This is a genomic window from Clostridium tetani (assembly GCF_900167265.1).
Taxonomy (GTDB): domain Bacteria; phylum Bacillota; class Clostridia; order Clostridiales; family Clostridiaceae; genus Clostridium_G; species Clostridium_G tetani.
The window spans coordinates 1-57,671 of the sequence record NZ_FUWT01000008.1 but is presented as its reverse complement, the minus strand read 5'-3'; the positions used below and the strand labels follow the sequence as shown (position 1 = coordinate 57,671).

Genomic DNA, 57,671 nt, shown 5'->3' with positions numbered 1-57,671 from the left:
AATATTACAAAAATCTGGAGCAGAACCTGTGGTGTTTGACGATATATGTAATCTTTTAAGTGAAGTGTTATCTTGTAATGTTTATATAATAAGTAAGAAAGGCAAAATATTGGGATATGATCTTTCTACAGGATTTGAATGCCAGACAGTAAGAGACAAGGTAGTACCAGAAAAAAGATTCCCAGAACATTACAACAATAAATTATTGAATGTTCATGGAACTAAGTCAAATTTAGAAAATCAAGGAGAATGTGTTTTTGAATCAGGAGAAGATTGTGGTGTAAAAAATAAACTTACCACAATTGTACCTATTAACGGTAATAGGGAAAGATTAGGTACACTTTTATTAGCTAGATTTGATGTACCTTTTACTGATGATGATCTAATTATTTCTGAATACAGTGCTACTATAATAGGATTAGAAATACTAAGATCTAAGCAAGATGAAATAGAGGAAGAAGCAAGAAAGAAAGCAGTAGTTCAATTAGCAATAGGAACTCTTTCATACTCTGAATTAGAGGCAGTAGAACATATTTTTAATGAATTAGATGGGCCAGAAGGTCTATTAGTTGCCTCAAAAATAGCAGATAAAGTAGGAATAACTAGATCTGTGATAGTAAATGCATTAAGAAAATTTGAAAGTGCAGGAGTAATAGAATCTAGATCTTTAGGTATGAAGGGAACGCATATAAAGATATTAAACGACAGACTTTTAGAGGAATTGAAAAAAATTAAGTAATTTAAGGATACTTTTAAAAGTATCCCTTTTTTAGTATATGCTGTTTATGAATAATATTTTTCCAAAAAAATTATTGAATACATGGAAAGCATATGATATACTACTGTAGGTAATAAAAATACACACATAGCCTAATTTTATAAATGGTGCTTTTTTAAAAAGTAATTTATATATATGAGGGTTATGGAGGTAAAACCAAGGAGGTAAAATAATATGTCAGTTATATCAATGAAACAATTATTAGAAGCAGGTGTTCACTTTGGACATCAAACAAGAAGATGGAACCCTAAAATGGCTCCATATATCTTTACAGAAAGAAATGGTATATACATAATAGACCTACAAAAGACTGTAAAGAAAGTAGAGCAAGCGTACAACTTCATAAGAGAAGTTGCAGCAGAAGGAAAAGATGTTATATTTGTTGGTACTAAAAAACAAGCTCAAGAAGCAATCCAAGAAGAAGCTGTAAGATGCGATATGCACTTTGTTAATAATAGATGGCTAGGTGGAATGCTAACAAACTTCTCAACTATTAAAGGAAGAATAAGAACATTAGAAGAACTTGAACAAATGGAACAAGATGGAACATTTGAAGTGCTTCCTAAAAAAGAAGTTATAAAGTTAAAGTTAGAAGAAGAAAAACTAGAAAAGAACTTAGGTGGAATTAAAAACTTAAATGCTAATAATGTAGGAGCTATGTTTGTTGTAGATCCAAGAAAAGAAAAGAATGCTATATCAGAAGCAAAAATATTAGGTATACCAGTAGTTGCTATAGTGGATACAAACTGTGATCCAGATGAAGTAGATTATGTAATTCCAGGTAATGATGATGCTATAAGAGCGGTAAAATTAATTACTGCGAAAATGGCAGATGCAGTAATAGAAGGAAGACAAGGGGAACAATTAGCTGAGTAATCCAAAAAAACATTTTAAAAAAGGTAGATGATATTAATTCATTTACCTTTTAAAAAAAGAATTAATAACACAGGAGGTCATAAGTATGATAACTGCTAAAATGGTAAAAGAACTTAGAGAAATAACTGGTGCAGGTATGATGGATTGTAAAAAAGCTTTAACAGAAACTAATGGAGATACTGAAAAAGCTGTAGAAGTATTAAGAGAAAAAGGATTAGCTGCTGCGGCTAAAAAATCAGGAAGAATAGCAGCAGAAGGACTTGTAGAAACTTATATAGCTGAAGATAAAAAGAATGCTTCAATAGTAGAAGTAAACTGTGAAACAGATTTCGTAGCAGCAAATGAAGAGTTTAAAGGACTTGTTGCTAATATAGCAAAACAAGCTGCAAATACAAAGGCTGAAGATGTTGATTCTTTTATAGAAGAAAAATACATAGGAAGCGAAGAAGGTACAATTAAAGATGCAGTTACTGCATTAGTTGCAAAGCTTGGAGAAAATATGTCTGTAAGAAGATTTAAACAATTATCTGTTGAAAATGGAATAATTGAAAGTTATATACACGGAGATGGAAAAATAGGTGTATTAGTAGAATTAGAATGTGAAAAAGAAAGCGAAGTATTAAGTGAAGTAGCGAAAGATGTAGCAATGCAAGTAGCTGCAGTTAATCCTCCTTTCTTAGATAGAACATTTGTAGATGAAGAAACTTTAGACAAAGAAAGAGAAATCTACAGAGTTCAAGCTTTAAATGAAGGAAAACCTGAAAAAATTGTTGATAAAATGGTAGAAGGAAGAATTCAAAAATACTACAAAGAAAACTGCCTAGTTGAGCAAGTTTGGGTTAGAAATTCAGATTACACTATAGATAAATACGTTAAAGAAAAATCTAAAGAAGTTGGAGCAGATATAAAAGTTGCTAATTTTGTTAGATTTGAAAAAGGTGAAGGCATAGAAAAGAAAGAAGAAGATTTTGCAGAAGAAGTTAAGAAGCAAATGCAATAATTAAAGAGAGAACACTGAGTGTTCTCTTTTTTTGAGAAAATCACAGAAAACATCAATTGATACATCTATAACCAAAAATGCTTTTTGAAATAAAAGTTCTAAATTAAAAATTACATTGTAATTTTTAACAATTTGGAGGTATAATATAATATGAATGATATAAAGTATAAAAGAATTATGTTAAAATTATCTGGCGAAGCTTTGGCAGGAGAAAATGGATATGGTTTAGACTTTAAAGTAGTTAAAAGAATATCCAAAGAAATAAAAGAATTAGTAGATATGGGAGTAGAAATTGGAGCAGTAGTAGGCGGAGGCAACATTTGGAGAGGCAGAAATGGTGAGGATATGGACAGAACTACCGCAGACTATATGGGAATGCTTGCTACATGTATAAATGCTATGGCTTTACAAGACTCTTTAGAGCAATTAGGAGTTGATACAAGAGTTCAAACAGCTATTGAAATGAAAGAAGTTGCTGAGCCTTTTATAAGAAGAAGAGCTATGAGACACTTAGAAAAAGGTAGAGTTGTTATATTTGCAGCTGGTACAGGCAATCCATATTTCTCAACAGACACAACAGCAGCCCTAAGAGCGGCTGAAATAGAGGCAGATATAATACTATTAGCCAAAAAAGTAGATGGAGTATATGATAAAGATCCTCACAAACACGAAAAAGCACAAAAATTTGAAACTTTGACATACATAGATGTTTTGGATCAAGGTCTTCAAGTTATGGATTCTACAGCTACATCTTTATGTATGGATAATAATATACCTATACTAGTTTTTGCCTTAGATGCTCCAGGTAATATAAGAAAAGCTATTTCTGGAGAAAAAATAGGAACTATAGTATGTAAGGAATAAAGGGAGGAGTTTTTATGTTAAAAGAAATAATGAATACAGCTGAAGACAAAATGAGTAAGGCTTTATTAGCTTTAAAGAAAGACTTAGCCTCATTAAAGGCTGGAAGAGCAAATCCTGCTATGCTAGATAAAATAGAAGCAGAATATTATGGGACTATGACCCCTCTAAGTCAACTTGCTAATATATCTGTTCCGGAAGCAAGAATACTTCAAATACAACCTTGGGACAAATCTTCACTTAAAGCAATTGAAAAAGCTATACTTGTATCAGATTTAGGATTAAATCCTAATAATGATGGAACTATTATTAGATTGATTATACCTGAACTTACAGAAGAAACAAGAAGAAATATAGTAAAAACCGTAAAAAAATATGGAGAAGATACTAAAATAGCTATAAGATCTGTAAGAAGAGATGGTAATGATAAGATAAAGGATTTAAAATCCGATATGTCAGAAGATGATATCAAGAAAGCAGAAGAAGAAATTCAAAAAATAACAGATAATTATGTAAAAAAAGTAGATGAAATGATAGATATAAAAGAAAAAGAAATTATGTCTATTTAATAAAGAGTAAAGCCTGCGTTACCGCAGGTTTTATTAATAAGTTTTAGGGATGGAGATTTAAATGTGGAATATATTTAAAAATAAAAGTGGACAAAGCCATAAAGTGAAGGACAAATTCCAATTAGATTTAGATAATATACCAAAACATATAGCCATTATAATGGATGGAAATGGTAGATGGGCTAAAGAAAGAAAACTACCTCGTAGTTTAGGACATAAAGCAGGGGTAGAAACTATAAGGGATATAGTTAAAGAATGTAACAATATAGGTGTTAGATATCTTACTCTATATGCTTTTTCCACAGAAAATTGGAAAAGACCAAAGGAAGAAATTAATGCTCTTATGGAATTATTAGTAAATTATCTAAGAAAAGAAGTAGCTGAATTACATCAAAATAATGTAGTTGTAAATACTATAGGAGACGTATCTAAATTACCTAAAGCTTGTGAAGATGAACTTATGAAAGCATACAATAAAACTAAAAATAATACAGGACTTGTATTAAATTTAGCTCTTAATTATGGTGGAAGAGATGAAATTATTAGAGCTATAAAACTAATGTATAAGGATATAGAGAAAAAAGGACTAGACATAGAAAATGTAAATGAAGATTTATTAAAAAACTATTTATATACTAAAGGTATGCCAGACCCTGATTTAATTATAAGGCCTAGCGGAGAACAAAGAATAAGTAATTTTCTTTTATGGCAATGTGCTTATTCAGAATTTTGGTATTCTAATATAAAATGGCCAGATTTTAAAAAACATCATTTACATAAGGCTATAAAGGATTATCAAAATAGAAATAGAAGATTTGGTGGAGTATAAAAAACTGTGCAACAGTTTTTTAATGAATAATTAATAATGAACAATTAAGGAGGATTTTCTTTCGTTTTACTACAAAAAATCTTTAATTTTATTAAAGGCAATTATTCTATGGATTAGCTTGTTTACTAAAGCTAAACATTGAATTTATATAATTAAAATTTTTTTAAAATGATAATCAAGAAAAATATCTATAATTATCCATTATTAATTATTAATTTCTAAAATGGAGTGATGGAATGAATAAAAGATATTTAGGAGCACTAATACTATCTCCCCTCATTATATTTTTATTTATAGGAGGAAAGTACTTAAAAGCACTAATATTTTTAATATCTCTTAGAGGAATGTATGAGTTTTATAAGGCAATTGAAAAAAAGATAGAACCTGTATCTATTTTAGGATATGTGCTGTGTATAGTATATTACTTATTTATACTAAATACTGAAATTAATGGGGAATTATTTTTTTATATATCAATATTAGCAGTATTTATTTTAATGTTAATGCCAATATTTAATGAAAAATATAATTTTATAAGTGGAGGAGTGACTTTACTGGGATTTATATATGTTGCCATATTCTTTAGTTTTATAATTCTCGTGAATAGTAAAATGTATGGTAACTATCTTATATGGTTAATATTTTTATCTTCTTGGATTTGCGATACTTCCGCATATTATTCTGGTAAATACTTTGGCAAGAAAAAATTATGTCCTAAAATAAGTCCTAAAAAAACTATAGAGGGCTCCATTGGAGGACTCTTAGGAAGTGTTATAGGTTGCACCATATTTGGGGTATTTTCCATAAATAGAGGTGTAGATATTTCACTAATACATTTTATACTAATAGGAGCTATAAGCGGTATATTATCACAACTAGGGGACTTAGTAGCATCTTCCATAAAAAGATATGTAGATGTAAAAGATTATAGCCAACTAATACCAGGACATGGTGGTATATTAGATAGGTTTGATAGTATATTATTTTCTTCTGTAACGGTATATTATTACTTAACATTTATAATTAATATATAGTTTGCAAAAGCACTTAAAAAGTATTAAGTGCTTTTTATATTTATCTGTAGTTATTTATTGTTTACTATTAGCTATTAATTAAATAAAACTTGTTCATATAGTAATAAATGATTTAATATAATAGGATATAGCAATATTAAGTGTGAGGAATGAATTGAGATATAAAAAATTATTTTACTGTATAAGCCTATTAATTATAATAATATTAGTAACTATGTTTTTAAAGAAATATTTTAAACCAGTCTTTGTTGTGTTTTTTATTGTATACACATCAACACCTATATATAATGTAATGTTTAAAATAAGTAAAAAAAATAGCAAGTTAAATGGATTATTAAGCATATTGATTGTGAATTTTATTATAATTATTTTATTTATATATATGGGAAACCTTGTATATAAGATAAAAGATACAATAGTATTAGGTTTTCAGAGGTCATATCTATTTATTGAAGAAATTTTAATAAATTTAAACTTAGACTCTAATTTAATAGGTGTTAAAATAGAAGAGTATTATAATTCTAGTATTATTAAAAGTAATTTAGTTAAAAAAGGGGCAGTTTATACAACAGAAAGTATAATAAATTATTTTATTGGTAATATTATAGCTTACTTTATTTTAGTAGATAAATATGTTATATTAAACAAGATTAAAGATATCATCCCCCAAAATAAAGTAACATTTGCCTTTAATAGATATATAGATATTAAAAATATAATAAAATTAGAGTTAACATTAGTATTAATAACTACATTCCAAACAATACTTGGTTTTATGGCATTGAATATTGAAAATGCTGTAGAAATTGGAATGTTTTGCGGGTTTTTAGATTTATTTCCATATGTAGGAACAATAATGGTATTTTTGCCTTTAATACTATATAAAATTCTAATAAAAAATTATATTATAGCTTTTGGATTGTTATGTCTTTATATATTACTTATAATAAATAGAAATATAATGGAAGCAAAATTTGTAAGTAGCACTTTAAAGGTTCATCCTATAGTTATTATAAGTTCTTTTTATATAGGGTTTAAGACTTTTGGAATACTTGGTATAATAATAGCACCCTTATATGTATTAATATGCAAAAGTATATATTCAGAAGGGCTTATAGACTGTAGATAAATACAGTACAAAGGAGAGATATGACTTGAAGAATATATGTATTTTAGGAGCAACAGGTTCAATAGGCACTCAAACATTAGAAGTTATAAGAGAGGAAAAGGAAAATCTTAAATTATATGCAGCTTCTGCTAATAAAAGCTCAGAAAAAATTATAAGTATAATAGAAGAGTTTGAACCTAAGTATGTTTCTATGACAGATAAAGAGGCATTTTTAAAAGTAAAAGAGTTTTGTATGAAAAACAATAAGAATACAGAGGTTTTATATGGAATAGAAGGTATGAATACCATAGCAAGTTTAGATAAAGTAGATATTGTTTTAACCTCTGTAGTTGGAATGATAGGATTAGAACCCACATTAAAAGCTATAAGAAATAAAAAGGATATAGCTCTTGCAAATAAAGAAACTCTCGTGGTAGCAGGAGAAATAATTAAAAAAGAGGCCCATGAAAATAAAGTAAATATACTTCCAGTAGATTCAGAACATGGGGCAATATTTCAATGCCTTTTAGGGAATCTTAAAGGCGATATTAATAAAATACACCTAACAGCATCAGGAGGACCTTTTAGAGGAAAAAAAAGAGAAGAATTAGAAAATGTAACTGTAGAACAGGCACTAAAACATCCAAATTGGAATATGGGGAAAAAAATATCCATAGATTCTGCTACATTAATGAATAAAGGTCTAGAAGTAATAGAAGCTCATTTTTTATTTGATGTAGACTATGAAGATATAGAAGTTGTAGTACATCCAGAGAGTATAATTCATTCTATGGTAGAATATAAAGATGGAAGTGTAATTGCTCAATTGGCATCTCCAGATATGAAACTTCCAATACAATATGCTCTAAATTATCCTATAAGAAAGGATAGAGTTATTGAAAAACTTAATTTATTTGAAATTGAAAAGTTAACCTTTTATAAACCAGATTTAAAAACTTTTAAGTGTCTGGATTTAGCATATAGAGCAGGAAAAATTGGAGGCATGATGCCTACTATTTTAAATAGTTCTAATGAATATGCTGTAGAATTGTTTTTAAATAAAAAAATAGGATTTTTAGAAATACCAAAGATAATAGAAGAATGCATGAAAAAATTTTACACAAAAGAGGAGCAAAGTGTGGAAAAAATTATACATATGGATAAAATTATTGGTGAATATATAAGGGAAAAATATAATTGACATTGACAAGACAAATATTAAGGAGGAATAGCTTGTGAGTTTTATAAATATAATTGGAGCTTTACTAGCTTTTAGTTTACTAGTATTAGTTCACGAATTAGGACATTTTACTTTAGCAAAATTAAATGGAGTAGCGGTAGAGGAATTTTCTATAGGAATGGGTCCTAAAATTTGGGGATTTAAAAAAGGAGAAACGGAATATGTTATAAAAGCACTTCCTATAGGTGGATATATTAAAATGCTTGGAGAAGAAGGGGAAGAAACCTACGATGAAAGAGCGTTTTCAAACAAATCTTCATTAAGAAAATTAAGTATAGTAGCAGCAGGACCTTTTATGAATTTAGTTTTAGCTATAGTTTTATTTGGTATTATATCCTTTAATAAAGGTTTTGCGGTTCCAATAGTAGGAGAGGTTATAGAAAATAATCCAGCCTATGTTGCCGGACTTCAAAAGGGAGATAAAATAGTAGAGGTAAATAATAAAAAAATAAAAACATGGGATGATTTCATAACTCAGATATATAAAAATGAAGGAAATATTTTAAATGTTAGCTATGAAAGAAATAATAAATTAAATGCGGCTAAAGTAGTCCCGGTTAAAAATAAAGAAGAAAATAGATATGTTATTGGCATATATCCAACACTGGTTGAAAATCCTAGCGTAGGCGAATCTATATCCCATGGATTTTCAGAATCAATTTCTTTGGTAAAACAAACTTTTATGTTTTTAGGTACGTTATTTAAAGGCAAGGCTTCTGCTAGTGATTTTGGAGGACCTATAACTATAATAAAAGTATCTGGAGCAGCAGCTAAAGCAGGATTTTGGAGCTTACTTTCCTTTGCAGCTTATTTAAGTGTTCAATTAGCTATATTTAATGTTATTCCCTTCCCAGCTTTAGATGGAGGATGGATAACTTTCTTTTTAATAGAAATAATAACTAGAAAAAAATTAAATAGTAATAAAATAGGTGTAATAAATTATATAGGATTTGCCATACTAATGACATTGATGGTACTAGTAACGGTAAAAGATATACTATATCCTATAAACTTTTAGGAGTGAATTTTATTGGATAGAAAAGAAACTATAAAGATAAAGGTAGGAGACAAATTTATAGGGGGGGATTCTCCTATAACAGTTCAATCCATGACCAATACAGATACAAGAGATGTAGAAAAAACTGTTGAGCAAATAAAAAAATTAGAAGAAGTTGATTGCGATATAATAAGATGTGCAGTTCCAGATGATGAAGCTTGCCAAGCTTTAGGCAAAATAACAAAAAAAATTGCAATACCATTAGTAGCAGATATACATTTTGATTATAGATTAGCTATAAAAGCTATAGATAATGGGATATCTGCCCTAAGAATAAACCCTGGCAATATAGGAAATGAAGAAAAGGTTAATTTAGTTTCAAAAAAAGCTAAAGAAAAAGGAATACCTATAAGAATAGGAGTAAACTCTGGTTCTTTAGAAAAGGATATATTAAATAAATATGGTGGAGTTTGTTCAGATGCTTTAGTGGAAAGTGCATTAAGACATGTTGAAATTTTAAATAAAGTGGATTTTCATGATATAGTTATATCCATTAAGTCTTCAAATGTAAACCAAATGATAGAAAGCTATAAAAAAATATCTTCAAAAGTAAATTATCCTCTACACTTAGGTGTAACGGAAGCTGGAACACCTTGGAGGGGTATAATAAAATCTAGTGTAGGTATAGGAACTTTACTATCTCAAGGTATAGGGGATACTATAAGGGTATCTTTGACAGGAGACCCTATAGAAGAAATTAAAGCAGGAAAAGAGATCTTAAGAGCTTTGAATTTATATAGTAAGGGCGTAGAATTTATTTCTTGCCCTACTTGTGGAAGAACAGAGATAAATTTAATAAAAATAGCCAAAGAAGTTGAAAAAAGACTTGATGGCTTTGATAAAAATATTAAAGTAGCTATTATGGGTTGCGTGGTAAATGGACCTGGAGAAGCTAGGGATGCAGACATAGGCATTGCAGGTGGAAAGGGCTATGGTTTAATATTTAAAAAGGGAGAAGTAGTAAGAAAGCTTAAAGAGGAAGATTTAGTAGAAGGGCTTATAGAAGAAATAAAAAATATATAGGATGTGAAGGGTATGAGTTGGTATGGAATTAGCTAAAATATTAGAAGACAATACTTTTTCACAAGATAGTTTAGAGGGCATAAGAGTCCATAGAATACAGTATTTTAAAAAGAGTAATAAATTGAAGGTTATAGTAAAGTCTAAAAAAGAAGTAAATAATAATCAAATAACTGAAATAAAAAAGGTGTTTTTTAAAAAATTCCAGTATTTTAAGGAAATAGAAGTGCTTTCTTATAGGGATGTATCTGGAATTAATTTAAAAGACATATGTGAAAAATATTGGATAGATATAGTAAACAGCATACTTACATATATTCCATTTTGCAAAGAATGTTTAATAAGTTCAAAAAGGAAAGTAATAGATGAAAACACTTTAAAATTACAATATGGAAATGACTTTTTATATAATATTTTAAAAGAAAAGAATTTTGAAAAGATACTATCCAGCACCATAAAAGATGTATTTGGAGTAGAGTGTAAAGTAAAATTCATACTGGATAAATCCAATGGAAAATGTAATTATTTAGACTTTAAAGAAGAACAGGAAGCCTTAATTATAAAAAATATTATAAAAGAAAGTAGAATTGAAAAGACCATTCCTAAAAAAGATAACAATTATAATAAAAGGGAAGAAAATAAAAATAGTAGCATAATTGTAGGGAAAAATATAAATGAAGATCCAGTAGATATATCTAACATAGATGAAACTTCAGGAATTATTTCTATTTGTGGAGATGTGTTTAAAACAAAGATAATAGAAACTAAAACTGGAAGAAAGATAGTGACCTTTTATATAACAGATTATACAAGTTCTATAACTGTTAAGTTATTTCCAAAACCTAAAGATACTGAAAGAGTTATAGAGGAAATAAAGGAAGGGTTATATTGTAAAATAAGAGGAGAAGTAGTAAATGACTCATATGCAAGAGAAATAGTTATAATGGCAAGGGATATAGTAAAACTAAACAAAATTGAAAAAATGGATATAGCAGAAGAAAAAAGAGTAGAACTTCACCTTCATACAAAGATGAGTGCTATGGATGGAATGAATTCTGCAGAAAGCTTAATAAAAAGAGCAGCCAAATGGGGACATAAAGCAGTAGCTATTACGGACCATGGCGTGGTTCAGGCATATCCGGAAGCAATGGAGGCTGCTAAAAAGTACAATATAAAAATAATATATGGTGTAGAGGGTTATTTAGTAGATGATGGGATACCTATAGCTATAAATGCAGGTCATAGAACTTTAGAGGACAGTTATGTGGTTTTTGACATTGAAACCACTGGTTTTTCTAATAAAAATGATAAAATAATAGAAATAGGTGCCGTAAAGATAAAAGAAGGTAAAGTAGTAGATAAATATAGCACTTTTGTCAATCCAGAAAGAATTATTCCAGAGAAAATAATAGAACTTACAGGAATACATGATTATATGGTAAAGGATGCTCCTAAAATAGAAGAGGTTTTACCAAAATTTATAGATTTTATTGAAGACTCTATATTAGTTGCTCATAACGCTAATTTTGATGTATCCTTTATAAAAAAGAACTGTAAGGATTTCGGAATACATTTTAATAATCCAATATTAGATACCATTCCACTTTGTAAATTTTTATATCCTGAGCTTAAAAGATATAAACTAAATGTGGTAGCAAAACATTTAGGAATACCCCTTTTAAATCATCATAGAGCGGTAGAAGATGCTAAAACTACGGGGGATATACTTTTAAAAGCTTTTGAGGATTTAAAAGATAAAGAGATAATGAACTTAAATATGTTAAATGAAGAATATTTTAAGAACCAAGATATAAAAAAATCACCTACCTATCATGTAATAATACTAGTTAAAAATAAAATAGGATTAAAAAATCTTTATAAACTTATATCTGAATCTCATTTAAATCATTTTTATAAAAAACCAAGAATGCCCAAAAGTCTTATAAATAAATACAGAGAAGGGCTTATGATAGGATCAGCTTGTGAAGCAGGACAGGTATATAAAGAAGTTTTAATGGATAAATCCAAAGAAGAATTAAAAGAAGTTATAAGTTTTTATGATTATTTAGAAATACAACCAATAAAGAATAACTATTTTATGATAAGAAATGGAATAGTAAAAGATGAAGAAGAATTAAGAGATATAAATAAGAAGATATATAATTTAGCAGAAGAAAATAATATGCCAGTAGTGGCTACTTGTGATGTTCACTTTTTAGATAAAAAAGATGAAGTTTTTAGAAAAATATTAATGGCTGGTCAAGGATTTAGCGATGCAGAAAATCAGCCGCCATTATACCTTAGAACTACAGACGAAATGTTAAAAGAATTTGAATATTTAGGAAAAGAAAAAGCTTACAAGGCTGTTGTTACAAATACAGTAAAAATAGCAGATAGTATAGATAATATAAAACCTATACCCGATGAAACCTTTCCTCCAAAAATAGAGGGCTCAGAAGAAGAAGTTAGAAAAATGACTATAGAAAAAGCCCATTCAATATATGGAGAGGTTTTACCAGAAATAGTAGAAAAAAGATTAGAAAAAGAATTAAATTCTATAATAAATAATGGATATGCGGTACTTTATTTAATTGCTCATAAACTAGTGGATAAATCAGTACAAGATGGGTATTTAGTAGGTTCTAGAGGTTCTGTAGGATCTTCCTTGGTAGCAACTATGACAGATATTACAGAAGTTAATGGTTTGCCTCCACATTATGTTTGCCCTGGATGTAAGTACAATGAATTTATAACAGATGGATCTGTGTCTTCAGGAGCGGATCTTCCAGATAAAAACTGTCCTAATTGTGGAGTTTTATTAAGTAAAGATGGTCACGATATTCCCTTTGAAACCTTTTTAGGTTTTGAAGGAGACAAAGAGCCGGATATAGATTTAAACTTTTCTGGTGAATATCAAGCAGTAGTTCATAAATATACAGAAGTTCTATTTGGAGAAGGTAAAGTTTTTAAAGCTGGAACCATAGGAACTATAGCAGAAAAAACTGCTTATGGATTTGTAAAAAAGTATATAAGTGAAAAAGATTTAAATGTAAGACAGGCGGAAATTGAGAGACTTACATTAGGATGCAGTGGTGTCAAGAGAACTACAGGACAGCATCCGGGTGGAATAATGGTTGTGCCTCAGGATAATGAAATATTTAATTTTACACCTATTCAACGTCCAGCAGATGATAATGATACAGATATAATAACTACTCATTTTGACTATCATTCAATAAGTGGTAGACTTTTAAAGTTAGATATATTAGGTCATGATGATCCTACTGTATTAAGAATGCTTCAGGATTTAACAGGAGTAGATCCTAAAAAAATACCTTTAGCAGATCCAAAAGTAATGAGTTTATTTACCTCACCTAAGGCTTTAGGTGTAAATGCGGAAGAGTTAAAATGTGAAGTGGGAACCTATGGGTTACCAGAGTTTGGTACAAAATTTGTTAGACAAATGCTTGTAGATACACAACCTAATAGTTTTTCAGATTTAGTTAGAATATCAGGTCTATCCCATGGTACTGATGTATGGTTAAATAATGCTCAATACTATATAAAGGAAGGGTATACCACTCTTAAGGATTGTATAGCCACAAGAGATGATATAATGACTTATTTAATACAAAAAGATCTTCCTCCAAAAATTGCTTTTACTATAATGGAAAAAGTAAGAAAAGGGAAAGGTCTCACAGAAGAACATGAAGCTATAATGAGAGAACATGATGTACCTGGTTGGTATATAGAATCCTGTAAGAAAATAAAATACATGTTCCCAAAGGGGCATGCTGTGGCTTATGTTATGATGGCAGTGAGAATAGCATATTTTAAAGTTTATTATCCTACAGCTTACTATGCTACCTATTTTTCAGTAAGAGCTTCTGACTTTGATGCAGAAACTGTATTTAAAGGAGAAGAAGCTATATTAAATAAAATAGATGAAATAAACTCTTTAGGAAACAATGTTACACAAAAAGACAAAGGACTACTTACAGTATTAGAAATATGTCATGAAATGAATTTAAGGGGAATAAAATTTTTAAAAGCTGATCTTTATAAATCTAATGCTTCAAAATTCTTAATAGAGGAAGAAGGCATAAGAATACCTTTAAGTGCTATACAGGGTGTTGGAGAAAATGCAGCTAAAAATATAGTTGAGGCTCGAGAAGAAGGAGAATTTATATCCAAAGAAGATTTAAATAAGAGAGGAAAAGCTACAAAAACTGTAATAGAAAATTTAGAAAATCATGGTTGCTTAAGGGGACTTCCTGAATCTAATCAATTATCTTTATTTAACTTATAATCCATATAAATCTTTTCCTTGAATTATATTATTTATTATGTTAAAATTAAATTTGAAAGAACTCTTAATAATTTTAGCGCAAAAGTGGGTTTCTACCCGCTTTTTCTATTGTTAAAAACGCAACTTTTAGTTGCGTTTTTAAATTAATTTGATTTTTTTGAATTGTAAGCATCTTTATATTACAAACTATAGTTTAAGGAGGGATTTAAATGAATAATAAAACTTTTATAGATAATTTAAAAGAATTGACAGAACCTATAGTTAATGATTTAGACTATGAATTATATTATTTAGAGTTTGTAAATGAAAATAAGGAGAATTATTTAAGAATATATATAGATAGTGAAAGTGGAATAGGATTAGAAGATTGTGAAAAAGTAAGTAGAGCTGTAAGTGCTATGTTAGATGAAAAAGATCCTATAGACACTAGCTATTATTTAGAAGTATCCTCACCAGGACTTGAAAGACAACTATATGATGATAAACATATAGAAGACAACATAGGTAAAACTGCTTGTGTAAGGCTGGAGTCTTTATTTAATGGTGGTAGAAAATTTGAAGGAAAGCTTAAAAGTTTTGATAATGAAAACCTTACTTTAGAAATCAATGCTGAAGATTTTAAAATTCCACGTAAAAAGATTAAAAGAATAAATTTAATTTATGAAGGGTAAAGGGAGGAAAATTAAATGAATGAGGAATTCATAGTAGCATTAAAAGAAATTGTTAAAGAAAAGGGTATTAGTGCGGAACTACTTTTTAATACTATAGAAGATGCTTTAGTTGCTGCATATAAAAAGAATTACTCAAAACAAGGTGCAACAAGTCAACATGTAAATGTGTCTATGAATAGGGAAACTGGAGAAATCCATGTTTACTCAAGAAAAAATGTAGTAGAAGAAGTAGAAGATGAATTCAATGAAATATTCGTAGAAGATGCTAAAACAATAGATCCTAGATATGAGTTAGAAGATATAGTTGATATAGAAGTTACACCAGAAAAATTTGGAAGAGTAGCAGCTCAAGCGGCTAAACAAGTAGTTGTGCAAAGAATAAAGGAAGAAGAGAGAAGAATTGTATATAATGAATTCATAGAAAAAGAATGTGATATAATAACAGGTAATGTTATTAGAAAAGATAAAACCAATGTATTTATTAACTTAGGTAAAATAGAGGCAGTTCTAGGACCTAATGAACAGATGCCAGGAGAAGAATATAATTTTAATGATAAATTAAAACTATATATAGTTGAAGTAAAAAATACTACTAAAGGTGCACAAGTAGTAGTATCTAGAACCCATCCAGGTCTAGTTAAGAGATTATTTGAATTAGAAGTGCCAGAAATATATAATGGTATTGTGGAAATAAAAAGTATTTCTAGAGAAGCAGGATCAAGAACAAAAATTGCAGTACATTCAAATGATGAAAATGTTGACTCTATGGGAGCTTGTGTAGGTCCAAAAGGAACAAGAGTTCAAAATATAGTAAATGAACTTAAAAATGAAAAAATTGATATAATTAAATGGAGTAAGTTACCTGATGAATTTATATCAAATGCACTTAGTCCGGCAAGAGTACTAAAAGTGGATGTAGATGAAGAAAGTAAATCAGCAAAAGTTTTAGTAGAAGATAATCAGCTTTCCCTAGCTATAGGTAAGGAAGGACAAAATGTTAGACTGGCTGCAAAATTAACAGGATGGAAAATAGATATAAAAAGCTTATCACAAATTTCAGAAGTAGAAGAGGATATAGAAGTTGTAGAAAGTGAAAATTAAATAAAAGGAGGGTGATCATGTTGAAGACAAGGAAAATTCCTCAAAGGATGTGTACAGGTTGCATGGAAATGAAACCTAAAAAAGAACTTATTAGAGTTGTAAGAAATAAAGAAGGAGAGGTTTCAATAGACTTAACAGGAAAGAAGTCAGGAAGAGGTGCCTACATTTGTAAAGATGTAAATTGTCTTCAAAAATCCTTTAAAACTAGAAGATTAGAAAAAAATCTAGAAGCTACTATAAGTGAGGAACTATTTAATAAATTAAAAGAAGAGATAGAAAATGAAGGATAGATTTATTTCATTTTTAGGAATAACAAAAAAAGCAGGTAAAGTTATAGAAGGATATAATAAATGTGAAGAAGCATTAAAAAAGAATAGTTGCTACCTTATTATAGTATCGCAAGAAACCTCTTCTAATACCAAAGAAAAGTTTGAAAGAATTAGTAATAATAAGAATATTCCTATGATAGTAGCTTATACCAGTAAAGATTTATCTTATGCCTTAGGAAAAGAAGGCTTAAATATAATAGGTATAAAAGATAAGTCTATGGCAAATAGATTGCTACAATTGTGGAATGGTTCATAAATAAGTTTCGGGGGTGAATGCTTTGTCAAAAGTAAGAGTATATGAATTATCAAAAGAATTAGGTATATCAAGTAAAGACTTAATTAGTTTATTAAAAGATGAATTTAGCATTGAAGTGAAAAATCATATGAGTGTTGTAGAGGAAGAAGATGCTCTATTGATAAAAGAATTTTATGGTGAGAGCAAAGAAGAAAATACTGAGGAAAACATAGAAGAAAAATATGGAGACCTTCAAGAAGCTCAAATAAAAGTAGTAAAGAAAAATAGAAAAAATAAAGTTAAAAAAAATGACGATGAAAATGATGCACAAGAAGAAATAGTAATAGAAATGGAAGATACCATAACAGTTAAAGAGTTATCAGATAGATTGAAAAAAACTTATGCTGAAGTTATAAAAGAACTAATGATGATGGGAGTAATGGCTGCAGTTAATCAAGAGATAGATTTTGAAGCAGCAGAAAAGCTTGGTGAAAAATTTGAAGCTATAGTTGTACAAAGAGAAGTAGACGTACTAGAAGAGTCTGTGGAACAATACATTGAAGAAGAGGAAGAAGAAGGGACTGTAAAAAGACCTCCAGTAGTTACAGTTATGGGTCACGTTGACCATGGTAAAACTTCATTATTAGATGCTATTAGAAAAGAAGAAGTAGCTGCTAGTGAAGCAGGAGGTATAACTCAACATATAGGAGCCTACACTATAACTATAAATGGTGAAAAAATAACATTCTTAGATACGCCAGGGCATGAAGCTTTTACATCAATGAGAGCTAGAGGTGCTCAGATAACAGATATAGTTATATTAGTTGTTGCAGCAGATGATGGTATAATGCCACAAACTGAAGAAGCTATTAATCACTGTAAAGCTGCGAATGTTCCAATGGTAGTTGCTATAAATAAAATGGATAGAGCTGGTGCTAATCCAGATAAAGTAAAGCAACAATTAGCAGAAAAAGGCCTTGTAGCAGAAGACTGGGGTGGAGATACTATTACTGTGCCAGTATCAGCTCATACAAAGGAAGGCATAGATACATTATTAGAAATGGTACTTTTAACAGCAGAAATGCAAGAGTTAAAGTCAAATCCTAATAGAAAAGCTAAGGGAACAGTTGTAGATGCTAAATTAGATAAGGGAAGAGGACCTGTGGCATCATTAATAGTTCAAAATGGAACTCTAAATTCAGGTGATTCCATAATAGTTGGAACCACTTATGGAAGAATTAGAGCTATGTTTGATGATAAGGGAAGAAAAATAAATTCAGCAGGACCATCAATTCCGGCAGAAATTTTAGGGCTTTCAGAAGTACCTTCAGCGGGAGATAGATTCTATGTAGTAAAGGATGAAAAAACTGCAAGAGAAATGGCTGAGAAGAGAAAAGAAAAAACTAGAAGTGAATACTTAGCAACTAGTAAAGTTTCATTAGAAGATTTATATAGTCAAATAAAAGAAGGAAAAATAAAAGAATTAAATATCATAGTTAAGGCAGATGTACAGGGAACTATTGAAGCTATAAGACAATCCCTTGAAAAATTATCTACTGATGAAGTAAAAGTAAGAGTTATTCATGGTGGAGTTGGAGCTATTACGGAGACAGATGTAATTCTTGCTAATGCATCTAGTGCTGTAATTATAGGCTTTAATGTAAGACCAGATTCAAATGCTATAGTATCTGCTGAAAAAGAAAATGTAGAAATAAAAACTTATAGAGTTATATACAGTGCCATTGAAGACATTAAAAAAGCTATGATAGGTATGCTAGAACCAGAATATAAAGAAGTTATTCAAGGAAGAGCAGAAGTAAGAATGACATATAAAATATCTAATGTAGGAACAGTTGCAGGATGTTATGTTCAAAGTGGTAAAATAACTAGAAATTCAGGTGTAAGAATTATAAGAGACGGTATAGTTATTTTCGAATCTGAATTATCATCTTTAAAGAGATTCAAAGATGATGCTAAAGAAGTAGCCGCTGGATATGAATGTGGAATAATGGTTGAGAAATTTAATGATATAAAAGAGGGCGACACAATAGAAGCTTATACAATGGAGACTATTAAAAAGCATACACTATGATTGGAGTGATAAAATATGGCTAAGTATAGGGCTGGTAGAATAAATGAAGAAGTAAAAAAAGAAATTTCAAGCATAATCCGAATGGATTTAAAAGATCCAAGAATAAGTGCTATGGTTAGCGTAACTAAAGTAGATGTAACTAAAGATCAAAGATATGCAAAGGTATATGTAAGTATATTTGGAGATGAAAAGTCAAAAGAGGAAACATTAGAAGCACTTAAAAGCTCTAGTGGCTTTATAAGAAGAGAAGTAGGACATAGAATTAAATTAAGATATACACCAGAGATTATTATACAAAATGATGATTCTATAGAGCATGGTATGCACATAGATTCTATTTTGGATAAAATCAAGGAGAATGAAGACCATGATAACAAATAAAATATTAGATTTAATAATGGAAAGTAACAAAATAGCATTAACTTTCCATGTGTCTCCAGATGGTGATTCTATAGGAAGTACTTTAGCTTTATATCAAGGTATATCCTCTTTAAAAAAAGATGTATATATTATATCAAAAGAAGATATACCAGAAGATTTTAAGTTTTTATCCTGTGCTGGTGCAATAACTAAAAGTCATGGAGAGGTTTTAGATGGAACGGAGTTAGTTATAGTATTGGATTGTGGAAATTTTGCAAGGGTAAATGCTAATATAGATATTGAAAATAAAAAATATATCTTTATTAATATAGATCATCATATATCCAATGAATTATATGGAGATTATAACTTTGTAGATCCTAATGCAGCTTGTATGGGGGAGATAGTATATCAAATGTTAAAATCTTTAGATGTTAACATAAATAAGGATATAGCAACTTGTTTATACACATCTATATTAACGGATACAGGATCTTTTAGACATTCAAATACTACTTCTGTAACCCATTGTGTTGCTGGGGATTTAATAACTACAGGTATAGATTTTAGTAGCATACACAGAAAAATATTTGATAATAAAAATTTTATTAGATTTAAGCTTTATGGGGAAGTTTTTAATGACATGGAGTTAATAGAAGATGAGATTTGTGTTATGAAAGTTACACAGGAAATGTTTAAAAAGTTTAATATAGACTCTGGAGAAGATACTTCTGATATAGTTTCCTTTGGAGGAACTATGAAAGAAGTGGATGTAACTCTTCTTTTAAAAGAAAAAGATGAGGAAATAAAAATAAGTTTAAGATCTAAGTCTAAAGCGGATGTAAGGAATGTAGCAGAGAAGCTTGGTGGAGGCGGACATATAAGGGCTGCTGGAGCTTCTGTTAAGGGAAAAACCTTAGAAGAAGTAAAAAATATAGCAATAGATTTAATAAAAAAAGAGCTGATGAAATGAATGGTGTAATAAATGTATATAAGCCTCAAAATATTACCTCTTTTGATGTGGTAAGAATTATTAAAAAAATAAGTAGAATAAAAAAAGTAGGGCATACAGGTACATTAGATCCAATGGCTACAGGGGTTTTACCTATATGCTTAGGTGGTTCTACCAAAATTGTTGATTTTATTATGAATGAACACAAAGAGTATAGAGCTAAACTAAAATTAGGATTAATCACAGATACTTATGATAGAGAAGGAAAAGTACTGAAAGAAGAAGATGCATCCAAAATTTTAGAGGAGGAAGTTGTAAACTGTATAAATTCTTTTAAAGGGGAAATTATACAAATTCCTCCTATGTACTCTGCTATAAAAATTAAAGGGGAAAGATTATACAATCTTGCAAGAAAAGGAATAGAGGTTGAAAGAGAAGGTAGAAAAATAAATATCTATAATATAGAAGTGCTAAAGGTGAATCTTCCCTATGTAGAATTTAAAGTAAATTGTTCTAAGGGAACTTACATAAGAAGTCTTTGCTATGATATTGGTAACAAATTAGGAATGGGGGCAACTATGTGGGAATTGGAGAGAACTAAAACAGGAAATTTCTCTATTGAAAACTCTATAAACTTAGAAGATATAAATGAAGAAAATATACAAGAATTTATAATTCCTGCAGAAAAAGCTCTAAGTAAATATGAAAGAATAGAAATAGATGAATACTTTTCAAGACTTCTAAAAAATGGAGTAAAAGTAAAAGATAAAAGGCTTTTAGATAAAATAAAAGCAAATGATATTTTAAGAGTTTACCAAGAAGATAAATTCATAGGGTTAGGACAAAAAACTAAAGAGGGGTTTAAGATCGTTAAATTACTTGTATAGGAGTAATGAATATGGATATAATAGAAGAAGAGATAAAAACAAAGTATAACCTTGATATTTATGTAGCTTTAGGAAGTTTTGATGGACTGCACTTAGGACATATGAAACTTATAGATAAAGCAATAAAACTTGCTAAAGAAAATAATGGTAAAAGTATGGTATATACTTTTAAGAATCACCCTTTAGGGGTTATAAATGAAAATTTAGCACCGAAACTTTTAATGGATAATAGTACAAAAATAGAAGTACTTAAAAATAAAGGTGTAGATATATTAAGATTTATTTGCTTTGATAAGAATTTCATGGAAATATCTCCAGAAGATTTTATATTAAATATAATAAAACAATACAATATAAAAGGTATAGTAGTAGGTTTTAATTTTAGATTTGGACATAAAAATTCTGGCGATGTTGAATTGTTAAAAGAACTTAGTAAAAAATATGATTTTCAATTGTTTATAGTAGGCCCTGTAGAGTATAATGATGAGGTAGTTTCTAGTTCTAGAATTAGAAAAACTATATCGGAGTATGGAAATGTAGAAGAAGCTAAAGAAATGCTTCCACATCCATATTTTTTAGAAGGTAACGTTATAAAAGGACGTCAGATAGGAAGAAAAATGGGTTTTCCCACTATAAACTTGAATTACAATAAGGACTTTGTAATACCCAAAAATGGAGTTTATTTTACAGGAGTATTATATAATAGCAAATTTTATAAGGGTATAACCAACATAGGTTATAATCCAACAGTAAAAAGCAAAAAACTAAACATAGAAACTCATGTATTGAATTTTAATGAAGAGATATATGGAGAGAAAATAAGACTTTATTTTTTAAGTCGTCTAAGAAATGAAAAAAAATTTAAATCTTTAGAGGAGTTATCTTTGACAATTAAAAAAGATAAGGGATACGTAAATAAACAAAGTTTAGATTTAATTGTAAAAAATAATTTACAAATTTGAAGAAATTTGATATAATTATTTCTATAAACCTTATTCTAGGATTACTGTATTGCCGTCGGTAATCATGGATTAGGGGGATAATACAATCGGAGGTGTAACATTAATGGATAAGGCATTAAAACAAGAAATATTAAAAAAACATGCAAGAAGCGAAGGAGATACAGGTTCTCCGGAAGTTCAAATTGCACTATTAACTCAAAGGATCAATCATTTAAATGAACACTTAAAAGTTCATAAGAAAGATTTCCACTCTAGAAGAGGACTTTTAATGATGGTTGGTAAAAGAAGAGGGCTTTTAAACTACTTAGAAAAGAAAGATATAGAAAGATATCGTGCAATTATAAAAGAACTAGGATTAAGAAAATAATAAATTTTCAGTGGTAGAGCGGCTTTGACCGCTCTATTATTTTGAACAATGTATTTTATATAAAATTAATTTTAGTTTTAATCAAAATTATGGTTTCAAAAGGAGGTAAACTATGAGTCACGTACTTGAAACTGATATAGCAGGAAGAACCCTTAAAGTAGAATATGGAAAAGTAGGAATGCTTTCCAATTGTGCTATATTAGTAAGCTATGGAGATACAGTGGTACTTATAAATGCAAATGCGTCTAAAGAACCAAGAGATGGAATAGATTTCTTTCCATTAAGTGTAGAATATGAGGAGAGACTTTATTCTGTTGGAAAAATACCTGGAGGATTTATAAAAAGAGAGGGAAGACCTACAGAGAATGCTATATTACATGCTAGAGCTATAGATAGACCCCTAAGACCTCTATTTCCAAAAGGATATAGAAATGATGTTCAAATAGTATGCACTGTCCTATCTGTAGAATCTGATAATCAACCAGATATATTAGCTATGAATGGAGCATCTTTAGCTCTATGTCTATCTAGCATACCTTTTACGACTCCAGTAGCTAATGTTTCCGTAGGGCTAATTAATGGAGACTTTATATTAAATCCAACTCAAAGTCAAAGAGAAGAAAGTATCTTAAATTTAACTGTTTCAGCTACAAAGGAAAGAGTTATGATGATTGAAGCTGGTGCTGAAGAAGTAGATGAAGATACTATGTATAATGCAATAAGATTTGGTTTCGAACAATGTCAAAAAATAGTGGAATTCCAAGAAGAGGCAATGAGAAGATTTGGGAAAGAAAAAGTAGAACCAGTTTTATACTTAGTGGATAAAGATATAGAAAAAGAAGTAAGAGAATTCGCATTTCCTATGGTTAAAGAAGCTATGTACATTTCAGATAAAGACCTTAGAAATGAAAAAATAGATGAAGTAAAAGAAAAAGTGAAAGAGGAGTTTGAAGAAAAGTATCCAGAGAATGATTCAGATATTTCAGAAGCTTTATATAAAATGCAAAAAGAAGTAGTAAGAAATATGATACTTAGAGAAAAAAGACGTCCAGATGAAAGGGCTTTTGACGAAATAAGAAAAATAAGCTGTGAAGTAGGATTACTTCCAAGAACTCATGGTACAGGACTATTTACAAGAGGATTAACTCAAGTAATGACAGCTGCTACCATTGGACCTTTAGCAGATGTACAAATTCTCGATAGTATAGAAGATGAAGAATTTAAAAGATATATGCATCACTATAACTTTCCTTCTTACAGTGTAGGGGAAACTAGACCTTTAAGAGGACCAGGTAGAAGAGAAATAGGTCATGGAGCTTTAGCAGAAAAAGCATTAGAACCATTAATACCATCTGAAGAAGATTTCCCATATACTATAAGACTTGTATCCGAAGTTTTAAGTTCAAATGGATCTACATCACAGGCAAGTGTTTGTGGGAGTACACTAGCATTATTAGATGCAGGTGTACCTATAAAAAGACCAGCAGCAGGAATAGCTATGGGGCTTGTTACTAATGATGATTTAACAGAAGAAAAAATTTTAACTGATATACAAGGCATAGAAGACTTTTTTGGAGATATGGACTTTAAAGTTGCGGGTACAGAAAAAGGAATAACCGCTCTACAAGTAGATACAAAGATAAGTGGATTATCAGACAACTGTATAAAAGAAACCTTAATAAAAGCAAAAGATGCTAGAATGTATATATTAGGTAAAATTAAAGAGTGTATACCAGAGCACAGAGCAGAACTTTCACCTTATGCACCAAGAGTCTATACTATGACTATAGCACCAGAAAAAATAAGAGATGTAATAGGTGCTGGTGGTAAAACAATAAATAAAATAATAGGTGAAACAGGAGTTCAAATAGACATAAAAGAAGATGGAAAAATATATGTTATGTCTTCTGATAGTGTAGGAGCTAATAGAGCTTTAAAGATGATAAATGATTTAACTAAAGATGTGGAAGCAGGAGAAATTTATTTAGGTAAAGTTACTAGAACAACTAATTTTGGGGCTTTTGTTGAAATACTTCCAGGAAAAGAAGGATTAGTACACATTTCAAAATTAGATTTTACAAGAGTAAATAAGGTTGAAGATGTGGTTTCAGTTGGAGATGAAATATTAGTAAAAGTAACAGATATAGATGATCAAGGAAGAATAAATCTTTCAAGAAGAGATGCAATAAAGAAAGAAGAAGACGAAAAAACTAAAGAAAATAATCATTAAAATAGAAGGGCTTTGTGCCTTTTTATTTTTTAAATGGAATATTATAAAATTTATGGAGGAATTTATGTATAAACTATATAGCCTCAATAACGGATTAAGAGTAGCTTTAGAGAAAATAGATTATGTGCAATCTGTAAGTATAGGTCTATGGGTAAAAAATGGATCTAGAAATGAAAATGAACATAATAATGGTATTTCTCATTTTATAGAACATATGATGTTCAAGGGAACCAATAATAGAAATGCAAAAGAAATTGTAAAAACTATAGAAGATTTAGGTGGTCACATAAATGCCTTTACAGGAAAAGAAGCAACTTGCTACTATATAAAACTTTTATATACACATTTAGATGTTGCTTTAGATATATTATCAGATATGATTTTTAATAGTAAATTTAATGAAGAAGATATAGAACTAGAAAAGGGCGTTATACTTGAAGAAATAAGCATGAATGAAGATTCACCAGAGGATGTGCTTGTAGAACTTCATAGTAAGGCAGCTTGGGGAGATGACCCTATATCACTTCCAATACTGGGATCAGCAAAAGGGGTTAGATCCTTTACAAGAAATCATATTATAGAATATTTAAAGAGTCACTATACTCCAGAAAATTGCGTTATATCTATAGCAGGGAATTTTGATGAAAATATATATAAATTAATAGAGGACTATTTTGGTCATTGGAAAGCTTCAAATGAAAAACCTTTGCTATATTCTACACCTGATGTTTTGAATAATCATCTTTTTAGAAAAAAGGAAATAGAACAGCTACATATGAATTTAGGTATGCAAGGAGTAGAAATCGGAAACGAAGACATGTATACTATATTATTACTAAATAATATATTTGGGGGCTCCACTTCATCTATATTATTTCAAAAGATAAGAGAAGAAAAAGGAAGATGTTATTCTATATACTCTTATGTAAATAGTTATAATAATACAGGAATAGTAAATATATATACAGGGTTAAACTCTAAATATTCTATAGAGGTTTTAAAACTCATTGTGGAGGAAGTACATAAGTTTTCCAAGTATTGCATATGTCAGGAACAAATTATACAGGGAAAAGAAGGATTAAAGGGAAGTTATATACTAGGACTTGAAAGTACCAGTAGTAGAATGTTTAGCAACGCAAGATCTGTATTATTTTTAAATAGAATTAATAAACCAGAGGATATAATTAAAAAAATAGATAAAATAGACATGGAAAGCATTCATAGAGTGAAAGAGAATACATTTGAAAAAGGTATAATAAACTCTGCTTTTGTAGGAGAAAATATAGATATAGAAACAGTTAATAACATGATGGATAAAAGTATAAACCCATTTAAGAACAATTCCAATAGCACATTTATATAATATAGGTATATAAATGTAATATATCCTTGATGTATTTCATAGAGATAAAATAGAAATATATTAGGGAGGTTTTAATATGTCGGAAGATGTAAAAAAATATAGTGAAATGGAAAGATTTGAAATTATAAATATTAGTAACGGTGAAAAATACAATTTTTTAGGTAATAATGATGTAATAATAGATGAAGAAGGAAATTTTAAATTATTAATATTGGCTAGTGTAAAAAATAAATTTTCATTCCTCGGAAAAAGCGAATTTTTTGAAGTTCCCTGGGAATATGTAAAAAAAATAGGAACGAGAACTATAATAATAGATATAGAGGAGTCCACATTAAAAAATAGCCGTATATGAAGCAGGGAGGAACATTATGAAAATAATAGTACAAAAATTTGGAGGTACTTCTGTTTCTACTAAAGAGAGAAGACAAAGAGTTGTAGAAAAAATCATAAAAGCTAAAAATGCTGGATATAGTCCTGTAGTTGTGGTATCCGCTATGGGAAGAAAGGGAGAACCTTATGCAACGGATACATTACTATCTTTAGTTAGTAATGAACTAAAGAAGAATAATTTAGCTATAGATCTTTTAATGAGTTGTGGAGAAATAATAAGTACTGTTGTTATGGCTGATGAACTTTTATCTAAAAATATAGACGCAGTACCTTTAACAGGAGGACAAGCTGGAATATTAACAGATGATAATTATAGCAACGCATCCATATTAAAATTAGAATGTGATAAAATATTGGATGTGGTAGAAGAAAATAAAATCCCAATAGTAGCTGGTTTTCAAGGAATTAGTGAAAATGGATTTATAACTACTTTAGGTAGAGGAGGAAGTGACGTTACAGCGGTTCTACTTGGAGGAGCATTAAAGGCAGAAAAAGTAGAAATATATACAGATGTAGATGGAATAATGACCGCAGATCCAAGGATAGTATCTGATGCTACTTTGATAAAAGAAATAAGTTATAATGAAACTTTCCAATTTTCTCATGAAGGAGCAAAGGTTATACATCCAAGAGCAGTAGAAATAGCAATGAATGAAAACATCCCTATAGTAATAAAAAATACTTTAACTAATTGTGATGGAACTTTAATAAATAATATAAGTGATTTAAATTTAAATAATATAATAACAGGAATTACTCATACCAATGATAGGACTCAAATAAAAATAGAACTTGAACAAAATAAAGAAAATGAAAGTTATTTTAGAATACTAGATATATTAGCTGAAAATTCCATAAGTATAGATTTAATTAATGTATTCCCAAGAGAAAGTATATTTACTATTGATGGGAAGGATTTTGAAAAATTTAGTAGCATAATGAATAAAATTAATTTAAAATACTCTCACATAGATAGCTGTAGTAAAATTGCTATTATAGGAAATAGAATGAGAGGTATTCCTGGAGTAATGGCAAAAATAATTTATGTATTAATGAATGAAAATATAGAAGTATTACAAACAGCCGACTCTCACGCTACAATCTGGTGTTTAGTAAAAGATATTCATACAGAAAAAGCTATAAAAGCATTACACAATGCATTTAATTTATCTAATAATAAATAAAAAGAGTATAATAGCCTTCTCTTATGTACAAAATAAAATTGTGCATAGGGAGGGATTTTTTATGTTAAATGAAGAAAAAAGAGAAGAAAATAATTTAGAAAATATAAAAGAGTTGGGAGTTGTAGAGACTCCTAAACCTAATGATAGGATATATATTCTACCAATAATAGGTCAAGTGGAGGGGCATGCAGCAGTACCACCTCAAAATAAGAGTACTAAATATGAGCATGTAATACCACAATTAGTAAATATTCAAATGGATGATAACATAGAGGGGGTCTTAGTGATTTTAAATACAGTAGGTGGAGATGTAGAAGCAGGACTCGCTATTGCTGAGATGATAGGCAGTCTGGGTAAGCCTACAGTATCCCTTGTTATAGGTGGAGGCCATTCCATAGGAGTGCCTTTAGCAACTGCTTCAAATTATTCTTTTATATCCCCCACAGCTACTATGATAATACATCCAATTAGAATGAATGGATTAATTCTAGGAGTTCCTCAAACCTTTGAATATTTTGATAAAATGCAGGATAGAATTATAGAGTTTATAGTAAGAACTTCTAAAATGGATAAAGAAACTATTAAAGATATGATGATTAAAACAGATAATTTATTAAATGATATGGGAACCATTTTAATAGGAAAAGAAGCCGTAGACTGTGGTCTTATAGATGAAGTAGGTGGTATTAAAGAAGCACTTAATAAATTAGAAGAACTCATTAAAAAAGAGGTAAAATAGCTATGGGTAAAACCTATGGCTATTTTTAAGTATGGACAAGCATTAGAAGGATATGTAAAATAATAATGAACAGCTAATAATGAATAATGAACAATTAAGGAGGCTCTTCTTCCTGACATCAGAAGAGCTTTAGTTTTATTAGATTTGTTAAAGATAGTTGTACTATGGAAAACCTGTTCAGCAAAGCTGAATATAAAGATTTTATACAATCAAAAAATTATTCATTATTCATTAACTAAAGGGGGAGGGATAAAGTGGCAAAGAAAAAAAAGCAAAAAACTATTAAACTAGATGCTGAAATTAAAGGGATATTATTTATAACTATAGGTGTACTTTCTCTTATAAGTATTATGTCCTCTTCAAATTCAGGAATTATTGGTAAAATGTCAAAGAAAATTCTTGTATTTATATTTGGGTTAGGAGCTTTTATATTTCCATTCTTTATAATATTTGTAGGTGTATGTCTAATACTTAAAAAAGGTAAAGTAACATATAGTGGAAAGTTTTATGGAATAGTTTTATTTATTTTAAATACACTATTTTGTTTACATATAGGAGATATAGTTACAAAAGGCTTGGATAGAAGTTTTTTTCAAGGAATTGTGGATATTTATAACTCGGAAACTTTTTTACATGGTGGGGTAATTTCATATATAGTGGATCTTCCCTTATATAAGCTTTTTGGCAAATGGGGAACTTTTGTAATATTTATTTCTATATATGTTATATGTTTTATATTAATAAGCCAAATATCTTTATACAGCATAATAAGTAAGTTTAAACTTAAAAAAGAAAAAAGGAGAAAAGAAAAAAATATAGAAATAAAAGAGGATGTTCAAGATGAAGTTAAATTTACAGAGATTAAAGATTCGGAGGAGATACCAGAAGAAAAAATAATTAATAGAATAAAAATAATAGATTTTATAAAAAATACCAATATAGAAGAAAATGATGATACAAAAGAAAATAAGCCTATACAAAAAGGAAAAGATAGCAATAATATTCAAGGAGAAAAAGATATAAATAAAGAGTTGGAAGAGGAAATGAGCAAAGCGGCTTTAAAAACTATAGATTATGAATTTCCATCTATAGATTTATTAAATGATAATAAATCTATAAAACTAAAGAAAGAAGATAAAAAGGAGCTACTTAATAATGCCAATAAACTTGAAGAAACTCTAACAAGTTTTGGGGTGGAAGCTAAAGTAACTCAGGTTACAAAAGGACCTTCAGTAACCAGATTTGAGCTTCAACCAAGTGTTGGGGTTAAAGTAAGTAAAATTGTACACTTAGCAGATGATATAGCCTTAAATTTAGCCGCTCAAGATGTAAGAATTGAAGCACCAATACCAGGTAAGTCAGCTGTGGGAATAGAGGTGCCTAATAGAGAATTAACACCAGTTTATTTAAAAGAGGTTTTAGACTCTAATGAATTTAAGAATTGTAATAAAAATTTAGCTTTTGCCATAGGAAAAGATATAGCGGGTAATTGTGTTGTTTCAGATTTAAGTAAAATGCCGCATTTATTAATAGCAGGGGCTACAGGTTCTGGTAAAAGTGTTTGTATAAATACTTTAATAATAAGCTTAATATATAAGTATTCTCCTGAAGATGTAAAACTGCTTATGGTAGATCCTAAAGTAGTAGAACTTAATATATACAATGATATACCACATCTACTTATTCCTGTAGTTACAGAACCTAAAAAAGCAGCAGGTGCCCTGTATTGGGCAGTAAATGAAATGACTAGAAGATATAAGTTATTTGCAGAAACCAATGTAAGAAACATTGAAAGTTATAATGAGCTACTTAAGAAAGGGAAGGGAGTAGAAAAACTTCCTTTAATAGTTATAGTTATAGATGAATTAGCAGATTTAATGATGGTATGTCCTAATGATATAGAAGACTATATAGGAAGATTAGCTCAAATGGCAAGAGCTGCAGGTATGCATTTAGTTATAGCCACTCAAAGACCTTCTGTAGATGTAATAACAGGAGTCATAAAAGCTAATATACCTTCTAGAATTTCCTTTGCAGTTTCAAGTCAGATAGATTCAAGAACCATATTGGATATGGGAGGAGCAGAAAAACTATTAGGAAAAGGAGACATGCTTTTTTATCCCTCTGGAGAATCAAAACCTATGAGAGTACAAGGGGCATTCATATCTGAAGAAGAAGTTGAAAAGGTAGTAGGTTTTATAAAAGAGAAGCAATGTGGGGAAGTAGAATATGAAGATAGCATAATAGATGAAATAAACACTTCAATTGAAATAAATAACGAGGATAGAGACGAACTTTTAGAAGAGGCCATAAAAATTGTAGTAGATGTAGATCAAGCGTCAACTTCACTATTGCAAAGAAAGTTAAGAATAGGTTATAATAGGGCAGCTAGAATAATGGACCAAATGGAGGAGAGGGGTATTATATCCCAAAAAGATGGAAGTAAGCCAAGACAGGTATTAATAAGCAAAGATGATATTGTCTAAGAAGTTTAAGGAGGAGTAAAATGACAAAAATAAAATATGGAGTAGTTAGTTTAGGTTGCGATAAAAATAGAATTGACTCTGAGGTAATGATAAATGAGATTAAAAAAGAAGGTATAATAACAAATGATCCTAAAGAAGCAGATGTTATTATAGTAAATACTTGTGGATTTATAGAAGATTCTAAAAAAGAGTCTATAGATACAATATTAGAAATGTCAAACTATAAAAATAATAACTGTAAAGTATTGGTAGTTACTGGTTGTTTAAGCCAAAGATATGGAGAAGAATTACAAGAATTACTTCCAGAAGTAGATGTAATGTTAGGAGTAAATGACTATGATAAGCTTAGTGATGCTATTAAAAAATCCATAGAAAAAGGTGAAAAGTCCCTTTATTGTAACTATAGTAATACAGTTATAAATGAAGGTGGTAGGGTATTAACTACACAAAAACATTATGCCTATTTAAGAATAGCTGAAGGTTGCGACAATTTCTGTACTTATTGTGCAATACCAAAAATAAGGGGAAAATACAGAAGTAGAAAAATTGAGGACATAATAGAAGAAGCTAAATTTCTTTCGCAAAATGGTGTTAAAGAAATAATAATAGTTGCACAAGATACTACAAGATATGGATTGGACATATATGGTGAAAAAACGCTACCTTCACTTTTAAAACAATTAGAAGAAGTAGATGGAATAGAATGGATAAGATTATTATATTGTTATCCAGAAGATATAACAGAGGAGCTAATAGAAGAGTTTGCCAGAAACAAAAAGTTATGTAAGTATGTAGATGTACCTATACAGCACATAAGTGATTCTGTATTAAAAAGAATGGGCAGAAAAGGAAATAAACAATTGGTTACAAAGGTTTTAAGAGATATTAAAAAAAGAGTTCCAGAAATGTCTATAAGAACTTCATTAATAGTAGGTTTTCCAGGAGAAATGGAGGAAGACTTTAAAGAACTTAAAGACTTTGTAGAAGAATTCAAATTTCAAAATTTAGGAGTTTTTAAATACTCTCAAGAAGAGGGCACACCTGCGGCAACAATGGAAGATCAAGTTTTAGAAGAGATAAAGGAAACAAGAAGAGAAGAATTAATGAAGATGCAACGAGACATAGTTAAAAGTATTAATGCTGATAAAGTTAATAAAGTATACAAAGTAGTTGTAGATAATTTTAATGGAGAACATTATATAGGAAGAAATTATGAAATGCTACCGGAAATAGATGGTGCAATTTATTTTAAATGTGATAAAATATTAAATATAGGTGAGATGGTATGTATCAAAATATTAGAGACCTTAGAATATGATCTAATAGGAGTTGTATGTGATGAATCTTGCAAATAAATTAACTATAATCAGAATATTTTTAGTACCTGTTTTTTTGATTTTTATAGCCATTAATGACATTCCATATGGAAAAACTATAGCTACAGCCATATTTATAATAGCAGCTCTTACAGATAAGTTAGATGGCTATATAGCAAGAAGTAGAAATCAAATAACACGATTTGGTAAATTTATGGATCCTTTGGCAGACAAACTGTTGGTTACAGCAGCTTTAATATCATTAGTAGAATTACAGGTTATTTCTACATGGGTTGCAATGATTATTATAGCAAGGGAATTTGCCGTAACAGGTCTTAGAGCAGTAGCAGCTTCTGAGGGTATAGTAATTGCTGCAAGTCCTTTGGGAAAAGCAAAAACTGTTACACAAATTATAGCTATTATAATAGCACTTATAAATTTAAATAATATTAACATATTATCTATTCCAAGTAACTATATTTCTAGTCTTACTAATATAACCATGGGTGCTGCAGTTATTATAACTATCATTTCTGGAATAGATTATTTTGTGAAAAATAAAGAAGCTATAAAAATAGATAAATAATTATTTAGAGTTGTTTTAAAAAAATATATCTGTCAATAATACAAATAAAGTTCCCTATAGGGAACTTTATTTAATGAACAACGAACAGTGAATAATGAGTAATTATGGTTATTTTTTCTCCACTACGTTACGAAAAAATTTTAATTGTATAAGATCCTCTTGTTCAGCTTTGCTGAACAAGTTTTTCATAGTACAATTATTTTTAAAAAATATAATAAAAATAAAGATTTTCTGACGTCAGAAAGAAAATCATCCTAAATTGTTCATTATTCATTAATATTGGGTTGACCAAAGTGTTAAATTAAGTTATAATTAGAACAGATGTTCGAAATAAAGAAAGGATGGTGACCCTTAAATAGGGATTATTATGGATAAAGAAAAATTAAAAGCCATAGAAGCAGCTATGGGAAACATAGAAAAGCAATTTGGTAAAGGCTCTGTAATGAAATTAGGAGAAAAAAACATATTGGATATAGAAGCTATTTCCACAGGATGTCTTGGAATGGACATAGCTTTAGGTATAGGTGGAGTTCCAAAAGGAAGAATAGTAGAAATATATGGACCTGAATCATCAGGTAAGACAACTGTGGCATTACACATAATAGCAGAAGCTCAAAAGAATGGTGGAGTTGCAGCTTTTATAGATGCTGAGCATGCATTAGATCCATCTTATGCAAGAAAATTAGGAGTAGATATAGACAATTTAATAGTTTCTCAACCAGATACAGGAGAACAAGGATTGGAAATAGCAGAAGCTCTTGTTAGATCCAATGCTATAGATATAGTAGTTGTTGACTCTGTAGCGGCATTAGTTCCTAAGGCAGAAATTCAGGGAGAGATGGGAGATTCTCATGTTGGATTACAAGCAAGATTGATGTCTCAAGCCCTTAGAAAATTAGCAGGTTCCATAAACAAATCTAACTGTGTAGCTATTTTCATCAATCAATTAAGAGAAAAAGTTGGAATAATGTTTGGAAGTCCTGAAACTACACCGGGAGGAAGGGCACTTAAATTTTATTCTAGTGTAAGATTGGATGTTAGAAGAATAGATACAATAAAACAAGGAGATGAGTTTTTAGGAAATAGAACTAGAGTAAAAGTAACTAAAAATAAAGTAGCTCCTCCTTTTAAAAATGCTGAGTTTGATATAATGTATAATGAAGGTATATCAAGAACAGGTGATGTTTTAGACTTGGGTGTTAAAGAAGAAATAGTGCAAAAAAGTGGATCTTGGTTTTCCTATAATGATGTAAGATTAGGTCAGGGTAGAGAAAATGCAAAACAGTTTTTAAAGGATAATCCAGAACTACTTTATGAAATAGAAAATACTATAAGAGAAAAATATGATCTTCCAATTGTTAAAAATAATATTAAAGCAGAAGTGGAAGATAAAAAAGAGAAAAAAGCAGAAGAAGTTTAAATTATATACAAATATATATAACTTGACATAATAAAAAAATTAATATAAAATAAAGACAAAATCTGGTTTAGCAAAAAAGTTAGTCCATTTGAATAAATTATGACACTTTCTAAGCTTTTGTATTTATCAGCAATAGATTATCTAAACACAAAAAGCAAAGGAGGTGCTCATTTGAACTTAACGTATTATATAGTAGCAACTATTATAATAGCAGTTATAGCTGTATATGTTGATTACTATATTAGGAAAAATGTATCTGCAGCTAAAATTTCAAATGCAGAAGAAAAAGGACGTAATATAATAGAAGATGCTAAAAGAGAGGCTGAATCTAAAAAGAAAGAAGCCATACTAGAAGCAAAAGAAGAAATGCATAGACTTAGAAACGATTTTGAAAAAGAGTCTAAAGACAGAAGAAATGAAATTCAAAGATTAGAAAGAAGAATAATACAAAGAGAAGAAGCACTTGACAAAAAAGGTGACATGTTAGAAAAGAAAGAAGAAAGTTTGAATAAAAAACATCAAGAACTGGAAAATAAGAAGAGTAACATAGAAAATTTATACGAAAAACAAAGAGAAGAATTGGAAAGGCTTGCTGGATTAACTTCAGATCAAGCTAAAGAAATGTTACTAGAAGAAGTAAGAAAAGAAATTAAACATGAAACCGCAATGTTAATTAAAGAGGTAGAAACAAAAGCTAAAGAAGAGGCCGATAAAAAGGCAAGAGAAATAACTACATATGCTATTCAAAGATGTGCAGCAGACCATGTTGCAGAAACCACAGTTTATGTAGTAAATCTTCCTAATGATGAAATGAAGGGAAGAATTATAGGAAGAGAAGGTAGAAATATAAGAACACTTGAAACTTTAACAGGTGTAGATTTAATAATAGATGATACACCTGAAGCAGTTATTCTTTCAGCTTTTGACCCTGTAAGAAGAGAAGTTGCTAGAATAGCTTTAGAAAAATTAATTATGGATGGACGTATTCATCCAGCTAGAATTGAAGAAATGGTAGAAAAAGCCAAAAAGGAAGTTGAAAATAATATTAGAGAAGAAGGGGAACAGGCTACATTTGAAACAAGTGTGCATGGACTTCATTCAGAACTAATAAAATTATTAGGTAGATTAAAATATAGAACTAGTTATGGTCAAAATGTTTTAAAACATTCTATAGAAGTATCTTACTTAGCAGGCTTAATGGCTTCGGAATTGGGAATGGATCCTACTTTAGCTAAAAGAGCAGGATTGCTTCACGATATAGGAAAGGCTGTTGACCATGAGGTGGAAGGACCACATGCTATTATAGGAGCCGAAGTGGCTAAAAGATATCATGAGTCATCCATAGTTGTAAATGCAATAGCTGCCCATCATGGAGATGAAGAATTTGAATCTATAGAAGCAATATTAGTTCAGGCGGCAGATGCTATTTCAGCTGCTAGACCTGGAGCAAGAAGAGAAACTTTAGAAGCTTATATTAAAAGGTTAGAAAAACTCGAAGAGATTGCAAATTCATATGAAGGCGTAGAAAAGTCATATGCCATTCAAGCGGGTAGAGAGCTAAGAATAATAGTTAAACCAGAAGTAGTAGATGACGCAGGGTCCTATGAGATGGCTAGAAATATGGCTAAGACCATAGAGAATGAATTAGAATACCCTGGTCAAATTAAGGTAAATGTAATAAGGGAAACTCGATCCATCGAGTATGCTAAATAAAAATTAGATTAGAAAACAAAATCCTCTAAATCTTGTAAATTCATAGTAATTTTACAAAATTAAGAGGATTTTTTCATTATGTGTAGAATATACATAAGTAGAAGTAGTATAAAGTATAACAAATAAAGTATAAAATTATATAGGAGGTTTATTATGGAAGTATTAAAAGTTTCAGCAAAATCAAGTCCAAATAAAGTTGCAGGTGCATTAGCAGGTGTTTTAAGAGAAAAAGGAGGAGCAGAAATTCAAGCAATTGGAGCAGGAGCTTTAAATCAAGCTATAAAAGCAGTAGCTATTGCAAGGGGATTCGTTGCACCAAGTGGAATCGATTTAATTTGTATTCCAGCATTCACAGATATAGAGATAGACGGTGAAGAAAGAACAGCTATAAAGCTAATAGTTCAACCAAGATAATAATATGGAAAGCAAAGGGCTAATTATGCTAGCCCTTTTTTTTATTATGATTATATGATAAAGTATAATCTGTGATAAATATATAAGGGGGGATAATAATTGAAATTGAAAGGTATAATTCAGATATTACGTCCTAAACAGTGGATAAAAAATGGCTTCGTTTTTGCGGCTCTAATGTTTTCTGGAAAATTTATGAACCTAGGTTTATTGCAGAAGAATATATATGCATTTGTATTATTTTGTTTAACTTCTTCTGCTGTATATGTATTAAATGATATAGTGGATTTAGAAAAGGACAAGCTTCATCCAGATAAGAAAAAAAGACCTCTTCCAAGTGGGATGATATCTAAAAAAAATGCAATAATATTAGATATAGTACTAATAATAACGATGGTAAGTTGCTCTTATAACAATATTAAAGTTTTTGCAATATTATTAGGTTATTTGATTATGAATATATTATATTCTTTTAAGCTAAAGAACATTGTAATTATAGATGTTATGATAATAACTCTTGGTTTTGTTATGAGGGTAGAGGCTGGAAGCTTTGCTACAGGGGTAGTTATTTCCCCATGGCTTTTATTGTGTACAATGCTACTTTCTTTATTTTTAGCTATAAATAAAAGAAAAAGTGAATTAATAACCCTAGAAGGAAAGAGTGGCAAACACAGAAAGATATTAGAGGAGTATTCTGTTGAATTCTTAGATTCAATGTTAACCTTAGTAACTCCTTCTATACTAATAGCCTATTGCTTATATACCTTTAGTTCTGTGCAAAGTAAGAATATGATGTTTACTATACCTTTTGTATTATATGGTTTATTTAGATATCAATATTTAATGTTGAAAAAAAATATAGGGGGTAAACCAGAGGATATATTTACAAAGGATATACCCTTTTTAATTAATATAGTCCTTTGGATTATAAGTGTTTTTATAATTATTTATAAGATATAAAGGAGTTGATTTGATGTTAATGAAACTTGAGTCAGATAGAAAAGAATATGGAAAGTCTTATTATTTGATAATAGCATTAATTGGAGTACTACTTAGTATATTTTGGTGTAAACTTATTAAAACAGAACCTTTTTCAGATTTTAAATATTATTATGAATTAGCCCGTAGTATATCTCAGGGAAAACCTTGGGGAGATACATATACAACTGTTGGATATCCTATAGTTTTAGGTGGAATATTTAAAGTTTTTGGAGATAGCCTATTTATAGCTAAAACTTTTAATTTAATATTAATTCTTTTAAATTATTATCTTGCTTATTCTATCTTAAATAAACTGGATGTAAAAGAAAAGCTTAGGAAAGTTATATTTACTATATTTATATTCTTTCCTTTAAATATTATGTATAGTAGCGTATTAGCCACAGAGCCCCTATTTACAACTATTTTACTTTTGATAACTAATATATATTTTAGTAAAACTAAATTTAAATATATATACATAGGAATACTTACGGCAATGAACGCTATGATAAAACCATTCTTTATAATATTTTTCTTTGCCATACTTATAATCGATGCTATAGGAGAATGGAACATAAAAAAAGCTATAATTAATAGTTTAACAGTATTAATTATATCCTTACTTTGTATATCTCCTTGGATATATAGGAATACAAAGTATGTAGGAGAACTTACCTTCATATCTAATAATGGAGGAATAGTGCTTTATATAAACAACAATTCTCAAAATAAAACTGGTATGTGGATGGATGTTAATGATGTAGAAAATTCTGTTGCCAAAACAGAAGAATATAAAAATGCAAATATGACTCAAAAAAATAAAATGCTTACAAAAGCAGCAAAAAAATGGATTAAAGACAACCCTAAAAGATTTGTTGAGTTAGGTCTTTTAAGATTAGGAGTAACCTATGGTTTGGCAGATGATACATACTATACCACTTATGGAAGTGATGTAAATGCGTCAGCAAAATATAATATATGTAAGAGTATAACTGGAGTAAAGGCTTGTATTTTTCTTGTAGGTATAATTTTTGCATTGTTATATAGCATTTATATTATAGTAAATATTTTTAAGAATAGAGGTAGAAATATAGATAAAGGGTTACTATATACACTAGTTACATTTTATATGTTTACCTGTGTGTATTTCGTAACAGAGGGACAAGGCAGATATTCATTTCCATTAATATTTTTTATGATATATTTATTTGCTACCTGTATAGAACATTTGTTTAGGTTAAGAAATAAATCCTTATAAGAGGAGGAAAATACATATGATGGGACTTATATTGAGCTCAGTATTTTTAGGTGCTTTAGGGCAGATATTAGTAAAAGTAGGAGCTACAAGCTTAAATTTGAGTTTTGCACCAGGACAATTTATACCAAGTATTATTAGTATATTGAAAAACTTTTTTGTTATGAGTGGGATAGTATCCTATGGAACTAGCTTTTTGATATGGATAAAGGTGTTAAGTAAGGTGGAACTTAGTTATGCATATCCAATGGTTAGTTTAGGTTATGTTATAACTACAATATATGCTTATTTTTTCCTGAATGAAAATATCTCAATTGAAAGAGTATTAGGAATATTACTAATTATAGGTGGAGTATTTTTGATTTCACGAAATTAAAAATAAAAATAATTGCAATTTAAGAACATCTCTTATGAAGATATATCTATTTTTACGGCGTTACACTTTATAATGAAATAAAATGTGAAAAAATCAAAAATAAAAATTGCATTTTTCACTTTTATTATGTATTATATTACTATGGCTTAAATTTATATGATATACAAAATAGGGGGTGTTTTTAGATGTTATCTAAAAAAGGAAAGGAAATATCACCTTCTGTTACATTAGCAATAACTGCAAAAGCTAATGAAATGAAGAAGGATGGAATAGATGTAGTAGGTTTTGGGGCAGGGGAACCGGATTTTAATACACCTGAAAATATCCAAAATGCTGCAATTAAAGCAATGAGAGAAGGATATACAAAGTACACACCAGTTTCTGGCGTAGTTGAATTAAAAGATGCTATAGTAAATAAATTCAAAAAGGAAAATAATTTAATATATAAATCATCACAGATAATAGTATCCACTGGAGCAAAGCAATGTATAGCTAATTTGTTTATGGCTATTTTAAATCCAGGAGATGAGGTTTTAATATCTGCACCATATTGGGTTAGTTATCCAGAACTCGTTAAATTAGCAGATGGTGTGCCTGTATTTGTAGATTGTAAAAAAGAAAATGATTATAAATACTCTATAGATGAATTAGAAAAGAGGGTTTCTAGTAAAACAAAGGCTATAATTATTAGTAGTCCGAACAATCCAACAGGAAGTATTTATTATGAAGAAGAGCTTAGAGATATAGCTGAATTTTGTAAAAAACATAATTTAATAATTTTATCCGATGAAATATATGAAAAACTTATTTATGGACATAATAAACATATAAGTATAGCTAGCCTAAATGAAGATACTTATAATAGAACTGTTGTAATAAATGGAGTATCTAAGACTTATGCTATGACTGGTTGGAGAATAGGATATGCGGCAGGGCCAGGAAATGTAATTAAATTAATGAATAATATACAGAGTCATATGACTTCAAATCCAAATTCAATCGCTCAATATGCTGCCCTAGAAGCTTTAACAGGAGAGCAGGAGTCTATAAATAGTATGGTGAGTGAATTTGAAAAGAGAAGAAATTATATGGTGGAAAGAATAAATTCAATAAATGGAATAGAGTGTATAGAGCCTAAAGGAGCCTTTTATATGTTTGCTGATATAAATAAAGTAATAGGTAAGAAAATCAATGGAGAAGAAATAAAAAACTCTGTGGATTTTTGTGAAAAATTATTAGAATTATATAAAGTAGCTGTTGTTCCAGGAGCGGCTTTTGGTTTAGAAAATCACATAAGGCTTTCCTATGCTATATCTATGGAAAATATAGAAAAAGGATTGGACAGAATATCAAATTGTGTTAGCGAATTACAAAGTTAAATTCTTATATGTTTAAAACGCTTAAATTTAATGTTATAATAAATTTGGTTTATTAATTATTAATACAGAGGTGATACAAATGATTAAAAAGGAAGTTGTAGTAAGTAGTTCAACAGGTCTTCATGCTAGACCAGCTACTTTATTAGTTAAAAAGGCGTCTTTATTCAAGTCTGATATAACTATTGAGCATAATGGGAAAGAAGCTAATATCAAAAGTCTTATTGGAGTGTTGTCTTTAGCTGTAACCAGTGGAGCAACAATTACAATAAAAGCTTCAGGTGATGATGAAGCTTTAGCAGCAGAAGAAATTGCAAATTTAATTGAATCAATGGACTAAAAAATAAAAGGCTCAAGAATTAGAGCCTTTTATTTTTATGACTTAGAGTATTTCTTTATTCTTAAGAATAGGAATAATAAATATACGCCAGCTGTTCCTATAATTATATATATTATTCTAGATAAAAAGTTAGCGGGCTCGCCCAAAATAGCACTTACTATGTTCAAATTAAATAAACCTAAAAGACCCCAGTTTAAAGCTCCTATAAAGACTAAAATGAAAGAAATTTTGTCAATTAAATTAAATTTATACATAATATTGCCTCCTGTTTGTTTTAATACTATTCTAATTAAATTATATTAATAAAATATAATTTATAGAACGTATTTTAACAGAAGGTGCACTTATATAAAATTACGGTTTTATTTTATTGGAAAGAAGCTGAGGGATTGGTTGTTTAGAAATTCGTATTATATAATCTAAGATATTTTCTTACGTATATAAATAAAAAATGAAAACTTTACAGAAAATACAAGAACTTTGTAAAAAAATGTAGTATAATATACATATATGCTACTAAATTAGGGGGTTAAAATAATGAATGTAGAAGAATTAAATCCGTTTAAAAATGTGCAAAAAATAATGAAGAAAATCTGCGAGGATCTTAATTTAAATGAAAGTGTTTATGAATTAATTAAGGAACCTTCAAGGATAGTTGAAGTTAATATCCCAGTTAAAATGGATAATGGTTCTATAAAAGTTTTTAAGGGATATAGAAGTCAACATAATAATTCCATAGGTGCTACAAAGGGTGGAGTTAGATTTCATCAAGGTGTAAATTTAGATGAAGTAAAAGCTTTATCTATATGGATGACCTTAAAATGTGCTATAGCAAATCTTCCTTTTGGAGGGGGAAAGGGTGGAATTATAGTAGATCCTAAAACTTTATCCAAAGGTGAATTAGAAAGATTAAGTAGGGGATATGTAGAAAAACTTTATGAGGTTTTAGGTGAAGATTTAGATATTCCAGCTCCAGATGTAAATACAAATGGTGAAATAATTGCTTGGATGGCAGACGAATATAATAAGCTTTCAAGACAAAATGCTTGGGGAACTTTCACAGGTAAACCAGTAGAATTAAATGGTTCTAAGGGTAGAACTGAAGCAACAGGTTTAGGGGTAGCTATAGTTGCTAGAGAAGCTTTAAAAAAACTTAATAGAAATATAGAAAATTCTTCTGTAGCGGTTCAAGGCTTTGGAAATGTAGGAAGTCACGCTGCTCTTTGCATAGAAAACCTAGGTGGGAAAATAGTTAGTGTATCAGAATGGGATAGAGAAAAAGGATTTTATGCCATATATGATGAAAAAGGATTAAACATTAAAGAATTAATAAGTTACTTTAATGAAAATGGAACTTTACTTGACTTCCCTAGAACTTCTAAAATAAGCGAAGAAGAATTTTGGAGTTTATCAGTGGATGTGTTAGTTCCGGCAGCATTAGAAAATTCCATAAATACAAATAATGCTAATTTAATAAATGCTAAACTAGTTTGTGAAGGAGCTAATGGACCTGTTACACCTGCAGCGGATGAAATATTAGAGAAAAAAGGAATTGAAGTTACACCAGATATATTAACAAATGCAGGTGGAGTTATAGTTTCTTATTTTGAATGGGTACAAAATTTAGATAATTACTATTGGAATGAAAAAGATGTTAAAACTCGTGAAGAAGAATTCTTAGTAGAAGGATTTAACAATGTGTGGTTTATGAAAGATAAATTTAATTGTACTATGAGAAATGCAGCTTATATGTATGCTATAAATAAATTAGCGAAATCAATGAAAGCTAGAGGATGGTATTAAAACTTTAAAAAAATAAGGTAAATAAAGTAGAAGTTAAAAACTTCTACTTTATTTAATGATAATATGTATCAATTGATATAATAAAAGAGAAAAATATCAAATGGATTTATTTATAAAAAATATTTTAAGAAATTATTAAATGTAGATTTTTATGTTTGAATAAAAATATAAAATGTTTTTTAGATTTAAATGGTAGTATATAATAATATGTAATTATGGTAGTATAATCATGTATATATTATTATATATTTTTCAGAGATTTTTATTCGCTAAATATACATTTAGCGAAATTGGATAGAATTTAGGAGGTTTTTAGCAATATGTACAAGCTTAAGAATATATATGACCCTGAATTACCGCAACAATTAAATAATTTTCTTAATTATTTAACTACAGTAAAAGAAAGATCCCCTAATACTATGAGTGCATATAAAGTGGATTTAGTTATGTTTTTTAGATTTCTAAAATTATACAAAACTAAATTACCAAAGGATATAGAATTTGATGATATAGATATTAGTGATATAGACGATGAATTTATAAGAAAGATCACTCTTACAGATCTTTATTCCTTTATGGCGTTTTTAGATAACTATAGGGATAACGGAAGTTATGCTAAAGCTAGAAAAGTAGCTACATTAAAATCCTTCTTTAAGTTTTTATACAGTAAAGTAAAAATATTAGAAGAAAACCCTGCGATAGAATTAGAATCACCTAAAATTAAAAAGAGAAATCCAACCTACTTAACTTTAGAAGAAAGTAAAAGATTATTAGCTTCTATTGATGGCACTAATAAAGCAAGGGATTATTGCATAATTACATTATTTTTAAATTGCGGACTTAGACTATCTGAATTATGCAGTATAGATATTTCTAAAATAAAGGAAGACACTCTTTATGTAATTGGTAAAGGTAATAAAGAAAGAACCATCTATTTAAATAAGGCATGCTTAAAAGCCGTAGAAGATTATTTGAAGGTAAGAAATAAAAATTTAGATAAAATAAAGGATAAAGATGCATTGTTTATAAGCAGGAATAATACTAGAATAAATAAAAGAACTGTAGAAATTATGTTGAAAAAATATTTAAAGAAAGCTAATTTAGATGAGGAAAAATACACACCTCATAAGCTTAGACACACTGCTGCAACTCTTATGTATAAACATGGAGATGTAGATATTAGAAGCCTTCAAAAGATATTAGGTCATGAAAATATATCTACAACTCAAATTTATACTCATGTTGATAATGAAAAACTAAGAGAGGCTGTAAAATTAAATCCTCTAAGTGGAGAATCTATGGAATAATGAGCATTAAATGCTTGTTATTCTATCTTTTTAATTCTAATTAAACCAGGAAATTCTTCATATGTAAATTTTTCTGACTTTTCTTGATTTTCTAATATCTCCCTAAGTCCTTCTATATCTTCAATAAACTCATAAGAATATTCATCTGCCCCCTCTTCTTCATTAGGAAGAGAATTTAGAGATTTTTCTTTAAACCAATCTATATTTTTTTCTTCATCTTCTATTACTTCATCTATTTCTAAACTTCTCATGTCTTTTTCTATATCATTTTCTAAACACTTTCCACAGCTATCACATATTTTGGAAGGATTTAAATCGCAAATATCACATTTATTACAATCATCACAATCTTTTTCTGAGTTAAAAATACATTTTATATATTTTGCCATGTTTCTATCCCCTTTTCATTTATTATAGAAAACCCCTACTCTTTGTAGTTGCTTAAGTATTATACCAAAGTAATAATATATATTCAAGAGTGTAATAGAACATAAGTTTGATATTTAGATGAATATATGCTATAATTTTAAATAAATTGTATTAAAATTTGAGAGGTGTTTTTACATGGCCAGACAAAATAAACAAGAAGCAATATACGAATTTATAAAAGAACAATTAAGAGAAAAAGGATATCCCCCATCAGTCAGAGAAATTTGTAATGCAGTGGAACTAAGATCTACCTCTACAGTTCATGGTCACTTAAAAAGATTAGAAGAAAAAGGTGTCATAAGAAGAGATCCTACTAAACCTAGAGCAATTGAAGTTTTAGAACATTCTATAATGAAAAAAGAAATGGTAGATATTCCTGTTGTAGGAACAGTTACTGCTGGTAAACCTATTCTGGCAGTGGAAAATATAGAAGATACTTTTGCTTTACCTATAAATTATGTAAGAAATAAAAAACAATTATTTGCACTTAAAATAAAAGGTGATAGTATGATAGATACGGGAATATTAGATGGTGATTTGGCTATAGTTGAAAAAAATAATTCTGTATTAAATGGTGAAATAGTAGTAGCACTATTGGGTGATAGAGCCACTGTTAAAAGGTTTTTTAAAGAAAAAGATTACATAAGATTACAACCGGAAAATGAAACTATGGAGCCTATTATTGTAAAACAGTGTGAAATAATAGGAAAAGTAGTTGGTGTATATAGGAAATATTAAAAACAAGTCTTGTGGTACCACAAGACTTGTTTTATTTTAATGATTTAGAACTCTATCTAAAGCCATCAATATGCCAATTTTCACATGATCAAAGGTTAATCCACCTTGTAAGAAGGCTATGTAAGGTTCCCTTATAGGTGCATCTGCAGATAACTCAATGGAAGAACCTTGTATAAATGCCCCTGCTGCCATAATAACTTGATCTTCATAACCTGGCATATCCCATGGTTCACAGTGGGCAAAAGAATCTATAGGAGATCCAAATTGTATTCCCTTACAGAAATTAATTACCTTTTCCTTATCATTAAATTTTATAGCTTGTATTATGTCACTTCTCTTTTCATTGTAGTAAGGTAAAACTTCAAAACCTGCAAGTTCCATAAGTCTTGAACATAAAACCGCTCCCTTTAAAGCTTCCATAGCTACATGAGGTGCTAAGAATAGTCCTTGATACATAAGTCTCATTACTCCAAAGGTTGATCCACATTCCGCCCCTATACCAGGAACTGTTAATCTATAAGAGGCTTGAGTAACATACTCTTTTTTACCTACGATGTATCCACCTGTAGGTGCTAATCCCCCTCCTGGATTTTTAATTAAGGAACCAGCTATTAGATCTGCTCCTACATCTGTTGGTTCTATTATATCTATAAATTCACCATAGCAATTATCTACAAAACAGATTATATTTTTCCTTATGCTTTTTACTAAATCTACAATATCTTTTATTTCTGACACTAGTAAAGCCTTTCTCCATGAATAACCTGTTGATCTTTGAATATGTACTATTTTTATAGAAGGGTCTTCTTTTATAGCCTTTTCAATGCCTTTAAAGTCTAACTTTCCTTCTTTTAAATCAACCTGTCTATAGTTTATTCCGTACTCCTTAAAAGAACCTATGTTATTTTCTTCAGTTAAACCTATTACACTATGTATAGTATCATAAGGAGTTCCTACTACAGCAAGCATAGTATCTCCAGGTCTTAAATTCCCAAATAAAGCAGCCCCTATAGTATGAGTACCGCTTACAAAGTGAGGTCTTACTAATGCACTTTCCGCATTGAATATACGGGCATATACTTTATCTAAAGTGTCTCTACCCATATCTCCATAACCATATCCCGTAGTATTAGTAAAATGAGCATCACTAATCCTTTCTTCTTGAAAGGCGTTAAGAACTTTTAGTTGATTAAATTCTCTTATTTCATCATAAGTTTTAAACTGAGGTTCTATATCTTTAAGTGCTTTTTCATATAAATCCAATGTATTATCACTTATTTTATATTTGTATTTTAGTAAATATTTTGTACTATCTATCATTATTAAACTACCTCCAAAATAAAAATTGCTACAACTTTATATAATATCACATAAAAAAAGAATAGGCAAAATTACTGCCTATTCTTTTTGCATAAATTTATATTGATTATTCTTCTGTAGATTGTGCAGTAAATAATATGTCTTTGCTAGGTGTAATAGTGGAAATTGCATGCTTATATATAAGCATTTGTTTTCCTAAAGAATCTAATATTACAGTGAAGTTATCAAACCCTTTTACAAATCCTTTTATTTGGAATCCATTAGTTAAATGTATTGTAACTTCAATTCTATTCTTTCTAGCACTATTTAAAAATATATCTTGTAAATTGTTTACCGTTTTAGCCAATATAATCCCCTCCAATATAGTTTACATTTATAATTCTATATAATAAATTAAAATCCTTTTAATTTATTAAACTTATTAAGTATTTCCTTTACTATGGCATCATCGTTTTCAAATTCATCTTTATTTATCCATATAGCTCTAGGATCTCGCCTAAACCAGGTTAGTTGACGTTTAGCGTAGTTTCTGCTTCCTTTTTTAATTAAATACACAGCTTCATTAAAGGAAATTTCACCATTAAGGTAGTATAGTAGCTCTTTATAACCTATCCCCTGCATGGATTGCATAGTTTCATTGCAGCCCATCTCCTTTAATTCTTTAACTTCGTCTAATAATCCTTCTTGAAGCATTCTATCCACTCTCATATTTATTTTATCATATAATTTATCCCTATCCATATACAATACGAAATAATATATGGAATATGGAATGTTAAATAAGTTTTCTTTTTCTTCTTTTGCATACTGACTCATGGGTTTCCCAGTAACCTTATATACTTCCAATGCTCTAATTACTCTCTTTAAATTATTATAATGAAGATTATTATAAGAATATTCATCTATATCCTTTAAAAGGCTGTGAATATATTCTTTTCCTTTTTCTTTAGCTAATTTTTCAAGATAATCTCTATAATCATTATCTTTATTTGCATCAGTAAAACTATAGTTATATATTATAGAGTTAATATATAATCCAGTTCCTCCAACTAACATTGGAATATTATCTCTGTTGTAGATTTCTTCTATTTTATTTTCAGCTATGTTTTTATATTCAGCCACACTAAAATTTTCCCAAGGTTCAACTACATCTATTAAATGATGTGGTATACCCTGTCTTTCTTCTTCAAATATTTTAGCAGAGCCTATATCCATATGTTTATATATTTGCATTGAATCCGATGAAATTACCTCTCCTCTTAATGCCTTTGCCAAATTTAGAGAAATTTCTGTCTTACCTACAGCTGTAGGACCAGATAATATAAATAAGTCTTTCATAATTAAGCCTCTTTCCTTTATTGAATTCTTTTAAATTTTTTCTCTAATTCTAAAGATGTAATTTTAATTATAGTAGGTCTACCATGAGGACAATTAAAAGGATCTTTTGCAAATCTTAAATCATTTATAAGGGCTTCCATTTCTTCTTTGGATAGTTTATCATGAGCTTTAACTGCTGATTTACAAGCAAGCATTGCAATGGAATCATATTTTACTTCTATGGTTTCTCCACTACCCATGGCTTTTATATTATTAATTATATCCATAAATAAATTATTTATATCAGGTTTACCCATAATAAAAGGAACTTCTCTAATATTTATTGTGTTTTCTCCAAATACTTCTATATTAAATCCTGTTTTATAAAACAGTTCTTTATTATCCACATAATAGGAAAAATCCTCTGAATCCAACTCCAGTACAATAGGCTGTAAAAGTAATTGTGATTTAACCTCATCCTTTTTAATTTTATCCCTATAGGTTTCAAAAAGTATTTTTTCATGGGCAGCATGTTGATCGATTATATATAAGTTTTTAACACTCTCAGCCAAAATATAGGTATTATCAAATTGACCTATGATCTTCATGTCTGGTAATTTTGAAACCATATCCTCTGTGTTTTCTTTAAGGATATTCTTGAGTTTATTTTCAGAAAGATTTTCCTTGGTATCAATATAAATATTTTTATTAATATTGTCTTTTACAATATTATTTTCATTGCATAATACTGAATTAACTAGACTTTTTCTTTCAATATCCATAGAAGCACTCTTTAAATCAATAGGTATTTGAACCTTTTCAACATTTTGAAATAAAGAAGGATTTTCTTTAATTATTTCTTTGTTATCCTCTTTTACATCTTCTTTTATTTGTTCATTAAATTCTTTATATAAACTTTTCTTTATACTTTCATGCACAGTTTTAAATACAAAGGAGAATACTATTTTATCTTCTTTAAATTTTATTTCGGTTTTGGTTGGATGCACATTTACATCTATGTATTCTGGAAATATATCTATGAATATTACAAAAAAGGGAAACTTATTTATAGTTAAAAAAGATTTAAAAGCATTTTCAACAGCGGCAGTAATTAATCCGCTTTTTATATACCTTTTATTTACAAAAATACTTTGATTATTTCTACTTCCCCTACTAAGTTCTGCATTTCCTATATATCCATAAACAGATATAATGTCACTATGACTTTCAAAATAACTTATATTTTCTAAAGTTTTTTTACCATATATAACTCTTATGGCATCTTCTAAATTTCCAGATCCATAGGTATTTAAAACGGTTTTGCCATTGTTTATAAGTTTAAAGGCTATATCAGGATTAGCTAGGGAAAGTCTTTGTATAATATCCGATATAAGAGAACTTTCTCTTGATGATGATTTTAAAAACTTTAATCTAGCGGGTACATTATAAAATAAATCTGTAACCTTTATTGTGGTACCTGTGTTCATTCCCACATCATTAAAGGATATAAAATTACCACCTTCCATATATATCTCTTTACCTGAAGTTTCACTTAAAGGCTTAGATTTTAAAAGTATTTTAGAGATAGAGGCAATACTTGGTAGTGCCTCACCTCTAAATCCCATAGTATTTAAAGAAAAAATATCATCTATATTTAAAATCTTACTAGTAGCATGGGTTAGGAAAGCTTTTTGTATATCATCTGCATAAATCCCAGCGCCATCATCTGAAACTTTTATAAGATCCTGTCCCCCATTTTTTACTTCTACTGTAATATTTTTAGCTTCAGCATCTATGCTATTTTCAACTAATTCTTTTACCACAGAAAAAGGTCTTTCTACTACTTCCCCAGCAGCTATTTTGTTAAAGGTACATTCATCTAATATATTTATTCTCTTCAAAATATTTCACCCTACTTTTTTTCAATAGACTTAGCTTTATTAATTAAATCATATAATTTATTAAACCCCTCCATAGGATTTAAATTTAATATATCAATTGAAGAAATTTCTTTGATTAGATTTTCTTCTTCAATTTGAGTAAAGCTAATTTGAAAATCATCGTTTGCTAATAATTTATCAGTTGCTATCTCTTTTTTATTTTCTTTTTCAATATGATTTTTATTCTCTTTTATGTCATCAAGTTCTATTTTATTGTCTTTATTTTGTTCTATACTATTTAGTATTTCTTTAGCTCTTATAATTACATCCTCTGGAAGCCCAGCAAGTTTTGCAACTTCTATACCATAGGATTGATCCGCTCCACCTTCTATTATCTTTCTTAAAAATACAATATCTTTATCCATTTCTTTTACTGATACTGAGTAATTTTTTACACCCTTAATTTTATTTTCTAATTGAATTAATTCGTGATAATGTGTGGCAAAAAGAGTTTTTGATCTTAAGTTTTTATTATTGCAAATATATTCAATAACAGCCCAAGCTATACTTAATCCATCAAAAGTGCTAGTTCCCCTACCAACTTCATCTAAGATAATTAAGCTTTTAGAAGTAGCATTTTTAAGTATATTAGAAACTTCCCACATTTCTACCATAAAGGTACTTTTACCAGCAGATAAGTCATCAGAAGCTCCTATTCTTGTAAATATTTTATCACAAAGGGATATGGAGGCTTCCTTTGCAGGAACGAAACTGCCTATTTGAGCCATTATAGTGATTAAAGCTACTTGTCTCATATAGGTAGATTTTCCTGCCATATTAGGTCCTGTAATTAATAACATTTGATTATCTTCAGTATCCATAGTTGTATCATTAGCTACAAAGCTACCTGTAGGAATCATTTTTTCTACTACAGGGTGTCGACCATCTTTAATAATTATATCATTTCCTTCTAATATTTTAGGTTTTGAATAATTATTTTCTAAAGCTACTGTAGATAAGGAACTTAAACAATCTAAGATAGCAACTATATTTGCAGATATTTTCATTCTATCTATGTCTTTTTCTATAGAATTTCTTATACTTACAAATACTTCATACTCAAGACTAATTAATTTTTCTTCTGCTCCTAAAATTTTATCTTCCATTTCTTTCAATTCAGGAGTTATGTATCTTTCACAATTTGATAGAGTTTGTTTTCTTACATACCTTCCTTCAGGTACAGAGGAAATGTTAGATTTTGTGACTTCAATGAAATATCCGAAAACTTTATTGTATCCAACTTTAAGAGACTTTATTCCAGTAAACTCCCTTTCACTACTTTCAAGGTTTGCAATCCATTCCTTACCATGAGATTTAGCCATTCTTAATTCATCTATTTCTTTGTTAAATCCATTTTTTATAAGATTACCATCTTTTATTGTAATAGGCGGATTATCCATTATAGAGCTTTCTAATAATTCATAGATATCTTTTAATTCGTCTAGATTTGATAACATATCTTTAAATAAATCCGCTTCTAATTTACTTAATATATCTTTTATATAGGGTAATTTTTCTATAGAATTTTTTAATGAAAGAAGTTCCTTTGCATTCACATTTTTAGATGATATTTTACCAACTATTCTTTGTATATCATAAATATCTTTTAAAGCATCTTTTAAATCTTCATGTAGGGATATATTTAATACTAATTCCTCTACAGCATTTAGTCTTTTATCAATTTTTTCTTTATTTATCAAAGGTTGTTCTACCCAATTTCTTATAAGTCTAGCCCCCATAGCAGTACTACACTTATCTAGAACCCATAGAAGAGATCCTTTTCTAGATTTATCTCTAATAGTTTCTGTAATTTCTAAATTTCTTCTTGAATTTATATCCATAGATAAATAGTCCACTATATTATAATTTTTAAAACAATCTATATGCCCAAGGGACATTTTTTGGGTTTCTAATATGTATTTTAAAAGTCCATTACCACACTTTATTAAAACTAAAGAATATTCTTCTTTAGAGAAGTCTGAAAACTGTCCTTCTAATAAATTATAATCCTTAAAATAGTCTTTTTCTAAATTAGTAATGGATATAGTAAAGCGGTTTTTTATTTCTTTTAAAATATTTTTGTCTATATCTTTATTTAATAATAACTCACTAGGGTCAAACTTTGAGATTTCATCCAATATAATAGATTTATCTAAAGAATGGCTTGTGGCAAAGAAGTCTCCCGTTGATATATCACAAAAACACATAGCCACAGATTTATCTTCTATATATAAACTCATTATATAGTTGTTTTTTGTTTCATTTAAAAAGTTACTATCTGAATAAGTACCAGGTGTAACTATTTTTACAATATCTCTTTTAACTATACCCTTAGCGGCAGAAGGATCTTCTAATTGTTCACATATGGCTATTTTATACCCTTTGGATACCAATCTATTTATGTAGTTAGAAGCTGAATGGTATGGTATGCCACACATTGGAGCTCTTTTAGAAAGACCACAATCTCTTCCTGTTAATACTAATTCTAATTCCTTAGATGCAGTTTCTGCATCTTCAAAAAACATTTCATAAAAGTCACCTAGTCTAAAAAATAATATACAATCCTTACATTTTTCTTTTACTTCTAGGTATTGCTGCATCATTGGTGTAAGTTTCAAAAATAGGCCACCTCCTAAAGTATTTTATAAAAAAAGCTCTATTTATTAAGAGCTTTTTTTATAACAGTTAATCATTTTTAATATATATTATATATGGTGCTAAGCTCCAAGATATTCTTATACTTCCTCTCCTTCAAGAGAAAAGGATAGAGTTTTAGTTATTTTAACATCAACTATCTTACCTATATTATCTTTGTTTCCAATAAAGTTTACAAGTTTTGCAGTATCAGTTCTACCACTTAATTTATTCTTATCGTTTTTACTTTCTCCTTCTACAAGTACTTTAACTATTCTATCTTGATATTTTTTATTATTCTTTTCACAACTCTTATTTACAACTTCAACAAGTTTTTTAAATCTATCATGCTTTACATCCTCTGGTACTTGTTCTTCTATATCATAGGCAGGAGTACCTTTTCTTTTGGAATATAAGAAGGTAAAGGCGGAATCATATTCCACTTCTTTTACAAGTTCTAAAGTTTCATTAAAATCTTCTTCTGTTTCCCCTGGGAAACCTACAATAATATCTGTTGTAATGGCTACATTAGGTATTTCTTCTTTTATTTTATTAACCAAATTTAGATAGTCTTCTCTATTATAATATCTATTCATTTTCTTTAAAATTCTACTGGAACCAGATTGAACTGGTAAATGTATATGATTGCATAATTTATCGCATTCTTTAATAGCATAAATTACATCCTCTGTTAAATCCTTAGGATGAGAAGTCATAAATCGGACTCTTTCAATTCCTTCAATTTCATTTACATGCCTCAAAAGTTCTGCAAAGCTTACTTTAGGTTCTAAGTCTTTTCCATAGGAATTCACATTTTGACCCAATAAAGTTATTTCTTTGTAACCACTTTTCACAAGTTCTTTTATTTCTTTTTCTATATCAGAAACTTCTCTACTTCTTTCCCTTCCTCTTACATAAGGAACTATACAATACGTACAAAAATTATTGCATCCATACATTATAGTTACAAAGGCTTTAGTAGAACTTTTTCTATCTACAGGAATACCTTCTACTATTTCTTCTTCTTTATCCCATACCTCAATTATGGATTTTCCTTCTTGCTTTGCTCTATTTAAGTATTCTGGGAACTTATATGAGTTATGAGTTCCAAAGATTATATCTACAAAAGGATATTTTTTTATTATAGCTTCAGCCATTCCTTCTTGTTGCATCATGCAACCACAAACAGCAATTATAAGATTAGGATTTTTTGATTTTAATCCTTTTAATGCACCTAAATTACCATAGACTTTAAGTTCTGCATTTTCTCTTACACAACAAGTATTAAATATTATAATGTCAGCTTGATTTTTATCTTCTGCATTTTTATATCCTATATTTTTTAACATACCAGATAATTTTTCAGAGTCTTCTTCATTCATTTGACAACCCCAAGTGAAAATAAAGAAGAATTTTTCATTCTCCTTTGAATGCATTGTATTTACTATATTATTCAACGTTTATTCCTCCATTTATTTTTAATTTATTTTTGTACCTATTAATATAATTACTATACCATAAACTATAAGATAAAAAAATATCCTTATTAATTTAAGGATATTTTTACTTTGTATTTAAATGAATTTTAGCTTTTTTAATATTTCTAAACTATCTTTGAAAGCTTGTCTATACGTAAATTTATTTTCGTAAACAGATAATTCCATTCTTTTATCATAGATAGCATCCAATAAACTTTTATTTTCTGGAGAAAGTTCCTTCTCTATTTTTTTATATAATAAGGTATATTCTTTACTTGTTCTTTTATACTCTTCATTATTGAAGAACTTCTTATTATTTGCAATAGAATTAAAAAATAAATCCTCAAATATTTTTTCTATATAATTTTGTTCCATATGTATCTCTCCTTACAAATATCTTATTGTTTTCAATTGGTTACATTAAACATATGTTTGCAATTCACTATGTACCTCCTTAATTTAGAATAAAGTCATTTTTAAATAGATAAGAATAATTTCTCTTAACTTTTCTTAATGTTATTATACCTCGAAAAATATTCCTGGTCGGAATATCGCTCGACATTTTACCACATTTTTCTTATTTATATTTGTGTAATTTTATTTTAAAATTAAAGTGAATTATATTTTTAATTTAAGAAGGGGTATGCAAATGTTAAAAGCTATTCGTATACAAAAAGGAATTACACAAAAAGACTTGGCAAAAAGATTAGGAATAAGCCAATCTTACTTGTGTAAATTAGAAAGCAAAGGGTTATATAAAATTAAAGTTAATGTAGAGCTTATAGATTCTTTAGCAAGAGAACTAAATCTCTGTCAAATTGCTGTGTTTTTATATTTTTTAAATGTCAATATTTACTGTCCCTTTTATTTTAAAAAGACAGAATAACTGGAAATTAAATAACTATAGATATTCCTGCTATAAACTTGTTTTATAAAAAATAAGTTTATGGAGGGATTATTTTGTTTGGGGATAGACTTAAGGAATTAAGAGAGGAAAAGGAGCTTACACAAGAGGAATTGGGAAAATTTTTAAATGTTTCTAGGCAGACTGTATCTGGTTATGAATCCGAAGCGATAGAACCTAATATAGGTAACTTAGTTAAATTAGCAGATATATTTAATGTAAGTTTGGATTATTTATTAGGGCGGACTAAAGAACGATACAATCTAAATTTAAATAATAAAAAGAATAAAGAACTAATATTAGATATAGTAAAAGTAATAGAAAAGTATAAATGAATATAAAAAGAAGATCTAAGGCTTAAACTTTAGATCTTCTTTTTATATTAAGTTTTATTATTTAAATAAATTTAAATATAATCTTTCATTTTTAGTTTCTGCATCAACTACACATAAAGCAAAATCTTTTCCCTTTACCTCTGTAGGTATCTCAAATACAAAAGTTGTTTCTATTGGAACATTAGGATTTAAGTCCTCTAGTATATATCCAGCTTTTTTATGCAATATATGCTTATTATAACTATTTAATGCTATGGTTATATCTGTATTAGGGTAGTATAATTGTTTATTTTTAATATCTACTAACGCAAATAAATTTTTATCTCCTGCTTCTGCTGGTGCACTGCCTTTATTAGTCATTTGTAGTTTAATCATACAATAATTTTGATTTGTCTTGTGTATTTCACTCTCTAGACTACCAGTTTTAATTTCTTTAGTATTTTTGAATTCTAAAACTTTATATGAAAAAGAATTATTTGTGCCTTCTTCTCCTAATTTTTTATAGATATTATTCCCCTCTTCTTTCTTTTCTTCTTTTTCATTGTCCTTGTTATTTACTGAAACTTTTTGTGATTTATTAATTCCTGCATTCACTCTTTTTATTGCTGATGCATCACCTATAAAATAACCTGCAACAAAAATGATAATTGCACCTATTATTAATATTATATTTTTTTTCATATAATCACCTCCTTTATTGTAATTAATTCCATTATATATATAATAATACCATATGTAAACATTTACTACACATTTAGACATTTTACAACAATAAAAAAGAGGTAGCAGCTAGCTACCTAAAGATTAATTACTATTTAAATTTTTTTCTCTTTCTTTTATTAGTTGCTTTAACTCTTCCAAGTCCTCTAGCGAAGCTTTATTCCTTATAAAGCTTCTAGCACTAGATCGGCTTTTTAAATAACTTGCATATTCCCTGTTTTTATTTTCCCATTTTTGATTAGCTATGGTTTGTTTATTCTTTTCCATTCTTATCATCCTTTTTCTTTTTAACCTCTAGTTTCTCTATTTCAAGTTTTGCTTTTTCTTTTTTAAGGTATGTTAATCTAAACCATAATAATAGCATTACTACAATTGATATTACTATTAAATAATTTAATAGTCTACTCATATGATAATGTGATATAATATAGGAAAGGTTGAGGGGTTTTATTCCCCCTCTTTTAACCTTTTGATTTCTAGCCTTAGTTTTTTTATTTCTAACTCGGTTTTTCTGTTCTGCAAATTCAGTTGCCGTATTGTTAGTAATGAAATTACTAGGGCTATTGTCTTTCCTATGTTTTCTATCACTTTCTCACCTCCTTTAATTATGTTATACTACACGTAGTATGAAGTGTCAATACTTTTTATATATTTATTTCTATATTTATGTAAATTATTTTTAAAATAAAAAAGCCATGGACTAGGAATTACCCTAACCCATGGCTTTAAAGTTACTCTGTAATAAATCCTTCATATCCTTTACTTTTTAATTCTTTTAATAAATTCTCTGCATGTCCTTTATTCCTAAACGCTCCTACTTGAATCTTATATAATTTTTCTTCTACCTTTTTCTGCTGCTCTAGAGTTTTTAATACTATAGATGTTTCTGTAACCTTTTTTTCATTTCTATATCCACTAACTATAATTCTATATTTTGTATTTGGCTTTAAACATTTATACACTGCCACTTGGTTAGCATTCTTCTGTAATTTAACATAGTTAGCATTAGGAGGATTTACGTCAAAAGCCCATAAAGCATTATTTACGCCTTCTACATGCCCAAATATCCTGTCTACATCTTTGTAATCTCTTACAATTAAGTTAATAGCTAGATTATCCCCTACTATTGTTCCGCCGCCATCTACTGATATACTTGCTGATGCAGGTTTATTTGGATTAGGAACAACATTTAAAGCCTTTCCTATTGCTCTACCTAATTTAATACCTCCAACCCAATTAAAGTTATTCACATCTGCTTTATTAGTTACAAAAAATGGTTCTATGATTATAGCAGGGCAACCTACACTACCATTCATTTCAGCTAGTCCTCTAACATCTGGCTTAGCTCCTCTACTTTTGAATCCTAGTTTAGATATAGCACTGTTAACATCTAAAGCATAATTTCTAGCAATTGAATCTCCAGAAGGGAACAATACCTCACAACCATTAGCAGATTCTTCTGTAAAACTATTAGCATGACAAGATATAAATAAATCTGCTCCAAATTCTCTAGCTTTATTAATACTATATGATAAAGAATCTCCTAAACTTCTATTTGCTTCTGGTGGCGTTACGTCTAATACTTCATATCCCTTTGATTTTAGACTTTCTATAATATATGGCATATATTGCTCTACAGCTTCTATTTCTTTAACAAAACCTTCTGCTCCTAGATCCTTTCCTGTCCTTTGATGACCTCTTCTTATTGCTATTTTAATACTCATTTTACAACACTCCTCTTTATTTTATTTCTCTTTTTACTGTGGTTTGTTTTATCAACTGATTTCCAAATACCGCAACACCTGCTGTAAGTATTCCTTGTATTACTGCATTTGCATTGAGTCCAATTAAAGCTATAGAACCTAATATGCCTACAACTAATAATATCCATGGTATTGTCCAATCTTTAATCTGTTTAGTTTGTTTTAACATTAGTCCCAAAA

Annotated in this window: 58 protein-coding genes (1 of these 58 running past the window's edge); 43 read left to right on the top strand and 15 right to left on the bottom strand. The window is 29.0% G+C overall.

Going from position 1 to position 57,671, the window contains the following annotated elements; translation table 11 throughout:
* From codY to B5D21_RS07275, 38 genes are all read left to right on the top strand, one after another.
* Positions 1–739: the 3' portion of a GTP-sensing pleiotropic transcriptional regulator CodY gene (codY, locus tag B5D21_RS07460; protein ID WP_011099489.1), read on the top strand. The gene continues 38 nt to the left of window position 1, outside the view; the window shows 739 of its 777 coding nt (coding positions 39–777); its start codon lies beyond the left edge, outside the window; the stop codon is at positions 737–739.
* Between the two features lie 213 nt (positions 740–952).
* Positions 953–1,654: a 30S ribosomal protein S2 gene (gene rpsB / locus B5D21_RS07455; protein WP_011099490.1), complete on the top strand. Its 702-nt coding sequence runs from the start codon at positions 953–955 to the stop codon at positions 1,652–1,654.
* Between the two features lie 85 nt (positions 1,655–1,739).
* Positions 1,740–2,654, top strand: a complete 915-nt coding sequence (gene tsf, locus B5D21_RS07450) for a translation elongation factor Ts (RefSeq protein ID WP_011099491.1) — start codon at positions 1,740–1,742, stop codon at positions 2,652–2,654.
* Positions 2,655–2,804: 150 nt separating this feature from the next.
* Positions 2,805–3,518 carry a UMP kinase gene (gene pyrH / locus B5D21_RS07445; RefSeq protein ID WP_011099492.1) on the top strand — a complete coding sequence of 238 codons (714 nt, stop codon included), beginning with the start codon at positions 2,805–2,807 and terminating at the stop codon, positions 3,516–3,518.
* Between the two features lie 14 nt (positions 3,519–3,532).
* Complete coding sequence (gene frr / locus B5D21_RS07440; RefSeq protein WP_011099493.1) at positions 3,533–4,084, top strand: ribosome recycling factor; 552 nt, start codon at positions 3,533–3,535, stop codon at positions 4,082–4,084.
* A gap of 61 nt (positions 4,085–4,145) precedes the next feature.
* The gene (locus B5D21_RS07435) at positions 4,146–4,913 is read left to right on the top strand and encodes an isoprenyl transferase (protein ID WP_011099494.1); all 768 of its coding nucleotides are present in this window, start codon (positions 4,146–4,148) and stop codon (positions 4,911–4,913) included.
* Between the two features lie 236 nt (positions 4,914–5,149).
* Positions 5,150–5,947, top strand: a complete 798-nt coding sequence (locus B5D21_RS07430) for a phosphatidate cytidylyltransferase (protein WP_011099495.1) — start codon at positions 5,150–5,152, stop codon at positions 5,945–5,947.
* A gap of 142 nt (positions 5,948–6,089) precedes the next feature.
* Positions 6,090–7,076, top strand: coding sequence for an AI-2E family transporter (locus B5D21_RS07425; RefSeq protein ID WP_011099496.1), 987 nt, complete (start codon positions 6,090–6,092; stop codon positions 7,074–7,076).
* Positions 7,077–7,101: 25 nt separating this feature from the next.
* A complete protein-coding gene (locus B5D21_RS07420) occupies positions 7,102–8,256 on the top strand; it encodes a 1-deoxy-D-xylulose-5-phosphate reductoisomerase (RefSeq protein WP_011099497.1) in 1,155 nt (384 codons plus the stop codon).
* Between the two features lie 43 nt (positions 8,257–8,299).
* On the top strand, positions 8,300–9,313 hold the full coding sequence (gene rseP, locus B5D21_RS07415; RefSeq protein WP_035110431.1) for an RIP metalloprotease RseP: 1,014 nt from the start codon (positions 8,300–8,302) through the stop codon (positions 9,311–9,313).
* Positions 9,314–9,325: 12 nt separating this feature from the next.
* The gene (ispG, locus tag B5D21_RS07410) at positions 9,326–10,375 is read left to right on the top strand and encodes a flavodoxin-dependent (E)-4-hydroxy-3-methylbut-2-enyl-diphosphate synthase (protein WP_011099499.1); all 1,050 of its coding nucleotides are present in this window, start codon (positions 9,326–9,328) and stop codon (positions 10,373–10,375) included.
* Between the two features lie 22 nt (positions 10,376–10,397).
* On the top strand, positions 10,398–14,681 hold the full coding sequence (locus B5D21_RS07405) for a PolC-type DNA polymerase III (RefSeq protein ID WP_011099500.1): 4,284 nt from the start codon (positions 10,398–10,400) through the stop codon (positions 14,679–14,681).
* Between the two features lie 209 nt (positions 14,682–14,890).
* Positions 14,891–15,352, top strand: a complete 462-nt coding sequence (gene rimP / locus B5D21_RS07400) for a ribosome maturation factor RimP (protein ID WP_011099501.1) — start codon at positions 14,891–14,893, stop codon at positions 15,350–15,352.
* Between the two features lie 15 nt (positions 15,353–15,367).
* Complete coding sequence (nusA, locus tag B5D21_RS07395) at positions 15,368–16,453, top strand: transcription termination factor NusA (protein ID WP_011099502.1); 1,086 nt, start codon at positions 15,368–15,370, stop codon at positions 16,451–16,453.
* Positions 16,454–16,473: 20 nt separating this feature from the next.
* Positions 16,474–16,743, top strand: coding sequence for an RNase P modulator RnpM (gene rnpM / locus B5D21_RS07390; protein WP_035110430.1), 270 nt, complete (start codon positions 16,474–16,476; stop codon positions 16,741–16,743).
* Positions 16,733–17,038, top strand: a complete 306-nt coding sequence (locus tag B5D21_RS07385; protein ID WP_011099503.1) for a 50S ribosomal protein L7ae-like protein — start codon at positions 16,733–16,735, stop codon at positions 17,036–17,038. Before rnpM ends, B5D21_RS07385 begins: the two co-directional genes overlap by 11 nt.
* 22 nt (positions 17,039–17,060) lie before the next feature.
* The gene (infB, locus tag B5D21_RS07380) at positions 17,061–19,109 is read left to right on the top strand and encodes a translation initiation factor IF-2 (protein ID WP_035124876.1); all 2,049 of its coding nucleotides are present in this window, start codon (positions 17,061–17,063) and stop codon (positions 19,107–19,109) included.
* Positions 19,110–19,124: 15 nt separating this feature from the next.
* Positions 19,125–19,490 (top strand): 30S ribosome-binding factor RbfA, encoded by a 366-nt coding sequence (gene rbfA / locus B5D21_RS07375; protein ID WP_011099505.1) that lies wholly within the window; start codon positions 19,125–19,127, stop codon positions 19,488–19,490.
* Positions 19,477–20,442: a DHH family phosphoesterase gene (locus B5D21_RS07370; RefSeq protein WP_035124874.1), complete on the top strand. Its 966-nt coding sequence runs from the start codon at positions 19,477–19,479 to the stop codon at positions 20,440–20,442. Before rbfA ends, B5D21_RS07370 begins: the two co-directional genes overlap by 14 nt.
* Positions 20,439–21,308 (top strand): tRNA pseudouridine(55) synthase TruB, encoded by an 870-nt coding sequence (gene truB / locus B5D21_RS07365; RefSeq protein WP_011099507.1) that lies wholly within the window; start codon positions 20,439–20,441, stop codon positions 21,306–21,308. Before B5D21_RS07370 ends, truB begins: the two co-directional genes overlap by 4 nt.
* An 11-nt stretch (positions 21,309–21,319) precedes the next feature.
* Positions 21,320–22,270 (top strand): bifunctional riboflavin kinase/FAD synthetase, encoded by a 951-nt coding sequence (locus B5D21_RS07360; protein ID WP_035109879.1) that lies wholly within the window; start codon positions 21,320–21,322, stop codon positions 22,268–22,270.
* 103 nt (positions 22,271–22,373) lie between these two features.
* A complete protein-coding gene (gene rpsO, locus B5D21_RS07355; RefSeq protein WP_011100342.1) occupies positions 22,374–22,637 on the top strand; it encodes a 30S ribosomal protein S15 in 264 nt (87 codons plus the stop codon).
* Between the two features lie 112 nt (positions 22,638–22,749).
* Entirely contained in the window at positions 22,750–24,867 is a 2,118-nt protein-coding gene (locus tag B5D21_RS07350; protein WP_011099509.1) for a polyribonucleotide nucleotidyltransferase, read from the top strand.
* Positions 24,868–24,931: 64 nt separating this feature from the next.
* Positions 24,932–26,230, top strand: coding sequence for a M16 family metallopeptidase (locus tag B5D21_RS07345; RefSeq protein WP_035124871.1), 1,299 nt, complete (start codon positions 24,932–24,934; stop codon positions 26,228–26,230).
* Positions 26,231–26,306: 76 nt separating this feature from the next.
* Positions 26,307–26,582 carry a YlmC/YmxH family sporulation protein gene (locus B5D21_RS07340; RefSeq protein ID WP_023438174.1) on the top strand — a complete coding sequence of 92 codons (276 nt, stop codon included), beginning with the start codon at positions 26,307–26,309 and terminating at the stop codon, positions 26,580–26,582.
* A 16-nt stretch (positions 26,583–26,598) separates the two neighbouring features.
* Entirely contained in the window at positions 26,599–27,804 is a 1,206-nt protein-coding gene (dapG, locus tag B5D21_RS07335; RefSeq protein WP_011099511.1) for an aspartate kinase, read from the top strand.
* Positions 27,805–27,865: 61 nt separating this feature from the next.
* Positions 27,866–28,543 (top strand): ClpP family protease, encoded by a 678-nt coding sequence (locus B5D21_RS07330; protein WP_035109874.1) that lies wholly within the window; start codon positions 27,866–27,868, stop codon positions 28,541–28,543.
* Positions 28,544–28,797: 254 nt separating this feature from the next.
* On the top strand, positions 28,798–31,029 hold the full coding sequence (locus B5D21_RS07325) for a DNA translocase FtsK (protein WP_011099514.1): 2,232 nt from the start codon (positions 28,798–28,800) through the stop codon (positions 31,027–31,029).
* 20 nt (positions 31,030–31,049) lie between these two features.
* Positions 31,050–32,384, top strand: a complete 1,335-nt coding sequence (gene rimO, locus B5D21_RS07320) for a 30S ribosomal protein S12 methylthiotransferase RimO (protein ID WP_011099515.1) — start codon at positions 31,050–31,052, stop codon at positions 32,382–32,384.
* Positions 32,368–32,931 carry a CDP-diacylglycerol--glycerol-3-phosphate 3-phosphatidyltransferase gene (pgsA, locus tag B5D21_RS07315; protein ID WP_035109870.1) on the top strand — a complete coding sequence of 188 codons (564 nt, stop codon included), beginning with the start codon at positions 32,368–32,370 and terminating at the stop codon, positions 32,929–32,931. Before rimO ends, pgsA begins: the two co-directional genes overlap by 17 nt.
* Positions 32,932–33,298: 367 nt before the next feature.
* Positions 33,299–34,351 carry a recombinase RecA gene (gene recA, locus B5D21_RS07310; RefSeq protein WP_011099517.1) on the top strand — a complete coding sequence of 351 codons (1,053 nt, stop codon included), beginning with the start codon at positions 33,299–33,301 and terminating at the stop codon, positions 34,349–34,351.
* A 171-nt stretch (positions 34,352–34,522) separates the two neighbouring features.
* Positions 34,523–36,064 (top strand): ribonuclease Y, encoded by a 1,542-nt coding sequence (gene rny / locus B5D21_RS07305; RefSeq protein ID WP_035109869.1) that lies wholly within the window; start codon positions 34,523–34,525, stop codon positions 36,062–36,064.
* A 153-nt stretch (positions 36,065–36,217) separates the two neighbouring features.
* Positions 36,218–36,478 (top strand): stage V sporulation protein S, encoded by a 261-nt coding sequence (locus B5D21_RS07300; protein ID WP_023438183.1) that lies wholly within the window; start codon positions 36,218–36,220, stop codon positions 36,476–36,478.
* 99 nt (positions 36,479–36,577) lie between these two features.
* On the top strand, positions 36,578–37,435 hold the full coding sequence (locus B5D21_RS07295) for a decaprenyl-phosphate phosphoribosyltransferase (protein WP_011099519.1): 858 nt from the start codon (positions 36,578–36,580) through the stop codon (positions 37,433–37,435).
* Between the two features lie 13 nt (positions 37,436–37,448).
* Entirely contained in the window at positions 37,449–38,714 is a 1,266-nt protein-coding gene (locus B5D21_RS07290) for a hypothetical protein (RefSeq protein WP_338028206.1), read from the top strand.
* Between the two features lie 16 nt (positions 38,715–38,730).
* The gene (locus tag B5D21_RS07285; RefSeq protein ID WP_011099521.1) at positions 38,731–39,087 is read left to right on the top strand and encodes an SMR family transporter; all 357 of its coding nucleotides are present in this window, start codon (positions 38,731–38,733) and stop codon (positions 39,085–39,087) included.
* Positions 39,088–39,272: 185 nt separating this feature from the next.
* Complete coding sequence (locus tag B5D21_RS07280; RefSeq protein WP_011099522.1) at positions 39,273–40,466, top strand: pyridoxal phosphate-dependent aminotransferase; 1,194 nt, start codon at positions 39,273–39,275, stop codon at positions 40,464–40,466.
* Positions 40,467–40,545: 79 nt separating this feature from the next.
* Positions 40,546–40,803 (top strand): HPr family phosphocarrier protein, encoded by a 258-nt coding sequence (locus B5D21_RS07275; protein WP_035109868.1) that lies wholly within the window; start codon positions 40,546–40,548, stop codon positions 40,801–40,803.
* A 35-nt stretch (positions 40,804–40,838) separates the two neighbouring features.
* On the opposite strand, the gene B5D21_RS07270 is transcribed toward B5D21_RS07275, so the two are convergent.
* Entirely contained in the window at positions 40,839–41,057 is a 219-nt protein-coding gene (locus tag B5D21_RS07270; RefSeq protein ID WP_035109866.1) for a DUF378 domain-containing protein, read from the bottom strand.
* Between the two features lie 283 nt (positions 41,058–41,340).
* On the opposite strand from B5D21_RS07270, the gene B5D21_RS07265 reads away from it, so the two are divergent.
* Positions 41,341–42,606, top strand: coding sequence for a Glu/Leu/Phe/Val family dehydrogenase (locus tag B5D21_RS07265; RefSeq protein WP_011099523.1), 1,266 nt, complete (start codon positions 41,341–41,343; stop codon positions 42,604–42,606).
* Positions 42,607–42,926: 320 nt separating this feature from the next.
* Positions 42,927–43,913, top strand: coding sequence for a tyrosine recombinase XerC (locus B5D21_RS07260; RefSeq protein WP_011099524.1), 987 nt, complete (start codon positions 42,927–42,929; stop codon positions 43,911–43,913).
* 17 nt (positions 43,914–43,930) lie between these two features.
* Here B5D21_RS07260 and B5D21_RS07255 read toward each other — a convergent pair whose 3' ends face one another.
* Positions 43,931–44,302, bottom strand: a complete 372-nt coding sequence (locus B5D21_RS07255; RefSeq protein WP_011099525.1) for a hypothetical protein — start codon at positions 44,300–44,302, stop codon at positions 43,931–43,933.
* Between the two features lie 175 nt (positions 44,303–44,477).
* Here B5D21_RS07255 and lexA point away from each other — a divergent pair, with 175 nt between their 5' ends.
* Positions 44,478–45,080 carry a transcriptional repressor LexA gene (gene lexA / locus B5D21_RS07250; RefSeq protein ID WP_011099526.1) on the top strand — a complete coding sequence of 201 codons (603 nt, stop codon included), beginning with the start codon at positions 44,478–44,480 and terminating at the stop codon, positions 45,078–45,080.
* 36 nt (positions 45,081–45,116) lie between these two features.
* Here the strand turns inward: lexA and B5D21_RS07245 are convergent, their stop codons facing one another.
* The 7 genes from B5D21_RS07245 to B5D21_RS07215 form a co-directional block, all read right to left on the bottom strand.
* Positions 45,117–46,400, bottom strand: coding sequence for a methionine gamma-lyase family protein (locus tag B5D21_RS07245; protein WP_011099527.1), 1,284 nt, complete (start codon positions 46,398–46,400; stop codon positions 45,117–45,119).
* 106 nt (positions 46,401–46,506) lie between these two features.
* Positions 46,507–46,746, bottom strand: coding sequence for an RNA chaperone Hfq (hfq, locus tag B5D21_RS07240; RefSeq protein ID WP_035109862.1), 240 nt, complete (start codon positions 46,744–46,746; stop codon positions 46,507–46,509).
* A 47-nt stretch (positions 46,747–46,793) separates the two neighbouring features.
* Positions 46,794–47,738, bottom strand: a complete 945-nt coding sequence (miaA, locus tag B5D21_RS07235; RefSeq protein WP_011099528.1) for a tRNA (adenosine(37)-N6)-dimethylallyltransferase MiaA — start codon at positions 47,736–47,738, stop codon at positions 46,794–46,796.
* 17 nt (positions 47,739–47,755) lie between these two features.
* The gene (mutL, locus tag B5D21_RS07230; RefSeq protein ID WP_011099529.1) at positions 47,756–49,618 is read right to left on the bottom strand and encodes a DNA mismatch repair endonuclease MutL; all 1,863 of its coding nucleotides are present in this window, start codon (positions 49,616–49,618) and stop codon (positions 47,756–47,758) included.
* A gap of 11 nt (positions 49,619–49,629) precedes the next feature.
* Positions 49,630–52,275, bottom strand: coding sequence for a DNA mismatch repair protein MutS (gene mutS, locus B5D21_RS07225; RefSeq protein WP_011099530.1), 2,646 nt, complete (start codon positions 52,273–52,275; stop codon positions 49,630–49,632).
* A 117-nt stretch (positions 52,276–52,392) separates the two neighbouring features.
* The gene (gene miaB, locus B5D21_RS07220; protein WP_035127924.1) at positions 52,393–53,748 is read right to left on the bottom strand and encodes a tRNA (N6-isopentenyl adenosine(37)-C2)-methylthiotransferase MiaB; all 1,356 of its coding nucleotides are present in this window, start codon (positions 53,746–53,748) and stop codon (positions 52,393–52,395) included.
* Between the two features lie 117 nt (positions 53,749–53,865).
* Positions 53,866–54,144, bottom strand: coding sequence for a DUF6809 family protein (locus B5D21_RS07215; RefSeq protein ID WP_035127921.1), 279 nt, complete (start codon positions 54,142–54,144; stop codon positions 53,866–53,868).
* Positions 54,145–54,418: 274 nt separating this feature from the next.
* Between B5D21_RS07215 and B5D21_RS07210 the strand changes: the two genes are divergently transcribed.
* Positions 54,419–54,655 carry a helix-turn-helix domain-containing protein gene (locus B5D21_RS07210; RefSeq protein ID WP_035127919.1) on the top strand — a complete coding sequence of 79 codons (237 nt, stop codon included), beginning with the start codon at positions 54,419–54,421 and terminating at the stop codon, positions 54,653–54,655.
* Between the two features lie 74 nt (positions 54,656–54,729).
* Entirely contained in the window at positions 54,730–55,008 is a 279-nt protein-coding gene (locus B5D21_RS07205; protein ID WP_035127916.1) for a helix-turn-helix domain-containing protein, read from the top strand.
* A gap of 57 nt (positions 55,009–55,065) precedes the next feature.
* Here B5D21_RS07205 and B5D21_RS07200 read toward each other — a convergent pair whose 3' ends face one another.
* From B5D21_RS07200 to B5D21_RS07185, 6 genes are all read right to left on the bottom strand, one after another.
* Complete coding sequence (locus B5D21_RS07200; RefSeq protein ID WP_052040975.1) at positions 55,066–55,689, bottom strand: DUF4352 domain-containing protein; 624 nt, start codon at positions 55,687–55,689, stop codon at positions 55,066–55,068.
* Positions 55,690–55,812: 123 nt separating this feature from the next.
* Positions 55,813–55,995 (bottom strand): hypothetical protein, encoded by a 183-nt coding sequence (locus tag B5D21_RS07195; protein ID WP_035127913.1) that lies wholly within the window; start codon positions 55,993–55,995, stop codon positions 55,813–55,815.
* On the bottom strand, positions 55,982–56,137 hold the full coding sequence (locus tag B5D21_RS14160; protein WP_164967547.1) for a hypothetical protein: 156 nt from the start codon (positions 56,135–56,137) through the stop codon (positions 55,982–55,984). The genes B5D21_RS07195 and B5D21_RS14160 overlap by 14 nt, the downstream gene beginning before the upstream one ends.
* Positions 56,138–56,175: 38 nt before the next feature.
* On the bottom strand, positions 56,176–56,316 hold the full coding sequence (locus B5D21_RS13910) for a hypothetical protein (RefSeq protein WP_128992984.1): 141 nt from the start codon (positions 56,314–56,316) through the stop codon (positions 56,176–56,178).
* A gap of 143 nt (positions 56,317–56,459) precedes the next feature.
* A complete protein-coding gene (locus B5D21_RS07190; RefSeq protein WP_078688086.1) occupies positions 56,460–57,452 on the bottom strand; it encodes an N-acetylmuramoyl-L-alanine amidase in 993 nt (330 codons plus the stop codon).
* 16 nt (positions 57,453–57,468) lie between these two features.
* The gene (locus B5D21_RS07185; RefSeq protein ID WP_242848426.1) at positions 57,469–57,669 is read right to left on the bottom strand and encodes a phage holin family protein; all 201 of its coding nucleotides are present in this window, start codon (positions 57,667–57,669) and stop codon (positions 57,469–57,471) included.
* Between the last annotated feature and the right edge of the window lie 2 nt (positions 57,670–57,671).

Bases quoted from the DNA above. Each gene is read 5' to 3' on its own strand.
- rpsB (WP_011099490.1), top strand. From the start codon at position 953: ATGTCAGTTATATCAATGAAACAATTATTAGAAGCAGGTGTTCACTTT.
- tsf (WP_011099491.1), top strand. From the start codon at position 1,740: ATGATAACTGCTAAAATGGTAAAAGAACTTAGAGAAATAACTGGTGCA.
- pyrH (WP_011099492.1), top strand. From the start codon at position 2,805: ATGAATGATATAAAGTATAAAAGAATTATGTTAAAATTATCTGGCGAA.
- frr (WP_011099493.1), top strand. From the start codon at position 3,533: ATGTTAAAAGAAATAATGAATACAGCTGAAGACAAAATGAGTAAGGCT.
- B5D21_RS07435 (WP_011099494.1), top strand. From the start codon at position 4,146: ATGTGGAATATATTTAAAAATAAAAGTGGACAAAGCCATAAAGTGAAG.
- B5D21_RS07430 (WP_011099495.1), top strand. From the start codon at position 5,150: ATGAATAAAAGATATTTAGGAGCACTAATACTATCTCCCCTCATTATA.
- B5D21_RS07405 (WP_011099500.1), top strand. From the start codon at position 10,398: ATGGAATTAGCTAAAATATTAGAAGACAATACTTTTTCACAAGATAGT.
- rimP (WP_011099501.1), top strand. From the start codon at position 14,891: ATGAATAATAAAACTTTTATAGATAATTTAAAAGAATTGACAGAACCT.
- nusA (WP_011099502.1), top strand. From the start codon at position 15,368: ATGAATGAGGAATTCATAGTAGCATTAAAAGAAATTGTTAAAGAAAAG.
- B5D21_RS07385 (WP_011099503.1), top strand. From the start codon at position 16,733: ATGAAGGATAGATTTATTTCATTTTTAGGAATAACAAAAAAAGCAGGT.
- rbfA (WP_011099505.1), top strand. From the start codon at position 19,125: ATGGCTAAGTATAGGGCTGGTAGAATAAATGAAGAAGTAAAAAAAGAA.
- B5D21_RS07370 (WP_035124874.1), top strand. From the start codon at position 19,477: ATGATAACAAATAAAATATTAGATTTAATAATGGAAAGTAACAAAATA.
- truB (WP_011099507.1), top strand. From the start codon at position 20,439: ATGAATGGTGTAATAAATGTATATAAGCCTCAAAATATTACCTCTTTT.
- B5D21_RS07360 (WP_035109879.1), top strand. From the start codon at position 21,320: ATGGATATAATAGAAGAAGAGATAAAAACAAAGTATAACCTTGATATT.
- rpsO (WP_011100342.1), top strand. From the start codon at position 22,374: ATGGATAAGGCATTAAAACAAGAAATATTAAAAAAACATGCAAGAAGC.
- B5D21_RS07350 (WP_011099509.1), top strand. From the start codon at position 22,750: ATGAGTCACGTACTTGAAACTGATATAGCAGGAAGAACCCTTAAAGTA.
- B5D21_RS07345 (WP_035124871.1), top strand. From the start codon at position 24,932: ATGTATAAACTATATAGCCTCAATAACGGATTAAGAGTAGCTTTAGAG.
- B5D21_RS07340 (WP_023438174.1), top strand. From the start codon at position 26,307: ATGTCGGAAGATGTAAAAAAATATAGTGAAATGGAAAGATTTGAAATT.
- dapG (WP_011099511.1), top strand. From the start codon at position 26,599: ATGAAAATAATAGTACAAAAATTTGGAGGTACTTCTGTTTCTACTAAA.
- B5D21_RS07330 (WP_035109874.1), top strand. From the start codon at position 27,866: ATGTTAAATGAAGAAAAAAGAGAAGAAAATAATTTAGAAAATATAAAA.
- rimO (WP_011099515.1), top strand. From the start codon at position 31,050: ATGACAAAAATAAAATATGGAGTAGTTAGTTTAGGTTGCGATAAAAAT.
- pgsA (WP_035109870.1), top strand. From the start codon at position 32,368: ATGAATCTTGCAAATAAATTAACTATAATCAGAATATTTTTAGTACCT.
- recA (WP_011099517.1), top strand. From the start codon at position 33,299: ATGGATAAAGAAAAATTAAAAGCCATAGAAGCAGCTATGGGAAACATA.
- B5D21_RS07300 (WP_023438183.1), top strand. From the start codon at position 36,218: ATGGAAGTATTAAAAGTTTCAGCAAAATCAAGTCCAAATAAAGTTGCA.
- B5D21_RS07290 (WP_338028206.1), top strand. From the start codon at position 37,449: ATGTTAATGAAACTTGAGTCAGATAGAAAAGAATATGGAAAGTCTTAT.
- B5D21_RS07285 (WP_011099521.1), top strand. From the start codon at position 38,731: ATGATGGGACTTATATTGAGCTCAGTATTTTTAGGTGCTTTAGGGCAG.
- B5D21_RS07280 (WP_011099522.1), top strand. From the start codon at position 39,273: ATGTTATCTAAAAAAGGAAAGGAAATATCACCTTCTGTTACATTAGCA.
- B5D21_RS07275 (WP_035109868.1), top strand. From the start codon at position 40,546: ATGATTAAAAAGGAAGTTGTAGTAAGTAGTTCAACAGGTCTTCATGCT.
- B5D21_RS07270 (WP_035109866.1), bottom strand. From the start codon at position 41,057: ATGTATAAATTTAATTTAATTGACAAAATTTCTTTCATTTTAGTCTTT.
- B5D21_RS07265 (WP_011099523.1), top strand. From the start codon at position 41,341: ATGAATGTAGAAGAATTAAATCCGTTTAAAAATGTGCAAAAAATAATG.
- B5D21_RS07260 (WP_011099524.1), top strand. From the start codon at position 42,927: ATGTACAAGCTTAAGAATATATATGACCCTGAATTACCGCAACAATTA.
- B5D21_RS07255 (WP_011099525.1), bottom strand. From the start codon at position 44,302: ATGGCAAAATATATAAAATGTATTTTTAACTCAGAAAAAGATTGTGAT.
- lexA (WP_011099526.1), top strand. From the start codon at position 44,478: ATGGCCAGACAAAATAAACAAGAAGCAATATACGAATTTATAAAAGAA.
- B5D21_RS07245 (WP_011099527.1), bottom strand. From the start codon at position 46,400: ATGATAGATAGTACAAAATATTTACTAAAATACAAATATAAAATAAGT.
- miaA (WP_011099528.1), bottom strand. From the start codon at position 47,738: ATGAAAGACTTATTTATATTATCTGGTCCTACAGCTGTAGGTAAGACA.
- B5D21_RS07215 (WP_035127921.1), bottom strand. From the start codon at position 54,144: ATGGAACAAAATTATATAGAAAAAATATTTGAGGATTTATTTTTTAAT.
- B5D21_RS07210 (WP_035127919.1), top strand. From the start codon at position 54,419: ATGTTAAAAGCTATTCGTATACAAAAAGGAATTACACAAAAAGACTTG.
- B5D21_RS07200 (WP_052040975.1), bottom strand. From the start codon at position 55,689: ATGAAAAAAAATATAATATTAATAATAGGTGCAATTATCATTTTTGTT.
- B5D21_RS07195 (WP_035127913.1), bottom strand. From the start codon at position 55,995: ATGGAAAAGAATAAACAAACCATAGCTAATCAAAAATGGGAAAATAAA.
- B5D21_RS14160 (WP_164967547.1), bottom strand. From the start codon at position 56,137: ATGAGTAGACTATTAAATTATTTAATAGTAATATCAATTGTAGTAATG.
- B5D21_RS07190 (WP_078688086.1), bottom strand. From the start codon at position 57,452: ATGAGTATTAAAATAGCAATAAGAAGAGGTCATCAAAGGACAGGAAAG.